Genomic DNA, 57,671 nt, shown 5'->3' with positions numbered 1-57,671 from the left:
ATGATGGTGGCAAGGTATTGGCGGTAGAGGTCGCCGGACAGCGTGCACTTGGAATCGGTCTGGTTCGCATCGCTTTCACCCTGGTGCCAGAGCACGGCGCGGAAGCCCTGCGGTCCGGCTTGCTTCATGCGGCGCACTAGCATGGTGAAGGCTGCGCCCTTGCTCGTCCATTGGGCGTCGGCGCGCTGCTCGACCCGAGTTGTCCGGGTTGGTGGAGCGGGGAAAACCGAGCCTTCCGGCAGCCACTCGCGGACACTGGTGGCGCCGATGCCACAGGCGATGAAGCCGATGGGGACCTTGAAATGGGTGGCGAGTGCGTCGCCCAAAGGCGGCATGAAGCTGCCGCCGGTGCCGCTGGCTCCGGGCTGGGGATCACTGGCGAGCAGCCAGCGCTGGCCATCGAAGGAGGCTACCTGTCCAGTGCTGGTGTTTTGCTTTTCCTCGCCGTGATTCGCAGAGTTCGACTGGCCGGCGACGACGAAGATTTCGCCGATGCCGAAGTGCTCCGTGACGGCTTCCGCCAGCACCTGGCCATCGCGCGTGGCGCGCGCTTCCATGCGATACCAGCCACCGGCAGGGAGCTGGATTTTTCCCAAGAAGGCGGACCCTTTGACGGATCCGGCAAGGCGGCTCCATTCCTCGGCCTTACCATCGTGAACCAGCCGTATTTCCACGTCTACCGGGCCGTCCGTCTCCAACAAGCTGCCGGCCACGGTCAGCTCACCCTGAGCGGCGGTCTGGCGCTGGATGACTTGGTAGTCGGAGGGGGATGACAGCACGATGCCTGCCGCGTGGGCGGTGATCGGGAACAGGAGCAGGGAGAGCAAGAGGGTCTTCATGGCCGGCCCGTTTCGTTATGGGATGCGACGAAGGACGCCACGGGATCTACCGTGGTGCACTTCTCCACTTTTCGCAGAAGCTTGGGAAAGGGACAGCTCATGTTTCGATGGCTGGCTGGGAGAGCTGGGTCTCAATCAAGCGAGCCGGGATGAGGTGGTAGGCTTCCCAACGGTCGCGATGCCGATTTTTTCTACTTATCCTATGTCGATCGGGGAGAGTTGTGTTAGTGTCGGAATCCCTTCCTCCCTCCTCCCATGTCCCCCCAGGATGAAAACTCCCCGCTTGCTGCCGTTCTGGCCGAGGAACTCGCCGGAATGCCGGAGGAGGACCGCGTGCGGACGGAGCGGATTCTGGGGCTCGTCTTTGAAACGATCGCGGGGCTGGAACTGCGGGTCCGGGAGCTGGAGGAAAAGGGGAGGCTTGATGCGTCTGACATTTAGGGTGTCTGCCTTCCGCGGGTTCTGCCTCTGCCCAAGGGCAGGAGGTCAGGTCTTTTGAGCGATGAGGGTGAGATGCTTTTCGGGATACTGGTCGTATTCCAGGTGCCTGCAGATGCATCCGGCGTCGGCGATGACCTCGAGTGTCTTTGGAATGCCCAGGACGCTGTAGTAGACCGGCGGGCCCATCGCGGAGTCGTGTTTCTCCGACGGCTCATCCAGTCCGCCTGTCGTCCAGATGAAGATGCCACCGGGGGACAAGGCTCCGCAGAGCTTTTGCAAGACTGCCTCGTGGTGCTGGAGCGGCACGTGCCAGATGCTGTCCCACGCGGTGATGAAGTCGTACTGTCGAGGTGGCGACCACTCGCAGATGTCGGCGTGGTGGAAGGTGACGTCGGGATTCCGCTGCTGCGCAAAGGCAATCATTTGTGCGGAGACGTCGAGGCCTTCCACGAAGTAGCCGCGACTTTGCAGCAGGCGGATGAAGCGGCCGCTGCATCCTGAGCCGACATCGAGTGCCGAGCCGCCGTCGGGGCGGAATTTGAGGGCGTGCTCGTGCTGGCGAATTCCGTTCGACTCAAGATGCGGCTCCAGCCAGCGGCGGGCGATGGAGTCATAGCTTTGGCCGATTTCGGAAGGCTGCATGGATTCAGGATTCTTCTGAGGAGGGACAGTCATTCAATGCGTGGCTTCGCCGTGGGGTAGTGCTTGGTAGCCTCTTTGTCAGAACGTTTGGACAATCCGGGCCGGGGAAATAGGAGCACGGCTAGAGTGAAGGAATCTTGTTTACATGGTAGTGGGATAAACTAATTTCCGTATGTTTTTCTCTCCCCAATGTCTAGTCGTGTCCTCATCTATGCCCTATGGGCGTTCGTGCTCTGCATGTTCCCTGCAAGTGGCGAGGTGCTCGCCGCACGGATCACGACGACAAAAGGTAAATCAGTGGAACAGGTCACTGCAGTCTCGCGGGAAGCCGACGGGTTACTCAGGATCGTGCATGCCGGAGGAGTCTGGCGGATTTCCCAAGATGAGCTGACGGAGGAGTCCCAGATTGCACTCGGGTTGAATCCCGGGGCGTCGTTCTACGAGACGATGGATGATCTCAAAGTCCTGCAAACGCTCGATGGCAGGAAGTTCGAGGACATTCGGAGGTGTGTGGTAACTCCCAGCGAGATCCGCTTTTATCATTCAACCGGCTCAGCCACGGTTCGTCTGGAGAATCTGCCGGAAACGCTGCGCAAGCGCTTCGGGTATGATCCGGCCAAGGCTGCGAGCTACGAGAAGGGCTTGGCTGAAGCCAGGGAGAAGGCCGAGGAGGAGCGTTTGAAGAAGCTCTTGGCGGTTGGGCCGGGCTCGGGTTCGGCGGGTGATATGCTCTACGTCGACAACAGCCCGCCGGGATCCAAAACGAGCGATGTCAGAAAGGTCACCCGGACTGAAGCCCGCCTATTGGCGGCGTCCTCGACTGGTCCTTGGGTGTGGGTGGCCGGCTACTCTCGAACCGACGGGACTTATGTTCCCGGCCACTATCGAACCTCCCCCAACGGGCAGCTGGCAGACAACCGGTCTAACGAGGGCAATCGCGACTCGAAGACCGGAGAATCAGGCAAGGCTCCTTCGACAAGCTCCTCAAGCGATCCGGTCTACGTCCATGGTTACTTCAGGAAAGATGGGACTTACGTGAGGCCCCATTCCCGGAGCAAGTGAATGAGGTCCGGCGTGATCGTGCGGGAGGAGTTCTGACAGCTCTGAGTTCGAGAACGCGATTCCTTCCATCGTCTGATGTCAGGGGTCGGGTCTCCCGCCGATCACGGTGCCGTCACCGGAATCATTGTGCCAGGTCAGCCACGGAGCGGGCTCGGCGTGGGTGATGAAATGTTCCAGCGCCCGCTGGACCTCGGAGACTGGCAGCGCCCAAGAGGCGGGATATTGGTCGTGCTGCCCGTTCTCGAGTTGGTAATCGATGAATTCATCCGCGCTGCCCGAGTAGTCAGGATTGCGAGTGCTGAACCCTGCGTCTCCATTCTCTCGCAGGAACATCAACCAGCCCACATCGCCGCTGATGAGTGCACAGAGCGATCGGTCAGGAGGTGCGGTTGCCCATAGTTCCAGGAATGGTGGCCGTGGGGAACGAAGCCGTTCCCGAATCTCTTCGATGGTGTTGATTTCCGCCATGGGGTCGGACTCATCTCAACGCAGCGATCAGGACTCCGCGCGGTTGTAGGGATGAATTGGTTCGAGGTCTCCTTCGACGAGGCCAAAGAATGGATCTGCCAGCTCTTCAAGTTTGCCGTTCTTGATCCGGTGTACCCTAAAGACGTTGTCGTAGTCCATCGGCGGATGCCGGTCATAGGAATTCCGATCCATGGTGTCCTCGTCGTCGTGGCAGTAGAAGAGCCCGTAGCTGCCGGGAGCATTCTTCACGATCCAACTCAGCATGTCCCACACCAGTGATGAGCGGTGATTGCGGGAGAGGCTGAAGGTCAGCAGTCCGTGGTGATTGTTGTGCTGTTCCAGAAGTGTCCAGACGAGGTATGGATCATCCTGCCTGCCCATCCATTCCCTGAAGGCAGCGAACATTGCAACATCCGTCCGGTCGATCTCGTCGTCGATATCGCCGACTTCATCGAGGGAAGCGTCCCGCAGAGGCTCGCGGGAAGATTGAAGATGGCACCAACCGAAGCCGAGCATGATGTTATAAGGAAACGTGTGATCGAGCCTCCGTGTAAGGAGGCGGCTAGGTTCTCTCAAGGGAAAAGGGAAATGGTGAGGGGGCGAGTTGCCGTTGCTAAGGGCGGCCAAACTCAAGCTCTGTAATCAAGAACGCATGGTCCTTCCCGCCGATCACCACGGTGACGGCCTCGCTGAATTCCGCTGTTGAAATCGAGAAGTAGCACCATCCGATTTCGTCGGGCTTGCGGCCGGGCCAGTCCACCGTGTGTTGTTCCAGGGCCAGCGAAATATCTTCAGGCTTGGAATGCCCGGTCATTTTTTGCCACGCCGTTTTCAACGCTGGGACTGGGAAGGTCTCCTTAAGTGCTGGAGATAGGAGCTGATGGGCCTTGCTGAATTTACCCTCGTTCAGCCAGTCGCAAAACTTCTCCGCATGCATGCAGAACGGAGGGTCATCAAATAACGCCGCGTCGGCGTCATTGACTTCGAGCGGTTCATTCTTCCTTCCCTCGCATGCTTGGATCATCTCTTCGGCCAATACCGCTGTAGCATTGCGCTTCGCCTTGCCGTCGGTTTCGTCCGAGATGCGGATGATCTCGCTGTACCATTCAACCGCATCCTCATACTGGCCAAGTGCCCGCAGCACGTTGCACTTCCAATTCAGAGCAGTGGAATAGTTGGGATCGAATGGCTTTATCAGCGCCAATGCCATGTCGTAGTAGGCTAATGCCGCGAGTCCTTTCTGGGGATCGATAACCTTAAGAGGATGTCCCAATCCCACCAGCTTGTTGGCCTTTGAGATCAGTAATGAAGCTCCGCTGAACCGGTGCTTGTAAGGGATGGAATTCAAGTCGATCGCCTTCATGCGCTTCCGGTCGAGAGTTCGATCTAGCCATTAGTTGATGTTGAGGTCGCGGCGTGAGACCTCGGCGGCGGATATGCTAGTCACTTCACCAGACGCTCGGCGAGGTCCCACTGTTCGTGGTAGCGCTTGAAGCTGCGGAGGGCCCATTCGGCTTCGGCGAGGACGACCCAGTGGCCGGCGGAGTCCTTGGCGAGGGCGCAGCCGCCGGGGAGATCGTCGGTGGGAGGGAATGCGCCGGTGACGGGCTCATCATCCTTCATCAGCCAGCGGATGACTTGCCATGGGCATTGCTCGACGATGACTTCGGCGCCGTATTCGGATTCGAGGCGGTACTTGAGGACTTCGAATTGGAGAGGGCCGATGGCGCCTAACAGGGAGGCGGAGCCGCCGGCGGTTTCGAAGAGCTGGATGACGCCTTCGCGGACGAGCTGGTCCATGCCGGCGCGGAAGCGCTTGGCGGTGGCGGTGCTGCGGCCGCGGATATTGGCGAAGCACTCGGGCGGGAAGATCGGGATCTCGTCGAACTTGATCGAGTTGTCGACGGTCAGGGTGTCGCCGATTTCGAAGGGCTGATTGCCGACGAGGCCGACGACGTCACCGGCGAAGGCTTCATCGACGATCTCGCGTTCCTGGGCGAAGAGCTTCTGGGAATTCGAGAGGCGGATTTGCTTGGCGGCGGAGCCGTGCCAGACCTGCATGTCCCGCTCGAACTTGCCGGAGACGATGCGGATGAAGGCCATGCGGTCCCGGTGCTTCGGGTTCATGTTCGCCTGGATCTTGAAGACGAAGCCGCTGAAGCGCTTGTCTTCCGGCTCGATCATCGTTTCGCCGGACTTGCGGCCGGAGGGCTCGGGGGCCATCGAGAGGAAGCCATCGAGCAGGAGCTGGATGCCGAAGTTGTTCGCGGCGGAGCCGAAGAAGACGGGGGTGAGCTCGCCCTTCAGCACGCGCTCGAGATCGAAGGGGGCACCGGCGATATCGAGCAGCTCCATTTCCTCGATCGCCTTGTCGACGAGGTCGGCATCGACGTGCTCACGCACGGCGGGGTCGGTGAGGCCCATCACGGAGACGGGCGCGCGGTAGGCACCGGCTTTCGTTTTCTCGAAGAGATTGAGCTGGCCATCCCGCCGCTGGATCAGGCCGCGGAAGCGCGGGCCATCGCCGAGGGGCCAATTCATCGGGTGGGAGGCGATGCCGAGGACGTTTTCGATTTCATCCACGAGGTCGATCGGCGAGCGGGTCGGGCGGTCGAGCTTGTTGATGAAGGTGAAGATGGGGATGCCGCGGAGGCGGCAGATTTCGAAGAGTTTGCGGGTCCGGGCTTCGACGCCCTTACCGGCATCGACCACCATGATGACGGCGTCGACGGCGGTGAGCACGCGGTAGGTGTCTTCCGAGAAGTCCTCGTGACCCGGGGTATCGAGGAGGTTCACGTGGAAGCCGCCGTATTGGAACTGGAGGACGGTGGAGGAAATCGAGATGCCGCGCTGCTTTTCCAGCTCCATCCAGTCGGAGGTGGTCTGGCGGCGGTCGCGGCGGGAGGTGACGGAGCCGGCGAGGTCGATGGCGCCGCCGTAGAGGAGGAATTTCTCCGTGAGCGTGGTCTTGCCTGCGTCCGGGTGGGAGATGATGGCAAGCGTGCGGCGGATGGATGACGGATGGGACACGGACACGGCGGGCGGAGGGAAGCACCCCGCGAGGCGACGGGCAACCCTCAAGGTCGGCCCCGGGGCCCCGTGGAAGGCGGAACTGCGGCCCTTTTTCGTTTGCAAGCGGCGGGGCAGCGGCTTGGCTCCGGGCGAAATCCATCCCATGCCCGACCCCAAGGCCAAGACGCCGCAGGAGCATCCGCTCGCGAACATCCTGATCAACGTGCTGATCCCGGTGCTGGTGCTCAGCTACCTGAGCAAGGATCCGGAGCTCCAGCGGAAGCTGGGGAAGGCGGTGCGGCCGTGGCACATCGGTCCGATGTGGGCGATGATCGTGGCGCTGATCCCGCCGCTGGCCTACGGCATCTGGCACTTCGTGAAGACGCGGAAGGGGAATGTCTTCTCGGCTCTGGGCTTCATCTCGGTGCTGCTGACGGGCGGGCTGACGCTGTATTTGTGGAATGCCGATGGGACGGTGAAGCCGAATGCGGGGCTGCTCTTTGGCATCAAGGAAGCATCGATCCCGCTGGTGCTGGCATTCGCCATTCTCGCCTCGCACAAATCGGAGAGTCCCTTGATCCGGGTCTTTCTCTATAATGACACCATCTTCGACGTTCCGAAGATCGAGGACCGGGTGGCGCAGCTCGGGGCGGAAAGCGGGTATCAGCGCCTGCTCTTGCAGGCGACGCGGTTCTTCGCGTGTTCCTTCGTTTTGAGCGCGGCGATGAATCTCGGGCTGGCGCAGTGGTTTTTCCGGGACTTCAACGCCACCGCGGGGGATGCCTTGTCCACCTATAATACGATCATCGGGAAGCTGACCGGCTGGAGTTTTGCGGTTATCGGCCTGCCGGTGATGGGGATTCTGTTCGTGATCCTGATCCGGTTGATGAAAGGGCTGAGGGAGCTGACGGGGATGAAAGATGAGGAGCTGATGATGCCGAGGTGACCCGGATTCTTCGGGGGCCGTCGCAGGAAGAGCTGGAGGTCTCCGACTGCAGGTAGAGCAGCTTCGTTCCGCACTCGGAGAGTGCGGACTACAATAAAAAGGCCCGCGGGAGGCGGGCCTTTTCGAGGGAAATCTGGAAACGTCCGGTGTGGGTCAGTCGACGAGGTTGTCGACGCGCTGGGCGAGCTCGACGTCGGCTTCGGTCACGCCGCCGGCGTCGTGGGTGGTGAGCTTGAGGGTCACCTTGGTGTAGTTGATGCGGATGTCCGGGTGGTGCTGCGCTTCGTCGGCGATGTCGGCGACGCTGTTCACGAAGTCGATCCCGTCCATGAATTCCTCGAACTCAAAGGTGCGGGTGATCGCGTTTTTCTCGTACTCCCACTCGGGGCACTTCTTCAGGGCGGAGGAGAGGTCTTCGTCTTCGAGCAGATCGGACATGGGAAAATCAGGGACGTTTGCGCCGCGAGATTGAGTCGGCGATTTCGGGGTTGGCAAGCGACTTTCCGGCGGAATTTTTCGTCACGGCGGAGGTTTGCACGCAAGGACGGCGGGGTGTATCGGATTTGGCATGAAACTCGTGCTCGCTGCCGCACTTTCGGCGCTGGTTTTCGCCTCCTGTGCGCCGTCCACGCCGGAGGCACGAATTGCCGCCCAACCAATGAAGTTTGACCGCCTCCCGGAAAAGCAGAAGCAACTCGTGGAGCGCGGGCAGATCGACAAGGGAATGAGCACGGACGCGGTCTACTTGGCTTGGGGCTCGCCAAGCCGCGAATACGAGGGCAGTGAAAACGGCACCTCCACCCTGCGCTGGGACTACGCCGGATCGACGCCGGTCTACACGAATTCCTTCGTGGGCGGCTGGGGTTATGGGGGCTACGGCTACGGTCGCTATGGGCGCTACGGCTATCCCTACTCCGGCTACGGCCTTGGTTCGGAAATCACCTACGTGCCGTATCGCCGGGCCTCGGTGCTCTTCAAGGGCGGCCGGGTGAGTTCCTGGGAGCGCTCGCGGGACTGACTGGCTAACAAAGAAAATGCCGCGACCGCACAAGGCGGCCACGGCATGGAAAGGTCTAAGGATCGCGGGGACGGATCAGAAGTTCCACATCTTGCCCTTCTCGGCATCGCTGAAGACCTGCGGGCTGAGCAGGTAGGACATCGGCGGATTTGGCAGGGCGCTGTCGTCGATCCTTGGCAGGGACTTGCCCACGGTGGCGTCCAGCGGCTGGCTGGTGGCGACGTCGACCGGGGTGCCGACTTTGACGAGGCCGAAGATCTTGCGGGCGGAGTTCAGCGGGAGGCGGACGCAGCCGTGGGTGGCCGGGTAGGGCTTCACGAAGCCCCAGTGCATGCCGTAGGCGGGGCCGGAGAATTCCATCCAGTAGGTCATGGGGTAGCCGGAGCCGGGTTCGCTGGCACGGCGGCGCTGCATTTGCTTGGCGCGGATCGGGAAGGTGCCGTGCGGGGTGGGAGCTCCGGCGGTGCCGACGCAGATCGGCGTGGCGAGCAGGACTTGATCGCCCTGCACCACATACAAGCGCTGGGCGCCGGTGCTCATTTTCACGCGGATGCCGGCCGAGCCAGTCGGCTGCTTCACCGGCGGATCGAACTTGAACGAGGTGTAAGCGCTGCCGGAGCTGGTGGTATTGGTGCAAGAGCTGAGGGCGAGGGCGGCTCCGGCGAAAAGGAGCGCGGCCAAGGAACGGAGAGCAGGGAATTTCATGAGATGGGAAATAAGGAATGGAAATGCGTTTCGAGTGGGACTTGCCGCATGAAAGGCAATCCAAGGGGAGTTGCAAACGGGATTTTTCAGGGAGCGACCAGGAGCTTGACCGCCAGTGCCGCGAGGGCGACGCCGAAGATCCCGTCGATCCAGCGGGCCGAGTTTTCGTAGCGCGTGCGGAGTGGCCGCCACTGGAGCAGCCATGCCCACAGTGCCCACAGCGAGCCGCCCTGGACGATGACGAGGCCGGCGATCGCGAACGGCCACCAAGCCGGATGGGTGCCGGTCAGGAACGGCGCGCAGGTGGCGGCGAGGAAGATCACGGCCTTCGGATTCAGCAGATTGCAAATCAGGCCGCGGAGGAAGGGGCCGCGGGAGGAGGGGGCCGCGGTGTTTTCGCCTTTTTCGACGGGTGGTGAGAATGCGGAGCGCAGCAGGCACCAGGAGAGCCAGAGCAAGTAGGCGGCTGCCGACCAGGAGATCGCTTTCCGGAGGCCGGGGCTTTGTTCGAATGCGACGGCCAGGCCAGCCACTGCGATGGAGGCGTGCACGGTCAGGCCGGTGGCGATGCCGATGGCCATGATGGCGCCAGCCTTCGCTCCCTCCGCCAGCGCGGTGCGGGTGAGCAGGATCATGTCCGGCCCGGGACTGAATTGGCCGAGGGCCATCAGGCCGGCGAAGGCGGCGAGTTCGAGCGCGGGGTTCACTTGCTCGCGCCGGAATGGTTTCTCATGGAGCGGATGATGGAGAAACCGCCGGAGCGGGCAATCGATTCCGTTAGTCCACGAACGCCGCCTTCGGGATCTTCTTCTTCTGCTCGCGCAGTGCGCGGATGATGGCGGGTGCCGCGGTCACGCGGAGGCGGATCCGGTCGCCTTCATCGCGTGCCCACTTCAAGTGCAGGTCGACGGTGCGGCCTTTCACTTCCACGGGAAAGACGGCCTGCTGCTCCTCATTTGGACGGTGGTAGTCGATGCGCTCCAGCAGCGAGAGCATCTGCTTGTCCTCGAATCCGCTGTCGACGATCTCGCGGATGCGTTCGAAGACAAAGGGCAGGTATTCGGTGGAGGTGCGGATCAGCAGCGTGCGCCGGGTGGCCCACGCTTTTTCCAATTCATCGAGCATTTCCTCCGAGGTCGATTCGCCGAGCCGCTCGTAGCGCTCGATCCAGCGCCGGCGCCAAAACCACGCCAGGGCAAAGCCGACCGGCCACGAGATGATCGCCATCCAGACGATCATCTTGGAAATGGGCGTGAAATCGAGCGGAGGCATCACCCGGGACGGTAGCCGATGCGGGGCGGAAGGGAAGGACGCAGTCACTCATCCCGCTGTGGCTCGCTGAGCAGGAATGTCATGAGGTCTTTCCTTTCCTGCTCGCTGAGCGCGGTAAGCAGGCCGGGCGGCATCAGGGAAACCGGGAGGGCTGTGTTTTTAACGATCTCGGCTTTTTTCACCACGGTCACCTGTCCGCCGGGGGAGGCCAGCTTTAGCTCGGTGGCCGTCTCGCCGATGCGGGTGCCGACGGCGGCGGTGCCGTTCTTGAGAGTGATCTGGTAGGCGACGGCGTCGGGATTGATGGTGGCGCTGGGCTCGTTGATGTCCCGCAGCACGCTGGCGTAGTCGCGGTGGGCGGTATTGCTGAGGTCGGGGCCGACGGCGTTGCCTTCGCCGCGCATTTGGTGGCAGGTGAAGCAGGTGGCCTTGCCCATGAAAAGGCGGTGGCCATTGGCGTAGTTGCCGCCGGCGATCTCGGGGGGCGCGGTGCTTTTTGCCTGTGGCTCGGGAGGGCGCTCCGCGAAGGGCATGAGGAAGCGCGGGGCGGCCATCGGGCGTTCGCGCGGATCGAGCGTGGTGTGCCAGGTGATCTCCAGATCCTTGGCGGGAGTTGCGAGGGAGATTTCGATTTCCTGCCAGGGATCGTCGCGGATGGTTTTGGTGAACGAGGCTTGATTCGGTCCTCTCGCGGTGACCTCCACGCCGGTGGCGGAGAGTTTCACGGCGGCATCGCTGCGGACGGTGACGGTGACGGTTTCCGGCTCCGGCGTGTAATCGAGGTGCGCGCCGGGCTGGACTTTCGGCTGGAGCAGGTGCGAGAGGTCGAGCTTGGTGTGGAGGGTCAGATGGCCCGGCGTCTTGCAGGCGGCGAGGCCGGTGGCGATGCTGTCGCTGCTGCGGCCGAAGACTTCCAAGGCCTTGAGATCGGCATGCGGCCACCAGTAGGGGGCATTGGCAAACGGCAGCTCTGCGCCGTTGGCACCCGTCCACTTTACCTCCAAGCCGGTGAGGTCATGGGCGAGGTCGATCGCAGGGGCCTGGCGGATGCCGGCTTCGCTGCGCGGCCAATCGATGGCGATGCCGTAGTTCACCGCGGCGACGCGCGGAGGGGTCTGGATGAGTAGGGAACGGTTGCCCGACATCATGATCATTCCTTCCACCGGGACGTCGAAGGTGGGTTCTTCGCGCTGAGCGCGGACCACGGCGTAGCCCGGACGGATGGCCTCGAAGCGGTCGCCCGCCGTGACGTGACGGCCGCCGGTGATATGGACGCGGGATGCGAAATCGGCCCAGCCGGTGTTGGGAAGCGGACGGTCGAATTCGATGAGGGTTTGCGTGGTGCTGATCGGGCGGACCAGCACCGGCTGGGGCGCGTCTGGATCAGAGTAGCGGATTTTGAAAAGCCGCCCTTCCTTCGCGGGGCCGCTGCCCCAGTCCGGCGGGCCGGAGGGGCAGCAGATGACGAGTTCACCCTTCGGCGAGATCGCGCAGTCGGTGATCAGCGTGCCGACGCAGGCGAAGAGCTGGTTCCGCGCGACGTAGCCGGCGGAGGTCTTCGCCAGCGTGGTGCGCCAGAGCTTGCCGCGGGATTCGCCGGTGACGATGGCATCGTCGGCCCAGAAGTCCGGGCCGAAGCGCGGGCGGTCCTTGGCCGGGCCATTGAAGCGGAAGCCGCAGGTGCTTTCGTGCTGCGGCGCGTAGTCCCAGAGGCTGGGCTCATCGACCACGTCGGGCAGCAGCTTCGGATGGCGTGGCGGGAAGCCGTAGTGACGGCCGGTCTGGAGATGGAGGAGTTCGTCGAAGGGGTTGCCGTTGGGGAGCCAGGTGGCGCCTTCCTGGTCGGTGCCGAAGAGTTCGCCGTGGCGATCCCATTGCAACGACATGATGTAGCGCAGGCCGCTGTTGAGCTGCTCCACTTTCTTGCCGTCCGGTGAGATCTTCAGCAGGCAGCCGCGGCGCTTGTCCGGCGAGTAGGCGGGCTTGCCGGTCTTCACGGAGTCCGGCGACCAGATATCGCCCTCGGCCTTTTGCCAGTAGCCATTGCCGGGATTCGCGCTGCCCATGGTGACATACCACGAGCCATCGGGTCCGGCGGCGAGGGCCATGGCGCTGTCCACTCGTCGGTGCATGAGGCCGGGATCATCGCGCAGCTTTGGATCGTCCCAACCTTTCGCGACGGTTTCGCGCTTGTCGGGGATGCCATCGCCATTGGTATCGCGGAAGCGGACGATCTCATCGGAGAGCAGGGCGTGTGGCATGCCGTCCTTCACCACCATGCCGAGCGGGTAGTTGTCGGAGGTCTCGTCGGAAAAGGTATCGAGCTTGTCTTCGATGCCATCGCCGTCCGTGTCGCGCAGCAGGTGGAAGCGGCCATCGTAGCCGGCGGCGAAGAGCCGGCCATCGGGCGCATACTCGATGTTGTTCAAGTTGTTGACCTTCACCGGCAGCTCTTCCACGGTGAAGCCGGGGACGAGCATCTGCACGATGGGACGGTCTTTCTCCGCGCCGCGCGGGGCGAGCGGTGCGGAGGCGCGAAGGAAGCCGGCGTGCTTGTTCTTCAGCCAGTCTTCCATCTTCGCGATTTCCTCCGGGCCGAGAGTCCGGTTGAAGAACATGACCTCGGCGATCCGGCCATTGAAGAAGTGCCGCATCTCCGGCTCCACGAAGCGTGCGCCGACGGCCACGCGGTCCATCGCGAAAGCGACGTCGCCGCGGTCGCGCCTGCCGTGCGCCTCACCGTCGACACGGGCGGCGCTTCCTTTCGCGCTGCTGGTTACCGTGAAGACATGGCCGCGTCGCGTGGCGACCGGCTGGATGAACAGGTTCCGGGCACCTGTCTGGCCGGCGCCCTCCACGTTCAGGAAATCCGCCAGGCCGTCGGGGCCGGGGGCGCGGCCGAAGTCAATGGTGAGGCCGCTGGTGTAGTCGTGCTCGTCTCTTCTCGCCGCACTGAAAAGGGCGGGGAAGTCGCCGCTGGCGCGGTCCGGCGCAGCTACGATGAATATCGTACATTCCCGGCTTTCCACGCCGGGCGTGAGCAGCGCTGCCAGATAGTCATCGCCGAGGAACTCCACGCTGCCACCCTTCCACAGGGGACGGAAGACGCTCGACCACTGGGCGAGGTGCCGCGACTTGCCGGAGGAGTCATGCCACAGCTCCATGGCCTGGCCGTCGGCGAGGCGGTTCATGTAGTGGGCCTCGCGGGCTTCGTTTTCGCGGCTGGCATCGAGCCAGAGTTCGAGGCCGTCCGTGACGGGGATCGAGGCATCGGCCCAGCGTGCGATTTCGCCGCGGGCGGCGAGGACCAGGAAAAGGGAGAACGCGAGTGCGGTCTTCATCGGTAGTGGATGTTGAAGAAAAGGGAGGCGTGCCACAAACCCAAATGGCACGCCTCCCCGTTGGCTTCCCGTTGTACCCGTTACGTCAGGGAGCTCAATTGACGGAGACCCGCAGGAAACCCTTGCCCGGCAGGTTGTTCGATCCGTCGAGACTGAAGGTGCGCCATACGTAGCCGGCGGGTGGTGCGGCATTCGGCGCGGGCGGTGCGACCGGGGTCACCGGCGAGACGGCACTGGTGAAGGAGCCCAGTGTGAGGCTGCCGTTCACGGTGTAGGTGAACCCGTCCACGGTGGCCGTCGGAGCCGGGCCGGCGCTGAAGGTCGGATTGCCGCGGACCGCGATGGTCAGGAGCAGTTCCGGCTCGGTGCCCGCGTCGCTGCCGTCGGCGGCGAATTGGAACACCTTCGGACCATTGCTGCCATTGTTCGGCACGCCGCCGAGCGCGAACTCCAGCGAGTTCGGGCTGCCGTCCTTGTCCGGGTCCGCCGCCGGTCCGATGATGTTCTGATCCGTCACTCCCGGGAAGTAAGTGGCGGTCCAGTCGTCGTATGGGGTCGCGGTGGCGGAGACGAGTGCGATGTTGTTAGAGCTGACGCCGTCGTTGTAGTGGTAGTTCACCGTGTAGCCTACCGGCAGGTCCTGCACCGTGAAGGTACCGGTGAGCGAGCTGTAGCTGGCGATGACGTAGGTCGGGGCAGTGGGTGCCGCGAGCACGTTGAAGTCCAGCACAGCGCCGGGGCTGATGGTTAGCGCGCCATTGACGGCGAGCTTGTCGGCGGTGGCGCCGTCGATTTCACAGATGTAGCCGCCGGTGATGGTGGTGGCTCCGGCGGTGAGGGTTCCGGCCGAGGCTCCGGGTGCCACCGAGGCTCCGGCATTGACGACGAGCGGTCCAGCGATCGAGCCGGTGCCGCCGAGCGTGCCGGTGGAAACGGTGGTGGTGCCGGTGAAGCTATTGCTGCCATTGAGGCGGAGCGTGCCGGTGCCGGTCTTGGTCAGGCCGCCGTTGCCGCCGCCATCGACGAGGTTTTGTGCGATGGCGATGGTCTGGCCATTCGTGTCGATGGTGGCGCCGCCGCCCTTCACGAAGACCGCATCGAGGCCGGTCATGAAGGTCGCGTTGGCTCCGGTGTTGGCCTTGAGAGTGCCGCCGTTGAAGTAGAACTCGCTATTGCCGCCGCTGGCAGCTTCGAGCACTTGCTTCACGGTCAAGGTGCCGCCGTTCAGGTTGACGGTTCCATTGCCGGTTGCCGCGAGGGCGAGCTGCAGTGCGGTGCCATTGGACACGACGTTGGCGGTTCCGGAAATGTTGAGCGTTCCCGTTCCTTCCTGGCCGACCAACAAGGTCTGGGCGGTGCCTCCCTGGGTGAGGGTGCCGGCCGAGACGTTCACGATACCCACGCCACCGGCGAAGCGGCCGATGGTAAGGAAGGTGGAGCTCTGGAAGCTGCCGCCGGTCTGGTTCACCGTGCCGAGCGTGCCGGGGTTCTTGCCGATGTACATCTGCGAGCCGCTGATCGAGCCATTGCCGCTCAGGTTGATCGTGCCGGTGGCGTTGACGCCATCGCCGACGTTGAAGTCATCCACGTTCGAGGTGAGCGAAGCGCTGTCCTGCACGTTGAGCGTGCCGATGCCACCCGCGCCGATACCGATGTAGCCGGCGGTCTTGTTAAGGACGGTGGTGTCCTTCAGCGTCAGCATCGCGGTGGTGCCGGCATTGCGTCCGAGCAGGAAGGATCCGATGGCATTGAACTGTGAGGTGCCATTGAGCGTCATCGCTCCCGAGGAGCCGGTGCTTTCGGAGAGGTAGGTGACGCCGGTGTTGGTCCAGGTGGTGTTGTTGAGCGTGAGGAAGGCCTCACTGGCGTTGTCCACCAGGCCGTTGTTATAGCCGGAACTGAAGTTGACGCTGTTGATCACCGAGTTGGTCGCGGTGAAGTTGGTGACGCCGTCGTTTCCTTGGCCGCGGGCGAAGGTGAGGAAGTTGCCGGTGTTGAGCGTGGTGTTGTTCAGCACCAGGTTCGCCGTCAGGTTGGGCGTGCTGCCGACATACATCTGGCCTGCGACGGTGACGACCTGCGCTCCTGAGCCGGTCAAGGTGAGCGTGCCTTCGCGGACTTCGACGCCCGGAGTGACGGTTCCGAGGGCGACCGGACCATTCTGGGTGAGGATCAGATTGCCCGGGCCGCTCTTGATGAAATTGCCGGCTGCGTTTGCGAATGCTCCCGTCAGCGTCAGTTCATTGGTGACCGAGATGCCGGTGTTCAGTGCATTGATCGTGAAACCGCGATCGGTGCTGGCCGCCGCGCCGGTGTAGGCGAGTGTGCCGCCATCCAGAACGACATTCGACGCGCTGGAGGAGGAGGCACCGAGCGGGCTCGGCGATCCGCCATTGGCGATGCTGGAGACGGCGAGCGTGCCGCCGGAGATGGTGACCGGACCGGTGAAGTCATTCGCGGTGCTGATGGAGGCAGTGCCGTCGCTTTGCTTGGTCAGGCCGGTGGCGCCGGAGATCTTGCCGGTGCCGGTGAGGGTGTAGGGTTTGCTGGAGGAGTTGTTGAAGCGAACGCTGCTCGGTGAGAAGGTGGCGTTCAGGATCACATCCGTGGTTCCAGCCGCGCTGTCATCGAAGACCACCGGGGCGGGATTCGTGTAGGCGGAGTAGTTGTTGGTGGCGAGGTCGAACCAGTTGGCGGTGGTGGTGTTCCAGTTGCCGTTGACGTTGCCATCCCAGGTCGGCAGCGAGACGCTGAGGACATTGAGCGAAACCAGTCCGCTGCCATTGTCCGAAAGCGTGGCGGACACGCCATTCGGCAGGCTGCCGAGGACGAAGCTGCCGGTACCTGCCTTGGAACCGAGGTAGCTGACGAGTGGAACAGTGCCGACAGCGGGCAATTGGTCGGTGACATTGATGGTGACCGGACCATTGAGGGTGAGCGTGCCGGTGACGTTCAACGGGGCCACGGTCGGATTGCCGAACATATTGCCTAGGTCGATCTCGAGCGATGAACCGGTCGCGCCATTGAAGGTAACGTTGGCGGCGTCGAGCGCGTCGATGTCGTTGTTCTGGATGACGCCCATCTTGGCTCCTTCCGCGACGGTGAAGCTGCCTCCGCCGAGATGGTCATTGGTCACGGCGAGCTTGCCGGCGCTGATCGTGTGATCGCCGGTGTAGGTGTTCGCTCCGGTCAAGGTCAGGGTGCCGGCACCGGTCTTGACGACGCCGCCGGACGGGCTGCCCGCGGTGAGCACCTGCGGGATCGTGACATTGAAGCCGTTGGTGTCCACCTTGAGGCCGCCGGTCTTCACGTCGGAGGCATTGAGGGTGGAGACGAAGGCGGCTTGGTTGCCGCGTGCGATCAGCTGGGTGCCGTTGAAGTGAACGGTCTCCGTTCCTGCGCCGCCGGTGATCTGGCCGACGCGGGCGATGCCGCCATCGAGATTCAGCGTGCCGGTGGTGCCGCTATTGACCGCCAGGGTGATGCGCGCGGTGCGGAAGTCGGCGGTGCCGGAAAGCGTGAGCAGGCCGGTGACGTTGTTTTGTTCGCCGACCCAGGTGACGCCGCGGTCCGCCACCGTGCTGGTGCCGACATCCACGATGCCGCCGCTCATGTTCATCGTGCCATTGCCGCTGGCACCGACGATGAAGTTCGAGTCCCCGGTCTTGGTCCAGGTGCCGCCGGTCATGGTCACGGTACCGGTGCCGCCGGCATTGGTGCCGTCGCGGCGGCCGATGGCCACCCAGTTGTTATTGGTGACCGAGCCGCCTGCGAAATTGAAATTGCCGGTGGCGGCGTTGTTGCCGACCCAGATCTCATTGGTGACGTTGATCGAGCCGGTGCCGGAAAGATTCAGCGTGCCATTGGAGCCGACGGCGTTGCCGACGCGGAACTGGCCGTTGCCGCCGACCACGGTCGAGTTGATCGAACCGCCGGTGATGGTGGAATTACCCGTCGCTCCGTTGGCCGCGACGATGATGCCGTCGATGCCGCCCTTGGTGAGGGTGCCGCCGGACATGTTGAAGGTGCCGTTGCAGCCGGTGCCATTGCCGATTTCCATCCAGTCACCCACCGTCACCGTGCCGGCATCGAGCAGGAATGAACCGGTGCTGGTGTTGGTGGCGATTTCGAGATGGGCGCCGATGGCCAGGGTTCCGGAGGTATTCACTCGGACGGTGCCGGTGGAGCCGGTGCCGGAGTTGCCGCTGACGTAGAGGCGGCCTTTGACATTCATGGTGCCGCTGCCGAGGCCGAAGCCGGTGTAGGTGCCGCCGGTGCCTGCGGTGTTGGCGAGGTTGTAGACGCCGGTGCCGCTATTGCGGCCGACGAACATCCAGTTGCCATTGCCGGTATTGCCGGTGCCGGAGATGTGATCGAGGCGGGAATTCGCGCCGGAGTCGGCACCGACGATGATGTCGACCGGGGTGCCGGTCATGTCGGCCGAGATTTTCGCGTAGTTTGGCGTGGCGACTTTCACCACGGCGTTCGCGCCATTGGGGACGCCGGAGGGAGTCCAGTTGGCGGCGGTATTCCAGTCCTGGCTGGCGGAGCCGTTCCAGTCGACAGCGTGGAGGGTGGTGATCGAGAGGCCGGCGACGAGGCCGGTGAGCAAGCGATGGGAGGCCGTGGCCATCAGGGATTCGCGCACGGAGAGAGTTCGGGTCGGTTGGATCATGAGTTGGGCTTGGCTTGGATTTGATCCCGGGAGGCGGGGACGCCGCTCCCGGAAGGGGATTCATGGGGCCAAGCTCAATGCGCCATCTCCCGACGGGGACCCGACATGCCCCGGCGAAAAATTTTTGCGGTCCCCGGGAGTGCCGGTTTTGAGATTGCGAGCTCCTCAGCGTACTGGGCCCGACATCGGCGGATTCTCGAAGAACGCTCCATCGTTCTCCAACCGCGGGTCGCCGCTGCGCTTTAGCTCATCCAAGAGCTTCTTTTCAAGACGGCCGCGGATCTCGGCGTAGGCGGGGTCCTTGGCGACGTTGGTGGTCTCGAAGGGATCCTTGGCGAGATCGTAGAGCTCCTCCTTGGGCCGCTTGCCGAAGGTCTTGTCGAAGTAGGGCTTGCCGAAGTCGGTATGGCGATTCGCGACCAACCACGACTTCGTTGGTCCGGCGTCCATGTCGCCGAGGGCGACGCGGGTGTCCTTCAGGATACGCTCGGGTGTGACGCCCTTTTCCTTGTCGAGAGCTTCATAGCCGCCGAGTGGATCACGGTCGGGTTTGAAATTGATGATGTAAAGATACTGGCCGGAGTGGATGGCCCGCTGCGGGTAGGGGAGAGATCCCTCGCGCGCATTGTCGACATGGCGCTCGCGGCCGGTGACGGTCCACGTGCGCTCGGGATCGACTTGGCCGGATTTTTCCGAGCGAAGCAGCGGCCACAGGCTATGGCCGGTGACTACTTCCGGGATCTTCACGTTCGCTGTCTCCAGAAACGTGGGTGCGAGATCGACGAGATTGACGAAATCATCGACGACGCGTCCGCCTTTCACGCCGGGACCGGTGATCGCGAGTGAGACGCCGGTGCCGAAGGTGTAGAGATTGCACTTTCCATTCGGGAAGCCGGGTGCGCCGTGATCGCCGCTGATCACGATGAGGGTGTTGTCGTAATCGCCGGTCTTCTTGAGCTCATCGAGCAATACGCCCATGGCGCCATCGAGTGCGGCGACTTCACCGAGGTAGTCGGCCAAGTCCTCGCGGACTTCGGGAACGTCCGGAAGGAAGGGCGGGATCTTCCCCTTCAGCTGGTCGGGGTCGATGTTCCAGAGCGCCTTTCCACTGCCCTGCTGCCATGAGCGATGGGTATTGGTGGGGCCAAACCAGTAGTGGAATGGCTTTACGGGATCGCGATCGGCAAGGAACTGGTGGAAGTTGCCGCGGACTTCGTTGAACAGGACTTCCTTGGCTTCCGGGATCGATTTGCCGTTTGCGGCGAGCTTGGTGACCTGTTCGGAGAATTGGCCGAAACGCTTGCCGGCCTTTTCATAGGCGTAGCGTTGGCCATCGAAGGGGGCATCGGTTGGCTCGCCGGGGCCCCAGACCTTGTAGCTTTTGCCGATGCTGTAGCCGGAATCGCGCAGCAGCAGAGGGTAGGACGGGATAGAAGGATCCCAGTGCGCTCCGCTCAGGATGGCTCCACGGCCGGTGCGCCAGAAGTACTGCCCGGATAGTAGCGAGCTGCGGCAGGGCGTGCAGGAGGGGGCATTGACGTGGGCATTTCGGAACAGCACGCCCTTGGAGGCGAGTTCGTCGAAGTTGGGCGTGCGGACGAATTCATTCAGTGCGGAAAGCGGGGAACCAGGCGAGCTGTTCCTATGATAGATGCTGGCGTAGCGCCCCCAATCGTCGGCGAAAATGAACAGGATGTTCGGGCGCTTTGGCTCCTCTGCCTCGAGAGCGAAGGCGAGGCCGAAAAGGAAGAGGATGCCGTGGAGCAACTTCATGTTCATCGTGGATTGATCAAGGCTTCCGCCTCGCGCAGCTGGATGCGGGCTAGCACCCAATCGAACCAATGATAGTCTTCGTTCCAGCCATAGGCGGTGACTTCGTCGAAATGTTCGGACACGATGTCACGGGCCGCCGTGAGTTCTGAAATGGCCTGATCTTCCTGGTGCTGGGCATGCAGCGCCATGGCGAGCAACGCGTGGCCGAGTGCCAGCCGGGTTGGCAGCTTTTCGCGGAATGCGATGCAGCGCCGTGCCCACACAATGGACTGCTCGTGATGACCCAGGCGATACTCCATCAGCGCGATCGAAAGCATCCGCCAGGTCAGGCGGGTGGCTTGGTCGTAGGTGGCCAGCTCTTCGTTGGCTCCGTCGAACGAGCGGATTGATACCTCTAACAGAGGAAGCAATTCTTTCAGCATTGCAGAGCTGGCCGGCAGGGTCAGGCAGCACTTGATGGTGCGCTCGGCGGAAATGGGGTCTCTGGAGCTGGCGTAGCGCGAGAGCATCGCGTGGCGGAAGTCATCGTAGCCCGCCATGTCGCCGAGTTCGATCCACGCGGCGCTGGCGCGGACATAGTCGAGGGACGGCTGGTCCTTGAACTCGAGCTGGTTGACCTGAAGCAGGGAGGAGAAGCGTGCGGCGGCTTCTTTCCAGCGGCCGTGGTAGGCGTGCCATTCGCCAAGGGTGCGGAACATCTCGGCACCTTCGAGGGTGGCTTTGGTGACCTTTAGGTCGCGAGCCATGGCATCGGCGGCGGCGTGGTTGCCGTAGCGCACGGCGATCACTGCCTGGGTGATCTTCTCGCGGGTCTCCGCTTGCTCGCGTAGCAACGTTTCGGCAGCGCGGCCCTCTTCCGCTTGTTTTCGGAGTTCGGTTTCGAGTTGTTCCGCATGCACCGCTCGCTCGCGTGCTTCGCGTTCACGCAAATAGAGCCACGAGGATACGGCGAGTCCGATCAACAACGAGATCGCGACCGCACCGACCGTGGCGAAGAGGGCTTTGTTCCGCCGGACGAGTTTCTGAAACTGATAGAATGCCGATGGCGGACGGGCGATGACCGGCTCGTGGTCGAGGTGGCGCTGGACATCGAGCGCGAGGCCGTTGGCGGTTTCGTAACGGCGCGTGCGATCTTTCTCGAGCGCCTTCATCACGATCCAGTCGAGATCGCCGCCGATCTGCGAGAGGAGCTTCGGCGATTCTGCGTGGCGTTCCTTCGCGGCCTTGGCGAGTTCGACGGCAGTGAGGGCGTTGAGTCGTTTTGACGGTCGAGGTGGATCGGTCTCGCGGAGGCGGCGGCGCATTTCATCGACGCCTGACTTCAGGAGGTCATCGGCATCGAAGGGAGTCTTGCCGGTGAGCAGTTCGTAGAGCAGGACGCCGAGGCTGTAGATGTCGCTGCGCGTGTCCACGTCGAGCGCGCTCATCTCCGCCTGCTCGGGACTCATGTAGGCGGGTGTGCCCATGAGCTGCCAGTAGGCGGTGAGCAGCGTCTTGTCGGTGAGCACGGCCTCGGTGGCCTTGGCGATGCCGAAGTCGATGACCTTCGGCAGCGGCACGCCGTCGTGGAGCGTGACGAGGATGTTGGACGGCTTGATGTCGCGATGAATGACGCCCTTTTGGTGGGCGTGTTGGATCGCTTGGCAGACTTGAATGAAGAGCGCGAGGCGTTGCCTTGTATCGAGTCGATGTTCGTCGCAGTAGTCCGTGATCTTCGGCCCGCGGACGAGTTCCATCACGAAGTAGGGGCGTCCGGAGTCGGTGGCACCGGCATCCAGGACCATTGCGATGTGCGGGTGATCCATCATCGCGAGTGCTTGGCGCTCGGCCTCGAAGCGCGTGATCACCGAGCGGGTGTCCATGCCGAGCTTGATCACCTTCAGTGCGACCTGGCGGCGCACGGGGTGGACCTGCTCGGCCATGTAGACGACACCACAGCCACCTTCGCCGATTTTCTCTAACACCCGGTAGCGGTCGATCATCGCGCCGGGTTTTTCCTCGGCGTAGGAAAGGTCGCCGGCCTCGCGGATCAGCGGTGGGAGTTCGCACAGCGTTTGGTGGAAGAAATCCTCAGCGGCTTCCTGCGCATGAAGCAGGGACTCGACGCGCTCCCGCATCGCGCTATCCGAGCATTGTTTCTCCAGATAGGCGCTGCGCTCGTCCGGGGCCAAGCTGCCGGCGACTTCGAAGAGGGTTTCCTCGCTGGGGCCGGTCCAGGTCATGGCGCTTCGGTCTGGCTTTGTATGGTCTGATAGAGCCATGCCTTTGCGAAGGCCCAGTGCCGTTCGACGGTGCGCTCGGTGACGGAGAGGTTGGTGGCGACTTCCTGATTGGTCATGCCGCCGAAGAATTTCATGACCACCACGCGTGCTTTTTCCGGGTCGCTCGCTTCCATCTGTTCGAGCGCGTCATTGATGAGCAGGATCTTTTCATCCGGCGTGGTGTCGACGAGTTCGACATCGCCGATGTCCACGCGGACGAGATTGCCGCCGCGCTTGAGGCGGGACTTGCGGCGGGCGTTTTCGATGAGGATCCGGCGCATTGCCTCGGCGGCGGCGCCGAAGAAATGCGCGCGGTTTTGCCAGGTCCGGTCGCCATCGTGGACGAGCCGCAGCCAGGCCTCGTGCACCAGCGCGGTGGCCTGCAAGGTTTGGCCGGCGGCTTCCTGAGCCATTCGCGCGACGGCCAGCCGGCGGAGTTCCTCATAGACCACCGGGAGCAAATCCTTCGACGACCCACCTTCCCCGCGCCGGATGGCGTGGAGAATGAGGGTCACCTGTTCGGCGGCTCCCGGAGGGTCGGTGGGCATCGGCTTGCTAGACTACTTCACTTCCAGCGCGGCTGTTCCTTCGGCGAGGACTTTTCCCGCGGCGTCCAATACGCGGCGGGTGCCGTTTTCCTGCACGAAGGTCAGTTCCTTGCCGCCAGCGGGGACGTTTTTCAGCTCGAAGTCTTCCTTGGTCAGCGGGTCGAAGATGACCTTGTCGCGTTTGTCCGTCACGCGGATGCCGGCCCAGTAACTGAAGGTGGAGTCGAGCCAGGCGCTGTGGAAATAGTCGACCACTTGGCGGCGGAAGTTCGAGGCATCGGTCGGGCGCAGGTGCTCCATGGCGCAGGGCACCGAGCGGTCGCCGTAGACGAAGTGGCTGTCGGACCAGCGGCGGTGGAATTCGAGCCAGCCATCGCGGTAGCGTTCGCCGCCGGGTGAGGTGGCGACGGAGCCGAGTGCCTCGCACATGGCGCTGTTGTTGTAGTTCCACATGGGGCCATTCCAGCAGCAGGGATAGCCGTGAGGTTGCGCAATGCTGGATGCGGTGGGGCCGGCGATGGCGTTGCCGGTCCAGTACATCGGGTTGTTCCTCGCGACGGTTGTGATCGGGTAGTCCGTCCAGAACCAAGCGGGGTCGAAGAACTTGTCGAAGGCAGTGAAGAACTGCGGCTTCTTCTCCATGCCGAAGAGGAAGGGCAGGAAGCCGTCGTAGCAGGCGGCTTGGTCAGCGAGCGCGTAGGAGTCGGGCTCGGCGGAGTAAAAGAAGCCATCCTTCCAATGCTTGTCCTCGATGGTCTTCAGCATCCGGTCGGCCTGGTTGCGGCTGTCGGTGAAGCTCTTGGTATTGCCGAGTTCCTCCATGAAGTTCGCGGCGCCGTAGAGGTTGGCGATGGTGAAGGCGGCTTTGTCGAGGCGCACGGACTTGGCGTAAGGGAAGCCCTGCGAGTGGCCCTGCACGTCATGGCGCCAGTCCCAGGCATCGGGCTTGGTGAACTGATAGAAATTCGGCTGATACTCGGCACCGGTCGGCCAGCTTCCTTCCTGAACGGGGAGCTGCGGCTGGCCGTGGACGGGCACGTCCTTCCACGCGTAGTCGGTGGCCGGTTGAGCGACGGCGGCGCGGATCTCGGGATCGGGATGGATCTTGTAGAAGTTCCACATCGCGGCCGGCGTGAACTGCAGATAGTCGCGATACTGGTGGTGGACGTTCTCGGCCCAGTTGAGGATCTGGTTCTTGCCGGGCGTGATGTCGCGCAGCCAGCGGGTCTCTTGGATCTGAACGGGTATGGGAAGGCCGATGACGGCGCAGAACCAATCGCCAATCGGGCTCTCGTAGATGGAGGGTCGCTTGTAGGGGTGACCGGCGATGAAGTTCTTCGGGTCGTGGATGGACCGCTTCACGAGGAACCAGCGGTAGTAGTAGAGCTTGAGGATGTCGGGGTCGGTCGTGGAGAACTCCGGGACATTTTTCTCATACCACGCGTTGAAGGAGGTTTCGTTGCGCTTGAAAGGATCGGCTTCTGTTAGGGCAGCGTTTACCCGGTCGTTCGAATCGGTGGTGCTGACGTGATCGACCGCGAAGGCGTAGCGGACCTTCAGTGTCTTTTGCGGAGGAAGACTGAGTGCCTTTCCAAGCGTGAGGTCGCCCTTTGATGCCAGCCAGCCGCTGCCATTGATTTCCCAGCCCTTGCCCTTTTCCTTCGCGATGCCGCCGACATTGGTGACGGCGGTGAAGGTGACCTTGCCAGTGCCATCGGCTTTCAGCTCGGGATGGATCAGTTCGAGATCGACGGTGATGGCGGAGCGCTCGTCATTGAGAATCTCCAACTCGGCGACGAAGACGTCTTCCGGGGTGATGCACTTGGTCTCCTTGATCGAAAGCGGACCGGCGAGCGGCGAGGCGCCGGGCTTGCCGCTGGGCAACGCACGGTAGTAGGTGGCTGACCACGCGGGCGTCCATTGATGGCGGGTCACGACGAGCTTCTCGCTGGTCTGGACCGAGACGAGATTCTGGACCGGTGTCTGGTGACCGGCGCAGAAGACGCCCTGCATGCCGAGCTGGGGGTGGCCCCAGTTTTCCTGTGGCAGCTGCGGCATTCCCGAGGTGACTTGGTCGGGTTTGTTGACTCGGTCGTCGGAAAGCTCCTTCAAGGTCGTCCACATGTCCTGCCCGATCAGGTCGGTGCGGGCGGAGTTCGAGAGGTAGCGGTTGATGTTGCCGACCGGGTGGGTGGCCATCGCGGGGAGGGTCATTGCCGCGAGGCAAAGCAGGGTTCTGGGGCTCATGGGTTCTCGCAAGTTCCACAAATCAAACGTGATTGGCTTGTGGAATTTCGCCAATTAAGCGGGCGAAATCATCTGTATGACAGATTCAATTTTCCTAGGAAACGAATCCTAGGAGGCGCGGCTCAAAATTGCGCGCAGGTCATTGAGCTCGCGGTCGATCGCCTCGTCGTCATCGGTGGCGATGGTTTCGGCGATTTCGTCGCGGAGGTGGCGGCGGAAACGGTCGCGGAAACGATGGACGGCTTGGCGGGCGCGGCTTTCGTCCAGATTCAGCGTGTCGCGGAGAGTCCGGTAGCAGGCGTCATCGGCACCGAGGCCGAGAAACGGGACAAGCGCGGTGAAATGGTGGGAGCGGCCGGCAGTGGCGAAGTCGAGTTCCAAGCGGGCGAGGGCGAGGTGGAGCACCTGAAGCGCCCAGTGGCGGTCGAAGACGGCTTCGGCGGAAATCCCGGGAGCGACGGCGCGGAGCCCGGCCTCGGCCGCCTCGGTATCGAGCGAGACGACTTGGCCGCTGCCGCGCTTTTCGCGGGTGGCATGCCGGTGATGGTCGGCAATGCGGCGCTGGAGGACTTTCAGAAACAAGGTGCGGAGCCGCCCGCCGCCGGGATCGGCTTTCTCAAGCAGTGCGGCGCGGTTTTCCAACAGGTCGTGGAAGAATCGTTGGGTCAGGTCCTGCGCGTCCTCAATGGTGAGGCCGCTGCGGCGTCCGAAGGAATATAGCGGGGGCCAATAGAGGCGACAGAGTTCCTCAAGCGCGCCGTGGTCGTTGTCGCGTGACGACACGACCAGACTCCACCGGGTGGGCGGAAAGGCGGCGTGGGTTTCCTGGGTGAACATCAAGCAGCGCAGGCGGACGTCATGATATTGGACTGACAAGAATGCTTTTCAAGGTCACGGATGGCGGGAAGTCGCGATGATGCCTCATATGGACCCTCCGCTGCTGCCTTTTCCGGGCGAGGACTCGTTGCCCGCGGGCATCGACCCGCTGGAATTGTTGGAGGTGGGGTTCCGTCCGGAGACCACGGCGGGCGTAGGAGCGGAGCCTCCGCTGAGTGCGGAGGAGGTCGGCTCGATGTTGCCGGCGTATGAGGTGCGGCGGTTGGTCGGCCGGGGCGGGATGGGTACGGTCTTCGAGGCGGTGCAGCGCGATCTGCAACGCCGGGTGGCGATCAAGGTGTTGTCTCCCTCGCTGACGAATGAGCCGGGACTAACAGCGAGATTCCGTCATGAGGCACGGCTGATGGCTTCAATGGAGCATCCCGGTGTGGTGCGGGTGTATGAAGCCGGTGAGACGGCTGAGGGATACCTTTACTACGTGATGGAGTTCGTGGATGGCGAGGATCTCGCGTCCCGGCTGAGTCGCGGGCGCTTGTCCTTGGAGGAAGCGGTGCCGCTCATCGCGAATGTGGCGGAGGCCTTGGAGGCGGCGCATCGGCTGGGAATCGTGCATCGCGACATCAAGCCGGCGAATATTTTCCTGCCCGCTGAAGGGCCGCCGAGGCTGGGGGACTTCGGGCTGGCGGTGACAGCCGGGCAAGCGGAGGAGGCGCTGCGGTTGACGCGGGTGGGGACCACGGTGGGTACGATCGAGTACGCAGCGCCGGAGCAGTTGTCGCGGGCGCATGCGGTGTCGCCGGCGAGCGATGTTTTCAGCTTGGGTGTGGTGACTTATGAAGTGCTGACCGGCGAGTTGCCGCGAGGGAATTTCGATCCGCCGTCGCTGCGGCGCGAGGAAGTCGATGCCGCCTTCGACAGCGTGGTGCTGCGCGCCTTGCAAACGGATCCGGCGCGGCGATTTGCGGACGCGGGGAAGTTTCGCGAGGCTTTCTTGCATGCGGCCGATCGCCGTCGTCAGGAGGCGCTGCGGCAGCAAGCGGTGCGACGTAAGATGGTGCGGCGGGCTTGGGTGATGTGTTTGTTGGCGGTGATCGCTTTGGTTACCGGTGGCAGTGCGATCGTCGCTTGGAAGGCACGAAAGGATGCCGAGGCGAAGCAAGCGGCGGCGGAAGCGGCGGAGCAGCGCATGTCGGACCTGATCCAATTCTTGCTCACCGATTTACGGACACGCCTAGAGCCGACCGGTAATCTCGGTGCGATGGAGTCTGTGTTGGAGAAGGCGGTGGGGCATTTCCGCCGCGTGTATGAAGAGTCCGGGCATTCCCCGGTGGCGGCGCGGAAGCTCGCCGACGTGCTGGTGGTGAAGGGCGATGTGATTGGCGTGCGCGGGATGAGTGCAGAAGCTGACCAGCTTTACACCGAGGCGATCGCGCTGACCGAGCTCGCCCGGAATGCGACTCCGCAGGATGCCAAGGCCACGCGACGGGTGATGGAGGCGTGGCAGGACAGGTCCGAACATCGCATGGCGACGGGCAAATATTCCGATGCCCTGTTAGATGCCCGGCATCTGTTGGGCGAGGCTGAAGCTTTCGCGAAGCAGCAGCCCGGCGCGGAATCCACTCACGCGCTTGCCATGGCTCATCGCGCGGTCGCGCATACCTTGGGATACACGGGTGGCCTGGAAGAGGCGGGCGAGGAATATCATCGAGTCCAATCCCTGCTGCAGGAGTTGGTTGCCGGTGCTCCCGATCGTGCGGACTATGCCCGCGAATTGGCGGAGCTCGATATGTCGCTGGGGTCGAATGCCGAGGCTCGCGGAGATCTGGAGGGGATGCTGCGGCACTTCACGGCGTGGCATGAGTATGTGGTCCGGAATGAAGGGCCGGACACCAGCGGGTATTCTTACAGCGCCTTCCGCATGGGAGTTGCTTTGCAGAAACTCGGCCGCTCCAAAGAAGCGGTGTCGTATCTCACGGACGCGGTGCGGATTGCCGAGCGGGAGTCCAAGGCCCTGCCCGGTCACAAGGGCTGCCTCAATCACCTCTCGTGGTGCCTGCGATTCCTGGGCCAGGCTCAGGAAGGCGTGGGCGATGTCGACGCTGCCGCGAGAGTTCGCCAGCGGGAGGCCGAGGTGAATGCCGCGCTCTCGGCGGCTCCGTGAGAGGCCTGGTTTACGGGCTGGAGAAAAAATCCGTGTTCCTCGCGTCACGGAAAGCCGGAGGCAGCGATGAACAGGTGAACCCCATTTCGCTTTCCTCCCCGCCTCCCAGAAAAAAGCTGCCGGAGCCTATCGCTCCGGCAGCTCTTGGGAATGCGCGTCAGGTGCTCTGACTACGGTTAGTTCTTAGTCGCCTGGAGGCGGACGAAGAGGTGGCCACTTGGAGTGGTGCTCTTCGGAATGGTGACTACCACCGTATCAAGGCTCGCATTCGGCGAATCTTCGGTGACGTCCACGGCGGGCAGGGCATCGCCTGCGCCGATAGTGGCGAAGTCATTCCAAGTGCCGAGGCCATCGGACCACTGGACCTTCAGCGTGACATCGGTCTCCGACACATCGCTGCGGCGGAAGGTCAGCACCACGTTGGCACCGCTTGCTGCCACCGTTGGCAGGATGGAGGTGTTGTTCGCTCCGGCTCCGGCAGGGATGCCACCGAGCACGTACTCCAGCACGTTGCTGATGCCGTCGCCGTCGGCGTCCTGTTCCGGACCATCGTTCACGCCGACCGTGAAGGGATAGCTGGAAGCCCAGCTGCTGTAGCCGGCCGGACCCGCGCCCACGCGGATGCTGCCGCTACCGCTGATGTAGCCGGGGTCGGTGGAGGCGCTGTAGACGCCGTCGGCCTTGGCCACGCCATTGATGGTGAGCGAACCCACGCGGTCGGTGCCGCTGAAGTTCAGGTTGAGGACGGCACCGGCCACGATGGTGACCGGGGCGGTGTCGCTGAGGGCCATCTGGCTGAGCGAGAGCACGCCTTCGTTGACCGTGGTGGCACCGGTATAGGTGTGGGCACCATTGAGCGTCCACGTGCCGGTACCGCTTTTGGTGACGGGCAGCGCGCCGGTCGAACCGTTGGCGATCACGCCATTGATCACGCCATTGCCGGGACCTGCCAGGGTCAGGGCGCGGCCGGTGGCATTGGCAGTCACCAGGGGAGTGTTGATGGTGAGGGTGCCGGCATCCGAGTAGAGCGTCGTATTGCCGTTACCGGTTCTCATCGTCACCTGCGTGGTCACATTCAGCGTGTTGTCACCCGAGATGTTGCGCAGTGCTCCGGTCAGGTTGTTTTCCCCGGCACCCGAGATCTGCACGTTGGCCACGGTGGGAGAAATGCCACCGGTGAGGCGGAACTCCGGGATGCGATTGGTCGCAGCATCGCCGGCGATGATCAGGGTCTTGGCGGCACTTCCCAAGGCATTGGTGTGGGCCGCGACAAGCACGCCATCGTCGACTGTCACGTTGCCGGTGAAGGTGCTGTCACCCGAGATCGTCCAGAGGCTGTTGTTGACCTTGGTCAAGCTGAGGACGTTGAGCCCGTCGGTGATGGAGCCGGTCACCTGGTTGGCCACGGCGGTGCCGCCGAGTGCCAGGGTCTTGGCGAAATTGCCGCCGGGCGAGATCGAAGCCGAGCCCAGGGTGATGTTCGCGGTGGTCGGATTCAGCGTGGTGGTGCCAGCCGCTCCGGCGGCGAGGCCCAGGCTGGTCAAGGCGATGCGCGGATCGCCACCGGCCACGTTCTCACCTGCGGCGACATTGAGGGTCACCGTGGAGAGATCGGCATTGCCGAGCACGTGGGTGATGCCTGGACCGGGAGTGGCCACGTCCGAGAGGATGGTGCCCGAGCTTCCGGCCGGAATCGTGACCGGATAAGCGGCGACGCTGGAGTTCGTGGCCAGATCGAGCACGCCGGTGGTGCCGGTGAAACGCACGAAGGAGCCGGTATCGCCGAACGCGGTGGTGGACTTGGCCACCACCGTACCCGCGGAGATGATCTTCTCGCCGATGAAGTCGCTATTGCCGCCAAGAACCAGCTTGCCGGTTCCCGCCTTGGTGAGGTTACCGGTTCCCGTTGCCTTGCCCGTGATGGTCAGGGTCGGAGAAGTGACTTCGATGGTGCCGCTGCCCTGCACGGTGAACCCGCGGTCGGTGGTGTTGGCTCCAGTAGCGAGGCTGTCATTGAAGACTAGGCGACCTCCGTTGAAGACGAGGTTCGCCGGGTCAGCGGAGCCGGCACCAATCGGTCCGGCGACGCCGCCATTGGTGATGCCATTGACTTCAAGGATGCCGCCGGTGGCACCGGTGAATCCGGGCTTGATGCCACCCAGCGTCAGGGCGCCGTTCCAGGTGTTGTTGGCGTTGGTGAAGTAGACCTTTCCGGAATCGTAGTTGATGAACACGTTGCCGGTGCCGGAGATCGGGCCCGGGATGGTCAGCGACTTCGACCAGCCGGCGGTGAAGTAGGCTTCGCCGCTGATGGCGATGCCGCGCAAGGGATCGAGAGCGGTATCCGAATCCAGGTTCTTCAAGCCACCGTTCGTGAGACGGACGGCGTTTGGAACGAGTTCGGAGGGAGATAGACCCAGTGGTCCGTCAAAGGCGGTGCGCAGTACGCCTCCATCCGATACCGACACGCCACCACTGTAGCTATTGAAGGAAGTGAGGTTTGCGCTGCCACCGATGAGGGCGACGGATCCGTCCCCATAGATGTTGTTCGCGATGTTCGGGATGACCGTTCCGCCGCGCTTGATGGCGAAGGTGGCTCCGGAGGCAACTTCAACGGCAACAGTTCCGAGGGAGCCGGTTTCGCCGCCGTCGCCGACTTGGAGTGTTCCGCCGCTGACGGTCACGCCGCCGAGGAAGGCGTCGTTGTTAGCGGTGAGGGCGACCGTTCCCGGGCCGCTGTTTTCAATGATGCCGGCTCCAGTGATGGAGTTGCCGACAACGGCGTAGCCACTGCGGGCAAACTTGAGACTCGCTCCGGATGCCACCTGGACCGCGCCGGTGCCGAGGCTGCCGGTGAGGCCGCCATTGCCGACCTGCAACGTGCCGGCGAGGACGTTGGTGATGCCGGTGTAGTTGTTGTCGGTGGCGAGGATGGTCGTGCCGGTGCCGTCCTTGGTGAGCTTGGTCGCTCCGCTGATGCTGCCGGTGCCGGACAGCGTGTAGGTGGCGGTGGTGTTGCCGTGATTGAAGGCCACGTCGGTGGGGAACACGGGCGTGTTCAGCACCACGGAGAGGCTGGCCGCTGCCGCATCGCCGAAGGTCACGGAGTCGAGCGGATAGAACTTCTCGAGACCGCCATTGAAGTTGGCGGTGCTGTTGTTGTTCCACACGGCACCATTCGAGCCGCTCCACGTCAGTGCGATGGGAAGTGCGGTCGAGGTGATGGTGATGGCGCTATTACTACCAGTGCCGTAGTTCACCACGGGATTCACACGGCTGCCCGCGAGGGCGGCGGGAATGTTGACGACGGGAGTTCCCGTCAGGCTGCCATTGTAGCGAACGAGTTCCCTGGTGCCGGTGAAGGTGACGAGGTTCGCTGCGGAGACCTCGATGGTGCCACCGGACGTGGAGAAGTTGCCACTGGTGGTGAGCTTGGCTGGAGTTGCTCCGCCGATGTCCATCAGCAGGGAGCCGCCGGACTGGTTGAAGTTTCCGACGCCTGCTTCAGAGCGGACCTGAACGGGGCCGTCCGTGAGCGAGAGGTCAGCCGAGGAGGTCGATTGGGAAAGGACGAGCGTGCCGGCGCCGGATTTCACCACGGTGCCGTTTTGAAGCGAAGGTCCGCTGTTGATGCCGTCCTCGGTGGCAGGTCTGATTTCGAGAGTGCCGCTGCTGATGGTGAACGCGCGGGAGGCTCCTTGGAGGTTGATGACGCGTGAGCCGTTGTTGTTGTTCGCGACGAACTGGCTGGCACCCGTCGAGATGAGATCCGATGAGAGGTTGAACTGGCCGGTGGCTGCGGCGGTGTTGTTTTCGAAGACCAGCTTGCCGCTGTTCAAGTTCAGCCCGCCCGCTCCGGAGTTGGCCGTGGCGGCACCGGCGACATCACCGGCGAGGCGGAGGCCGGCGTTGTTAGAGATGGCGAGGCTGCTGGTGGTGAATGCCTGATTGGCACTCACGTCATGGGTGCCACCGGTGAGCGTGGTGGCACCGGTCACGTTGAGGCCGGACACGTTAGACGCGGTGGCAGAGCTGATGGCCAGCGAGGCGATGGTCTCGGCGCGGCCCGCGGTGTAGGCGATGGCACCGGAGGTCACCGAGATGCCCGAGGCGTCGGCGATCTGGTTGGCCTGATTGATGCGGAGCGTGCCACCCGCGACGGTGATGTTGCCGGGCACGGCGATGACGCCGGTCTTATCGAGCGAGAGCTCGCCCTGGGTGATGGTGATGTTTCCGCTGAGGGTATTGGCTGCCGTGCCGGAGAGGATGAGTCCGCTGAGGCCGCCCTTGCTGAGGTTACCCGTTCCGGACATCACGCCCGAGAGGCGGAAGTTCACGAGGCCGGAGTTATTGGCGTCGCGGTTGTTCGTGATGGTGTGGTTGGTGCCGATCCACGCGATGTTCGAGGCGATCTCGAACGTGCCGGTCTTGCTATTGCTTCCACTGCCGGTGACGAGGTTGGCAGTGTTGCTGAACTGGATCGGACGGGTGACGGCGAAGGTGCCGGAGTTCTGGGATAGGATCAGCGCGGCCGAGTTGTTGACGGCGATCTTGCCGGTCCCGACCGTGCCGATGGTCAGTGGCAGGGAGCCGCCGGCATTGAGCTTGAGAGCGCCTTCGTTGACGTTGATGTCGCCCACGCCGGTGACGGTGACGGTGCCGATGGTGAGCTGGCCGGTGCCCGACTTGGAGAGATTCGCATTCAGCGTGAGTGAGCCGGCGACTCCGCTGCTGGCGACTTCATTGATGGCCAATCCACGGTCATCGAGCTGGTTGCCCGCTTGACCGCCGACTTGCCAGGTTTGGTTGGTCGCGATCGTGGTGTTTCCACGGAAGCGCAGGCCAATGCCCGCGGTGAAGTTACCCGCCGCGGTGACATCTCCCTTGATGGTCAGGTTATTGGCGGTGGTCGTCGAAAGCGTGAACCCGCTGATTCGCGTGCCGGTGGTGCCCACCGATATGGAGCCGACCGAGTGCGATCCATCATTGAGAGTGAGACCATTGGTGGTGGTATCCGCGATGATGATGTTCGCATCTGCGGCGGGAATGCCGGGGCTCCAGTTGGCGGCGGCGTTCCAGTTGACGCTGGTGCCACCATTCCATGTCGATTGAGCGGAGGCCGTTAGTGGGAAGACGATACTGACGAGGCCAAGGCCGTGGATAAGTCCCGGCTTGGTAGAGTTCGATTGGATCACAAGGTTTCTCGGGTTGGATCTAGCGGGTAAAAAAGCCGCCCCCGAGATCGTCTGATCTCTACGGGGCAGCCTTCAGTTCCGAGAGGCGATTCCGCCTAGTTCAACCCGACATATATTTTCCCTCAGGCGGGGAAAATTTGTCATACTGCTTTGCTTCAAACACCGATCATTGCGTCGGCTTCGCGCACCAGGATGCGCACCACCGCCCACGCGAACCACGTGCCGATCGGGGGGAATCCCGAGTCATCGATTTGGGATTCAACGCGTTGGAGATCGGCCTTCGCTTTCTCCAAGTTGGTGCGCGCTTCGGGGACACTGCCGCGTTTAAAATGGGACATCGCAAGGATGCACCGGATGGCGGCGATGCGGCTTCCGGAGGGGTCCTTGAAGTGCATGCCCTTGTCCGCCTCTTTGATGGCTTCGTCGTAGTTGCCCTTCCGGAAGTGGAAGAGCGTCATCGAGAGCGAGTTCCAATCGGGCAGGCCGGGCGTCCCGGGTTTGAAGTCACGGATCGCCTTCGCGGAGCTTTCCAGGCGCTCTAACATTTTCGGGTCCGCTGGCTGCAACAAGCACACCTTCAGCAGGTGCTCCGCTTGCATCGCATTCTGCGCGGGACCGTAGCGATCGAGCGCTTCCGTACGGAATTCAGCATAGGCCTTGGTGTCACCGGTTTCCAAGTAAGCGGGAGCGGTCATCAGGAGGTCGATGCCCTCGATGACCTTGGTGCGGTCCCCCAGCCGGTTGGCCTCGTTCATCATGCGGAAGCACAAGGCCGCCTGATCCCAGCGGCCGTAGACCGCATTCCAACGGCCAAGGGAACGGAACACTTCGGCCGCTTCGGGTGATGCCTCGATCGATTCGAGTGAGTCTTGCCGGAGAAGGAGATCCGCTGCGGCGGTATTGCCTTCGCTGAGCAGGATGGCAGCGCGCGAGACATTCGCTCGCGCCTGGGCCTGCCGCTTGAGGCGAGCCTGCTCGGCGAGCGCGTCTTTTTCCCTGAAGTAGAGTGCGGTGCTGATGCCGAAGCCGGCAACAAGCGTGACCAGCATCAATGCGCCGAGCACGCAGGCCGCGCGGTTCCGCTGGAAGAACTTCCGCATGAAGTAACCGCGGCTCGGCTTGCGTGCGATCACTGGCTCGTGCTGCAAGTAGCGCCGGATGTCCATCGCCAGGCTGTTCACCGTCTGGTAGCGGCGGTTGCGCTCCTTCTCCATCGCCTTGAAGACGATCCAGTCGAGGTCGCCATGCAGCGCGTTCGCCCACTTTTCTCGTGGGCCCGGCAAGGCGTTTCCCTTGCCTTCTTCCGCCGGAGTCCGTGCGACGTCGGAGGGCAGCGGTGGATTGTCCTCGATCAGGGTGCGGCGCAGTTCCGTCATCCCTTTCTTCAGCAGCAGCTCGGTATCGAATGGCGGTCGCCCGGCGAGCAACTCGTAGAGCAAGGCTCCCAGGCTGTAGATGTCCGCGCGGGTATCGATATCCATCCCGCCCATGTCGATCTGCTCCGGGCTCATGTAGGCAGGCGTGCCGATGAACTGGCCGACCTGCGTGATGCCCGCGCGAACGCGTGGTGAACCCTGGATGGCCTTCGCGATGCCGAAGTCGATGACCTTCGGGACAAAGGTGCCGTCGATGCTTTCGACGAGGATGTTGGAAGGTTTAATGTCGCGGTGAACCACGCCCTTCTGGTGGGCGTGTTGGATCGCCTGGCAGACGGCGATGAAGAGCTCCAGCCGGCTGGGGATGTCGAGCTGCTGGGTCTCGCACAAGGTGGTGATCCGCGCCCCGCGGACCAGCTCCATGACGAAGTAGGGGCGGCCGCGGAAGGTCCTGCCGCCATCCAGCACCCGCGCGATATTCGGGTGCTCCATGATTTCCAGCGTCTGGCGTTCCGCCTCGAAGCGTGAAACGACAGACTCGGTGTCCATGCCGCTGCGGATGATCTTGATCGCCACGGTGCGCACCATGCCCTCCTGCTGCGCCTCGAAGATCTCTCCGACACCGCCTTCGCCGATCTTCCGCAGCAGCGTGTAGCGGTCGATCGTGGCACCTTCGGTTTCGCCCAACGATGCTGGCTCCGAAGGAACGGGGAATTTGTCAGCGGGAAGTTCGTCGATGATCTCCTGCGCGAGTTCCGCGGTCCGCATACGGCTCTCGAGGAAAAAGGCGGATGAAGTGCCGGCCAGACCAAGAAGTTCCTCCATGCTCTCCTTCCCCAGAGGATCACCGTGAAAGGTACGCTCGAGAAATTCACGGCGCTGCACCGGATCCGGGATCTGCATGGCCGTCTCGAAGATCGCGTTCTCGATGGCAAGCGAGTCCGTTTCTTCTTCGTCAGCTGGATCTATCGTCTCCGTCATGGCTCTCCGCGCCGTGGTCGCAGTAACTTCAAGCGTTTCTTAGGATGGCGATTTCCAAGCTCCGGAACCGACAAAAATCAGCGCTGCCCGCGAATTTCACGGAACAGCCACGTCTTTGAATAGGCCCAGTAGCGTTCCACGGTCCGCTCGGTGACGCCCATCTCTTCTGCGACCTCCTGATTCGTCAAGCCGCCGAAGAATTTCAGCAGCACCACCTGCGCCCGGGGAGGATTCACTTTCTTCAGTTTCTCCAGCGCCGCATTGACCTGAAGCGTGGGTTCGTCCTCGTCCTGAGCCTCGTCTTCGGCAGCGGTCATGGGCACGCGCTCCAAGTCGCCGGCGTGCTTCACGCGCTTCCGGCGCCGCGCTCGGTCGATGAGGATGCGGCGCATGGTTTCCGCGGCGGCGGTGAAGAAGTGCGCGGTGTTTTTCCAGCTCTGGTCGCCATTCGAGCGCATGCGCAGCCAGGCCTCGTGGGCCAGGGCGGTGGGCTGGAGGGTATTCCCCGGCCGCTCGAAGGCCATGCGCTCTCCCGCCATGGCACGAAGGATCGGGTAGAGGCGACGGACGTCGTCCTCCGAATAATGGGAGAATTCCTCGTCCCCGTCCACGGGGACGAAAGTAGTCATACAACTTTCGACTTCAAGCCATTCGTTCCGAGGCTTTTCGTATGAGGAAATAAGAGGGCTGACAGCGGCCGGACACCTGCGCCCCAACAACTCACTCCTGCATCTCCGCTCTCAAGCGAGCAAACAGCTGCGGGCTGCCGGAGACCGGCTCATCCACGCGGAGGGTCACTTTTTCAAGAGTGCCGTCGCCGACGGGTTCGGGTGGACCGACGAGGCTTGAGGAGCGGAAGGTCCATGAGTCCGGACCGAGGGTCGACGAAGTTTCGATCCGGAAATCCAGTCCGCGGTCCAGGAAGTCCGCGCGTCGCACGAAGGTGAACTCGAGGTAGCTCTCTTCCGAGTCGTTGAACATGGTCATCCGCGGAGTCCGTGAATCGCCAGTCGTTGTGAGGATGTCTCCCGCCGTCGCGCTGCCGCCGGTGGCGTATTCCCAGAGGTTCTTCATGCCATCGCCATCGGGATCGGCATTTGGATCCTGCTGGGCTCCCTGGAGGCCGCTGCCGTCGATCCACGCTTGCCACTTCTCCTGAGGGCTCACTTTCGGAATGACCCAGATGTTGCGGAAGCGAACCGGACCGCTGGCACTGCTGGAGTGGGCCTGGAGGACGATGGGTAGGAGCCCGGGGGCTTCAGCGGGAGACTCTCCCGTGGCGCCGGGAATTGCGACATTGTTATGCACCAGCATGCCGTTCCAGCGAACAGTGGCGCGGGCGTCGGCGGTCTTCACCGCGCCGTTCCAACGGGCGGCGGTGAAATCGACATCGTAGCTTTGCCATGCGCCCGCACCGAGGCTGGCGTTCACGTCGGCTTGCTTTTGCAGGTAGAAGGAACCGGCCAGATCGTTTTGCAGGGATTGGCTGATCGGAGTGTTGAGGATTTGCAGCTCGTAGCTGCGCTGGAGTTTCACGCCGGAATTGCCTGCTTCCTGGCCGGTGCCGCCGGGTGGCGACAGCCATTCGAGGTGAAGCTTGAAGTCCCGGAAGCCAGCGATGGTCGAGATGTCGTTCGGGGCCGGATTGATCGCCACGCCCATGGCGCCCGCAGCGACGCCCCACGAGGGAGCGCCGTTGTTTGCGTCGCGCCGCCAGTTGTTGGTCAGGGAGGCAGCGGTGCCGTCGAAAAGCATCACGGCTCCGGGTGGGGCCGCGGCGGGCGGGCCGCAGACGTAGAGGTGATCGATGTTCGGGCCGTTGGTGATGGTGCTGGTCAGGCGGATCGTATTCTGGCCTTCCACGAGGTTGACGCTGATTCCGTCGGTGTAGATCCAGGAGGTCCAGACGGTGCCCGAGGGTCCGAAGGGGATGCTGGAATTCACCACGGTGCCATTCACGGATAGAGAGAGCGGCCGGTTGGTGGTGGTGCCATTGGCGTAGCGGAAGGAAATCCAGTGCGGGCCCGCTTGGTCGGCGGTGATGTTCCAAGTGAGCGTCTCGCCAATGGCGGTGCCGTAGTCGGCGAAGCCGGTGCCGGTGAATCCTGCGTTCCCGGAAGCGACCACGGGTCCCACACGGGTGGCGGTCTCCCCTTCATAGATCGCGGCTCCCGGGAGAGGCACCGGGGCGGTGGGCTCGGCGGGGGGATCCATCGGCACGAAGTCCGCGCCCATGGTGGTGGGCAGGAGGTTCAGGGTATACCATCCTTCGGTCGCCCACGGCGCGACGTGGGCGTCGTTCATGAAATCCTTCAGGCGAAGCGCGACCACATGGTCTTCCTTGAGGCCGGGGATCTTGATGAAGACCTTGCGGCGATCCAGCGAAACGTCCACCCGGGTCGCGGTCAGCGTTTCCACGTCGCTCTTCGGCCCGCCATAGGTGGAGGTGGGGATGTAGCGATACTGCTGGAGCACGTAGTTCCCCGGGATGGCTGCCACCGAGAAGGGCACCGGCTGGGTGAACTCGACGATGAAGCCATCGGCGCGTGCGCGCATGCTCTTCATCTCGAAGGTCACCTTGCCATTCGGCCGCAGGCGCTGCAGGCCGTAGGTGGTGTTCTTCCAGTTCCAGTTGCCGCCGGCACCGAGGCCGCCGACGTAGAGCGAGCCATCCGGGCCCCAGACGAGGCGGCTCATGCCGGACTCGAGTCCCTGGGTGAATTGGAAGACGGCGCCTTGATACTCGCCGCGGACCTTTTCCATGAAGACCCGGTTCACGCCGCCGTGGGTGAGCTCGGCGAATAGCATTTGCCCGGCATAGATGCCGGTGGGGATCAAGGTTGGCTGGGCGGGAGAGTTCGAAATCTCCCCGTGTGGCAACCACAGCGCCGGACGCGTGTAGGCGCGGGTGTCATCCGGGTTTTCACGATGACCATAGTAGTTCCCGGGCTGGAGGTGATTGATCTTCGATGAAGGCAGCCAGTCACCCTGGTTGTCTCCCGCGAAAAGCTCGCCGTCCATGCCGGCGACGAGACCATTCGGCGTGCGCAGGCCACTGGCCACGGCCTGCCAGGTCCTTGCCACCGGATCGATCTTCAACAGGGACCCGGGGCCATTCGGCACGGGAAATGAGCCTTTCGAGCCGGGCAAATACGCGGTACTGCCATTTCGCAGCGGCACCGAGGTGGTCACCCACAGGAAGCCATCCTTCGGCACCAGATTGAAGGTGAACTCGTGGTAGTTGAACGAGGCCGGCCAGCCGTGGGCGACGGCTTGGTATTCGTCCGCCACGTCGTCGCCATCGAGGTCGATCAACTTGGTGACCTCCTGCTTCTGGCTCACGTGGATGATGCCATCGATGACCTTGAGCCCGAGCGGCTCGCCGAGGCCTTCCGCGAAGCGATGCACGGTGACCGCGGCCGGATTGTCGAGGTGATCCAGCAGATAGACTGCGCCCGTCGAGTCCCAGGTGGAGACCGCAAGACGACCATCCGGCAGGAAATCGAGCCCGCCCACCGCCGGGTGGAAATTCGCGGGCCGGAAATTCACCAGATCGAAGCTCGGGTGCACGCCGACCAGTGGACGTCCATCGCCCGGGCCGCCGGCAGTGCCGCCTTCGCCGTCCTGATAGTAGTAGTTCTTGAGTCCAGGTGATGTGACCTGCGTCAGGCCGTCCTCGGTCTGAAGCACGCCGGCGGGGACGACTTCGAAGGCGCTGGCACCCGGTGGTTTCCACTCGAGCAGGAGTTTCGAGGAGCCCGTGTTTTGGTAGAAATCGATGTAGTATCGGATAGTCCCGGGCAGCAGGTTCAGCGTGGCGGTCTTGGTGTTGGTGCCGGCTTGGTTATTGTCGATGACCAGTGCCGCGTCGTCGCCGAGGAACCACTTCGCGCCATCATCACTGGTCAGGCGGAATTCATAGGTGCCGCCGGTCGTGATCGCCATGCGTCCCCAGGCGTGGCCGATGTAGTGCTCGGCCAGCGGGGGGCCATAGGTGCTCGCCCACGGGGTGCTGAAATCGATGGTATTGAAATCCGCCGAGACGTTCGGCGTCTGGCCGTCCACCAGCACCGGCAGCTCGCGCATTTCCGCGCCGGTGTCGTAGACCCAGACCGTGACGCCGGGTTTCAACGCCGGTGTTGTTTGGGCTACGGCTCCTGCAAAACAGCAGGCCAGGACTGCACCGAATCGAATCAAGGAGTCCATGTGGTCTCGAGGGTTGCGTCACCGTTGGTGGTGAAATCCAGGAAGGTCGCGCCGGCTTCGGTGCGGAGTGCCGTCGCGCCGGTCACCGCGTGGGTGGCCTGATAGCCATTGCCATCGATTTCAAGCGACAGGCGCGAGCTCGCAGGCATGCCGGTGATCGTGAACTTCCGCTGCAATTTTGCCCCGGTCATCGCCTCAGGGCGTTCCTCGATGCCGACGCGTGCGCCGCCTGGCAGCACCATGTCGTAGCGGACCACGATGCCATCGGTGTGGTTGATCAGCTTGTAGCCGCGCCAATCGACCTTGATGGCGACCGGGCTTCCGCCGGTCTGCATGGTCCAGGCACGGTAGTCGCCGAAAAGCAGCACATCTCCGAGTGTGGCGGTGGAGCCGGTGGTATTGCGGCGGAAGCGGACCTTCACCGCCTGCCCGTTGACCTCGACCAATTTCATGTTCCCGTCTGCTGCCGGGGCGTCGATCGACATCCACTGCTGAGCGGTCCACGTCGCGCCGTTGTCATTCGAGACATCCACCAGCAGCCGGTTGTCTCCGCCCGGGGTCTGGTAGGAGAGCATCACGTTATCGTAATTCCGCAGGTCGGCTGCGGGGGAGACGAGCATCGTCCCCGCGGCGGTGGAGAGGTTCCACGAGGTGCCGGTGGTGATTCCGGTCGCCGACCAACCGGCGGGGATGATCGTTTCGTTGGTCGCGGAAAACAGGAACGCCTTTTTCAGCAAGTGGTAGGTCGTCCCGGTGGTGGCCGAGTTTTGCTGGCCGAAGTCCCAGACCTTGCCGCGGAACTGGATCCCGCCGTTCCACACCTTGTGCAGCGTGCCGTTTGCCGGATTGTAGGCCACCCAGAGATCGGAGCGGAGGGCCGCCACCAGCATCCGCGTCTTGTTTTCCAAGGTCAGCCGGAAGGCCCATGGGTCGCGCCCGCGGACTGGACCCACTGCCGGGGAGGGGGTCGCCAGAAGCGGCAAGAGCAGCAGCGCCGCCCACGGTAGCCTCCGGGAGAAGGGGTTTCTGGAAGGAGCAGTCATTGGGTCGTGGGTTATTCAGGAAAATTCGGCCGGAGGGTTCCGCGATTTAACGGCGGAGCCCCCCGGCCTCTCTCAGGGACCCTCAGGACGGAAACGAACCCAACATTTCCGTCTTTCTTCCCGAAATTGATTAAGCAGGGGTTTCGACGGTGGGGGTTTGGGCCACCGTCTACCGGGAGGCGTCTTCCCGGGGGCAAAGCCGACAGAAATTTTCGGAGGGGCGCTTATTTGCCGCTGAACGACACGCCGCGGGTGCTTTCGGGGACTAAACCCCATCCGGCCGACCGACATCTTCCGGTAGCTCTCCGAATCCGACCTGTCGGGCGGCAGCCTCGAAACCCATTGATCCGCCGCTTGCCGCGGCGTTTCTTGTCTAAAGCCCTCATGAAAGCCCTTTTCTTCCTGCTGCTGGCGCCGGTGCTTTGCGCGGCGCCAGCCAATGTCTGGCATCTGGCGTCGGTCAATGAGTCGCAGATCGGAAAGACGATGCGGGATCCGGTTTACGAGGTGAAGGCGACCGACACCACGGTCTACCAAGGCTTCTTCAAGAACAACGGGGCCGGAGGGAACCAGAACGGAGGCACGCTGTTCTACCGCACCGTGCCACGCGGGGGTTCGCCCGGGAGCTGGCAACCGGTGGCGCTGGGTTTTTACTCGAATTTCCCCGGGAGCGGGAATGACCAGAACCAGTATTGGAAGGCGGTGATTCCCACGACGGGAATCGCGGCGACGGATGTGATCGAATATTACGTCCGCACCACCTTCAGCGGCGGGAGTCCGGAAACGACTTACCTTTACGGCAAGGACAACGCTTCCTCGACCACGACGACCGAGGCGACTGCGCAGGCGTCGCCTTTCTCGATCCGCAACCGGCCGGGATGGATTTATCACGCGAACAACCGGACGATTGCGGGCAACGATATCCAGATTCGCGCCAAGACCGGCTACATCGGGCCGGACAATTCGCTGGCCTCGCGATGGGCGACGGCGGGTGCGGTCTACTACACGACGGATGGGACCACGCCGGGTGGTGCGCTTGGTGTGGCAGGTGGCACGAGCACCGCAGTGGCGATGGCCTTCGATGGCACGGAGGGAGATCCCAGCGGGAATGGCAACGCCGCCGTGTGGCGCGGGACTTTGCCCAATGTGTTGAATGGCCTGCCGCTGGGCGCGCAGGTGAAGTACAAGATCGGGCTGTGGAATCCGGAGACGAACGACGAGAAATTCGCGGATCACATCGCGGGCACCAACAATGCGGTCTTCATCTATCAGAACGGCATGGTCGGGCAGCCGACGCTCACCATCAATGGGGCCGATGGCAACTACACGGCGAGCAAGTTGTTCGTGGATGAGATCGCCGGTGATTCGATTCCGCTGGGCATTTCCTTCCAGCCGGGTGAGGCGAACGTCACGGCTGCGGAGATCTACACGAACCTGAACCGTCGCGACCGCGCGGACATCGATGCGGATGGCGACGGTTATCCGGATGGCGTGAGCGGACCGGATGGATCGACACTGGTGGCTGGCGATGACTCGAACTACTTCAAGGCCTACACGATGACGTCCGCTGGAGCGGGCACCTACACGCTGACCTTGCCGGCGGAGAAGACAGGCGCTTACCGGCTCACCGCGCGGTGGAAGGTTTCCGGGGATCCGAATTGGCGGTGGTACACGAACGTTGCCGCGAACCGCCGTGACCATGCCATCACCGTGTCGCCGAAGGATGCGCGGAACATCACGCTCTATGAGGTCAACGTGCTGAACATCGAGGCGTCGGGTGATACCTTTGAAACGCGCTCGACCCTCGAGGACATGCACAATGCTCCCGGCGCGCCTCACAATGGAGCGAACCACTGGGATCTCGACTACCTGAAGTCGCTCGGTGCGAACTGGCTGTGGTTCCAGCCGATCCATCCACCGGCGCGCGATGGCCGCGAGCCGTTCGGCGGATGGGGCAGTGGCAACCCGCCTTATGAGCCTGGGAGTCCGTATGCGGTGAAGAACTTCTTCGAGGTCAGCCCGATCTTCACGAAGAACTTCAGCGGCAGTCCTTTCAACAATGCCGACTTGCTCAGCCAGACGAACCGCGATGCGGCGATGACGGCGTGGCAGAATTTTGTGAGCGCGGCGGATGCAAAGACGGTGGGCATCATGCTGGATGCGCCGTTCAATCACACGGCTTATGACGTCGAGCTCGCCGATGCGGGCGTGAGCCTGTTCCAGCCCGATGGCCAGACGTGGGCCAAGACGGATGAGATCCGCAATCGCGAGGCGCGCTTCTTCTCGGCTGCGGGGAATTATGGCAACCGGGCATCGAGTGCGGCGACCATTGCGCCGGGACCGGATCGTTTTGACTTCGGGAAGTGGAACGATGTGAAGGATGTTTTCTTCGGCCGCTATGATGCGTTGGTGGAAACCGACAGCGAGCCGGAGCGTTCAAGCTACACCAGCGAAGGTGATTGGTTCGATGCGACCGATAGCGATTGGACGGCGAATGACTTCGTGCAAGGCGCCCAGCAGAAGAATGTGACGCGGCGCGTGTGGCAGTACTTCGCCCGTTACGGCACGCACTGGCTGGAGAAGACGCGGCCAGCAGGGCAGAACCGGAACAGCTCGACCGAGCCCGGCCTGACGACAGCGCAGCGCTATGCGTGGGACGCGCGCGGCATTGATGGCCTGCGCTGCGACTTCGGCCAGGGACTGCCGCCGCAGTGCTGGGAGTACATCATCAACGTGGCCCGCTCGAAGAAGTGGAACTTCGTGATGATGAGCGAATCGCTCGATGGCGGCGCGGTGACCTATCGTTCGAACCGCCACTTCGACATTCTCAACGAGAACATCGTCTTTCCGCTGGCGAGTGCCACGACCAAGAGCGACTACCGGAACATCTTCGAGAGCCGGCGGAATGCCTACGGGCAAGGTCTCGTCTTGATCAACAACACCTCGCATGACGAAGCGAACTACAATGACCCGTGGGAAGCGCTGATCCGCTTCAGCGTGGCGGGTTCGATGGATGGGGTGCCGATGATTTTCCCGGGCCAGGAACTCGGGATCTCCGCCACCTATGGCTACGACCACTACGAGCTGAATTTCGGGAAGCAGATCCCGCACTTCAAGCGGTTCAACTCGATGCAGCCGATCTGGACGGATGCGAATTTTGGCAACGACCAGCTGTATCCGGTCTATGCGGGCATGGGTGCGGCGCGTGGATCGAGTCCGGCTCTGCGGGCTTCGAACCGATGGTTCCTGGATGGCGATGGCAACAACACCAAAGTCCATGCGATTGCGAAGTATGAAACTGCCAATGCCTCGCCTGCCTTCAGCGACGTGGTGATGGCATTTGCCAATCTCGATCGTGCGAACAACCAGCAGGACAACTTCAAGGTGCCATCAGGTCTCGCGCCGTTGCTGGGGATCAAGGATGGCCGCACGTATAACGTGAAGAACATCGCGGCCTATCTCAATGCGGGCATCGGGATGAGCGGCCGTCGCAATTCCTGGCAATGGGGTGCGGGCTACACCGGCACACAGTTGAAGAACAATGGGTTCCTTGTGGTGCTCAACAAGGTGCCGACGATGGACACCTCCGCCAACCCTGCTGATGCGGCGTGGAACCAGCGTCCCTTCGAGGCTCAGTATTTGAAGCTCTACGACGTCACCCCGCCGCCGTCTCCCGCGCCGCTGGCGAATTACTACGAAATTGGTAGTTCAGGGACCTTCACATGGGTGTCCAATGCAGGGCCGGACGACAATGTCGGCTCGTGGCTGGTGGAAGTGTTCGATGGTGACGGCGATCCGGTATCTTCCGCTACCGTGACCAGTCCGCAATACACGTTCAATGGCATGGCCGGGGAGATCTACCGCGCGCGGATCACTGCCATCAGCGCGGCGGGTATTTCTTCCGCTTCTCCCGGCCAGAGCGATGCGGGGGCACCGAATCCCGGTTCGACGACTACGGCGGTCCAGCTTCTTTCGGCTGCCGGTGATCAGGACGGCGATGGGGAGAGCAATGCGGATGAGCAGGCAGCGGGGACGAATCCGTTGAGTGCGGCTTCGGTGTTCCGGGTGACGGATGTTTCGCGGAACGGCGGGAATGTGGAGGTGAGCTTTTCCAGCGTCGCGGGGTTCACGTATCAGCTGGAGACGAGCACCACGCTGGCGGATGGATCATGGACGGATACCGGTGCTCCGTTGGAAGCGGTTGGGGCAAATTCGATGATTTCCGTTCCGGCCAGCGGTGAGAAGAGGTTCTACCGTGTAAGGGTTGAGGAGGCCGAATGACCGTTCGTGTCGACGGAACGTCGACACCCCTTATCCGCTTGCGCGGGGGTAGTGCCGGAAGGCTTCCTTCGCGCTGAGATCGACGTAGCCCTCCAAGGATCCGCCGTGGCCGGCGAAGTAGTCGCGTTGTGAGACGTGAGCGCGGAAGGCGGCGAGGCGCTGGGTGCGATGCGGAGTGCCATCGATGACGAGATCGGCGGGATCGTCGCGATTCAGCATGCCGGGAAGGGCATGAGAATCCTGCCAAGCGTGGATGGTGAGGATGTCGTGCTTGCCTTCCGAGGCGAGAAAGACCGCGCGATGGGCGAGCAAATGTGCTGGATGCCAGTATTCGCCGCCGCTGCCGTGGGTGAGAATGATCGAGGGGCGGTGTTTTTCTAACAGGGCCTTCAGCCGTGCCGCGAGGTCTTCGGGCGAAACGTCAGGAGCAAAGGTGCGGTGGGCCAGACCGAGAGGATCGAGGTAGTCCAGGAACTCGACGGAGGCAGCACCGAGCGCGGCGGCGGAGGCACGCAGCTCGGCTTCACGGATTTGTCCGAGTTCCTCACGGGTCATGCCGCCGGTGATGCCACCTTCGCCGCGGGTCAGGCAGATGAGATGGAATGGGACTTTTCGCGCCGCGAGTTCGCAGAGCAGGCAGGAGGCGAAGAGCTCGTCATCGGGATGGGCGAAGACCGCGAGGACGGGGCCGCCGGATTCTAACAGCGAATCAAGCGTCACCGGTCGCGGTGCCCGCGGTGGTCGCAGGGGGCGCAGAAGCTGGAGCCAGCGCTTGCGGTAGAAGAGAGGATCGGTGAGGCGCTGGGAAAGCTTGCTCCACATGGCGACTTGGATCGTTAGATCGGCCGGCCGAGGAAATCCTGCACGATCTCGACCAGTCGCACGCTGAAGTGCTCCGGGGCGAAGCGTTCGACATTTTCGCGCAGAGACCGTCGCAGCGGGGCGTGGGAGTCCGGTTGATCGAGCACGGCGAGGATCCTGGCAGCCGCGTCGTCGGGATTCCGGTAGACGAGCGACTCGTCGGCCGCGATTTCCCGCGTTGCGCCTTCGGCAGGCACGAAGGGAATCAGGCCAGCGGCGGCCATTTCGGCGACTGCGATGCCGAAGGCTTCCACGCGGCAGGCATGGAGACCGAACGAGCGCGTCGAAAAGAGCGCGGTCTTTTCCCGTGGCCCGAGGAAGCCGGGGGTCCGCACCCACTCCTGGCGTTCGCGGACCATCCGGCGGATGCGCCGCGAGTAGCTGTCGTCGCCGATTTTACCGAGCAGGTCGAGAGTCGCGGGTCGTCCGGCAGCACGGACCCGGTCGAGGATGGTGAGGATGGACTCGATTTCCTTTTCCGGCGTGATGCGGCTCATGGCCACGAAGCCGAGAGGCTCGCGCTTGGAGTTTTCCAGGCCAAGCGGTGACGACGGGGGAAAGAGCACCGGGACGCGGTCCAGAGGGAAGTGCTCCCGGAGGCGCGTGGAGGTCCATTGGGAATTCGCGACCACGAGATCATCCGGAGCGAAGGCCGGCTCATCGTGGCGGCCGGCGAGGTGCTCGCCGATCGAGAGGTACGCCTGCCGGACGAAGGACGGGCGGTGATGCGCTTGGCCGGTGGCGGTCGGGTAGAGGGCAAGCCGGCATTTCTCGTCGAAGCTGAAGTCGCCGATGAGCTGGATGGCGCGCTTGCCGAAGCGGATGGGATTGTAGGCGCTGATGCAGGCGTCGAACTTGGTGCCCTGGGTGCGGCAAAAGCGTTCGAACCACGCCCGCTGCCAGAAGGCCACCACGGTGCCGGTATTCACGCCGGGTAGCCGCGGCGCGGAGAGCAGGGCGACCTTTTCGGGAGAAACGCGGGTGCCGTAGGTGGCATTCAGATCGGCCCAATCGACCGGCGAGGCGGTGGCAAAGGTCACTCGGGCGCGGTCTTGCAGGGCGTGCAATGCCCACATGGCGGTCGCTTCGGAACCGCCGCGGCCCATCCAGGGATGGGCGATCAGGATTTCAGGCTGGAGGGGGATGGCCATCGGTCCGTCTCACAAGTCGGGGGTGCCCGGCGGGCCGGTGCCTGCCAGCGTGGAAATCCATTGCATGGGGGAAGATGAAGGGATGAGGATGGAGGTTGTCGAACCTTTTGCCGCCGGGCTACGCCATCGCGTCCCCATCCCCCGAAGGGGTAAGGCGTGGAAGAAACGGCCGGCGGGTTTCCTCCCATACGTCATGAAGTGCCTCCTCCTCATCGGCTTGCTGCTGCCCCTTCATGCCCGGCCCATGGAAAAACTCGACCGCGGGCTGGTGGCCGTGCGGCAGGCGGATGGATCGGTTTATGCGGGCTGGCGCTTGCTGGGGGATGATCCCAAGGGAGCGGCTTTCAATCTCTATCGGCGGGTCGAGGGCAAGGACGAGCGGGTCAACCCGGAGCCGCTGACGGGCGCGACCAATCTGGTCGACCGCGAGGCCGGGAAGACGGAGGCGTATGTTGTCCGCCCGGTCGTCGACGGGAAGGAGGCTCCTTCCTCGAAGCCGGCGAAGGTGCTGGAGAAGAACTTCATCGAGATCCCGATCCAGCCGATCGAGGGCTACCGGCCGCACGATGCCTCGGTCGCGGACCTGGATGGGGATGGCGAGTACGAGATCATCGTGCACCAGGCCTCGCGCGGGCAGGACAATTCCTTTGCGGGCATCACCGGCACGCCGGTGCTGGACGCCTACAAGATGGACGGGACCCGGCTGTGGCGGATCGACCTGGGCATCAATATCCGCGAGGGTGAGCACTATACGCAGTTCATGGTCTACGACTTGGACGGTGATGGCTGTGCGGAGCTGGCATGCAAGACGGCGGATGGGACGAAGGACGGCACGGGGAAGATCATCGGTGACGCGACGAAGGATTGGCGGAACCAAGAGAGGGGGACCCAGCGCTACGGGCGGATTCTAACCGGGCCGGAATTTCTGACGGTCTTCGATGGGAAAACGGGTGCCGCATTGAAGACGGTGGATTTCATTCCCGGCCGCGACCCGATCGATGGCTGGGGCGGCATCGGTGGGAATGGTGGCAATGACAGCTATGGCAACCGTTGTGACCGGTTCCTCGCGTGTGTGGCCTATCTGGATGGCGTCCATCCGAGCCTGGTGATGACGCGTGGCGTTTATGGGCGCACGGTTTTGGCGGCGTGGGACTGGCACGGTGGTGAGCTGAAGTCGCGCTGGGTTTTCGATAGCGGTGTCAGCAAGCCGCCGTTCAAGGATGCCTCGCCTTATTCCGGAATGGGCGGGCATGCGCTGTCGGTCGCGGATGTGGATGACGATGGGAAGGACGAGATCATCTATCAGGCGATGACCATCGATGACGATGGCAAGGGCCTCTACTCGACCGGCCGTCGTCACGGGGACGCGCTGCATGTGGGTGACTTCGATCCCGAGCGGCCGGGCAAGGAGCTGTACCTGATCACCGAGAATGAGGAGGAGACGGTCGCCCTGAAGACGCCCGGCGCGGGACTGCACGATGCGCGCACCGGCAGCGTGCTGTGGAGCCACAGTCCCGGTGTGGATTTTGGCAATGGCATCGTGGCGGACATTGATCCGCGGCATCCGGGTGCGGAGGTGTGGGGTGGTCCGACTGCGTTGAGAACGATTCGCGGGGAGGAAATCGGGCCGCATCCGCGCGGCTCGGATTGGGTGATCTGGTGGGATGGGGATTTGCTGCGGGAGATTTATGACCGGTCCTCGATCTTCAAGTGGAAGTGGGAAGAAGGCCGGGAGGAGAAGATCTTCTCGGCGGAGATGCCGGGTGGGCGCGGGCGTTTTGCGGGATTCCGGCCGAATCTCGCGGCGGACTTGTTAGGGGATTGGCGGGAGGAGTTGCTGCTGCCCGGGCCGGACGGGAAATCGCTGAGGCTCTACACGACGACGATTCCCACCGAGCACCGGCTGGTGACGTTGATGCACGATCCGCAGTACCGGCTTTCCGTTGCGTGGCAGAATGTCGCCTACAACAAGCCGCCGCATCCGTCGTTTTTCCTCGGTGAGGGGATGAAGGAGTGAATCACCTTTCCATCGTCGTTAGGCGTGCCAGATTCGGGTGAAACCCATGGCATTTTCCGCCGCGCAGAAGCACCTCTTTTACACCGAGATCGCCAAGCTCCTTGAGGCTGGCTTTGGCATCCGCGACGCGGGCCGGGCGATGCTTGATACTCGGCCGCCGGCAAATCAGGCCGAGCTGTTGCGTGAGATGGACCGCGATCTGGAAGCGGGCAAATCGATCACCGAGGCGTTCGGGCCCGGGGTGATCACGTCGCTGGAGCGCAGCATCATCGGCGCGGGCGAGCGTGGCGGGCGACTGGCTCCGGCCTTCCAGCACCTGGCGGACTACTTCGGGATGCTGGCGTCCGCGCGCAAGGAGTTCTGGGGAGCGATGGTGTATCCGGCGTTTCTGCTGCACCTGGGGCTTTTCGTGGGCATTCTCGCGCCCGGGCTGGGCAGCGGGGCCAGCTTCGGCGAGATGGCGGTGGATTTCTTGGTCGCGTTGGTGGCGCTGTATGGGGCGGGCTTTGTGGTGTGGGTGGTGGGCAAGGCGTTGTTGAAGAACGCCTCGGCCAGCACGGCTGTGGATGCGGTGCTGCGGCGCATCCCGGTGATCGGCGGTGCGCGCCGGGCGATGGCGATGGCGCGCTTCACGAAGGTCTATCACACCTGCCTGCTGGCCGGGCTTTCGATGAATGAGACGGTGGCAACCTCCAGCGAGGCTTCCCACAGCGCGACCATCTTGGCGGCAGGGAAGCAGCTTGGGGAGGTTTTGAAGGGTGGCGGTCCGCTCGGCCCCACGATGATGTCCTGTGGCGCATTTCCGCCGGCTTTCGCCCGCTCGTATGCCACCGCCGAGGAGGCGGGCAGCCTCGACAAGGACCTGGCCCGCTGGTCCGCGGTCTATCAGGAGGACGCTGCCCGGAGCTCCAAGATGGCCGCGGGGATGATCTCGAAGGGGCTGTATTTCGCGGTGCTGCTTTTCGTCGGGTGGACGATCATCCGGTTCTACATGGGGCAGTTCCAGCAGTACGAGGATATACTGGGGGAATGACCGGCAGCTACTTTCTCAGGAACTTCCACAGGGCCAGCAGGACCATGGTGCCGACGGTGGCGGTGACGATGGAGCCGAGCGAGGGCAGCCAGTCGCCGGGGTTATTGTCCGGGAGGAAGCCGATGTTCCGGCCGATCCAGCCGCCGATCACGGCTCCGAGGATACCGAGCACGATGGTGACGAAGCAGCCGCCCTTTTCCTCGCCCGGCATCACGCGCCGTGCGATGGCCCCGGCGAAGAGCCCTAGCAGGATCCATCCGACGAGGTCAGCCGTCGTCGAAGGCTCGCCACTGAATGTGGCGGGTGCTGCAGCCAGAAGGGTCCATCCAACAAGGTCCGCCATGATCGGGCTGATAGCATATCCGGCCGGGCGGCGCATCACCAATTCTTCATGAACTCCGGCTTGCCCGGCGTGTCCGGCTGGCAATCATGCGCAGCGTGGAAGCTGCCAACGACCTGCCCGACCGCTTCGGTGCGATGCTCGTCAAGGAGCTGCGCCAGAACATGCGGCGGGCGAGTTTCGTCTATCCTTTCCTGGGCATCCAGGTGCTCGCGATCGTGGCGCTGATCATCGAGTTCCAGACGGATAGCACCTACTCCTACGAGAAGTACACCGGCATGCTGAATGTGGCGATGCTGGTCCAGTCGGGCTGGTTCTGGATCGGGGTGACCCTGGTCTGCGCGGTGATCATGCCGCTGGGCGGGCTGGTGCTGATGGGCCAGGAGCTGGAGGAGGGAAACCACGAGCTGCTGCTGCTGACCAAGCTGAACCGCTGGAGGGTGGTCCGCGGGAAGTTTTTCACGTTGTGGGGCCTGTGCGTGCTCACGTTCATTTCGCTGCTGCCGTATGTCATCGTTCGCTACAACGTCGGCGCGATTGAGTTCGTCCGGGAGATCGCCTGCTCGCTGACGGTGATCGGCCTGTCGGCGATGATGTGTGCCGGGGCGATCGGTGCTTCCTCCTTCAAGGGGCTGCTGGCGCGGATCGGGGTGATGATCCTCTTTACCGGCTCGATGGCGCTTGGCGGTGGGATTCCGCTCGCGGCGTCGGCCAATGTCGGGCGGCCGGACGGCTGCGGGGTTTTCTACCACATCAATGCGGTGGCCGTGGTGATCTGCTTCACACTGCTGGGGCTGGCACTGGCACGCTCGCGGCTGCGACTGGTGATCCACGCGTATGAGGTGAAGCCGAGCTACATGGTCATCGGCTTGCTGGTGTTCACGCCGTTTGTCATTGGCATGGCCACGGCGATGACGGCGGGCTGGGCTGGCTTTGTCGGGCTGATCGGGATGGCCTTGGTGGGCATCTACGCGGATGCGACGCCGAAGGCTCCGGCGTGGGTGAAGCCGCCCGCGCCGAATATGCCGGGCGCGGGAGCTCCGCCGCCACCGATGCCGGGTGCGGCGGGGTGAGGTCGATGAGGGTGTGGGCGGTGCCGCCCACACCGTGTCGACGGAACGTCGACACCCCTTAACGCCTTACCCGTTCAGCTTGGCGAGGGCCTTCGGGAGGAAGACGCCGTCCTTGCGGATGACCTTGCCGTCGAAGCGGATTTCGCCGCCGCCGTAGTCCTTGCGCTGGATATTGACCATGTCCCAATGGACTTGCGAGCGGTTGCCATTGTCGGCTTCCTCGTAGGCCTGGCCGGGCGTGAAGTGGAAGGAGCCGCCGATCTTCTCGTCGAAGAGGATGTCGCGCATCGGGTGCTTGATGGCGGCATTGTAGCCGAGGGCGAATTCGCCGATGTAGCGAGCGCCGGGGTCGCTATCGAGGATCTTGTTGATCTCCTTGTTCTTCCCGGGTGACTCGGCCTTCACGACCTTGCCCTTTTCGAAGGTCAGCTTGATGGAGTCGAAGGGGATGCCCTGATAGATGGTCGGGGCATTGTAGGAAATAACGCCGTTCACGGAGTCCTTCACCGGCGCGGTGAAGACCTCGCCGTCCGGGATGTTCGCGGTGCCGGCGCAGACGATGGCGGGGATGCCCTTGATCGAGAATTTCAGGTCGGTGCCCGGGCCGGTGATGTGGACCTCGTCGGTGGCTTCCATCAGCTTCTTCAGCGCGTTGGCGGCGGGGAGCAGGCTCTTGTAGTCGACGAGGCAGACCTTGAAGTAAAAGTCCTCGAAGGCCTCGGTGCTCATGCCGGCCTGCTGGGCCATGGATGGGGTCGGCCAGCGCAGCACGCACCACTTGGTCTTCTTCACCCGGTGGTCGATGACCGCGCGTAAGTGCTTCATGGCGAGCTTCATGTTGGTCGCCGGGACGTCGCTGCTTTCGGCGATGTTGTGGCTGCCGCGGACGGCGATGTAGGCGTCCATGTCCTTCATCTCGGCAAGCCAATGCTTCGCGAGGATCTGATACTGCGTGTCCTCAGCGCCCTGGAGCATCTCGCGGGTGAGGCGGGAGCTGTGGATGCGGAGGAAAGGAAAGGCTCCCTTGGCACGCGTCTCGCGGATCAGGGCCAGGCCGATCGAGTCCGGGACGTCGTAGAGATCAATGAGCACCTTCTCCCCTTTTTTCAGCGAGGTGGAGTAGCGGATGAGCTGACGGGCAAGCAGATCGATACGGGCGTCGTGCATGGGCGTATCGCCTAGCGGGCTGCCCCTGAAGTTCCAAGTGCCAAGTGAACGGTGGATTGAGTTCCGCGCACGGCTGCGCTAGATGATCGGAATGGAGGAACCGAGGAAACGGTTTATGGCGGTCTGGGCGGTCGTCGCGTTTGCCGCTTGCTGGCTGGTTATGGGGCTGGGTCCGCTGTCGTTTCTGGGGGCCGTTGCGCCGTTTTTCCTCGCGGTCTATTTCTGGCGACGAAGCAAGGGATGGAGCTTGGTTTTCGGTCTGGTGAATCCGCTGGTGCTGACGGCCATACTGCCGGTGACTGGCTATTTCCGCGGCACGGCTGCCCTTCATTTTCACGGCTTGCCTGGCCCGGGCTCATTCAATCTGGATCGGGAGACGCGATTGCCCAAGATCGGTGGGGGATGCGTGGTCGATGGCAGCGAGTGGCTGGGCGACGACTGGCATAATTTCGTGCTGCGAGGCTGTGTCTCGGTGTTCGGGCCGATGAAAGGCACCCCGTCAGGGCCTTACCCGGACGAAGAGGTGTTGCGTGGTCCTTGGCCCGAGGCGGAATGGGTCAAGGTGGCTGACTTCAACAAGGGCGAGATCCTGGTGGGCAGCAAATCCCGTAAGGTCCCTCAAGGACAACGATTGCTCAAGGCCTATGCCCCTTGGGCCGAGGAGCAGCAAGCAAGCCCTCCGGATCCGATGTGGGATGACGAGGAGTTCGCGATCCGGCTTCAGGCAAAGGACTTTGGAGGCGGGGCCTTCGCGGTGCGCATCGGCACGGCTTACGCAGGTGCACCTTTGGAAACGACGATTCTGTTCGCGGGGGAGCCAGCCCGGGTCGTCGGCTACTTTTGGCCGAAGGAATCTCGTTCCCGGGTGCCACGCTTTCCGCCAGTCAGACCGGGCACATGAAATCGGGGATCCCGCGCTTCTGGATCCCTGAAAGTTACTGGCGAAATCCGGAATTTGAAGTTTGGAAGATCGGGCGGGATGGTCCTTTCTCCGCGCATGCGTCTCGGCATCCTCGGCTCTGGTTCCGGCTCGAACATGCAAGCGATCCTCGATGCGATCGCGGCGGGGACGCTTGAGGCGGAGATCGTGCTGGTGCTTTCGGACAATCCGGATGGCTACATCCTGGAGCGGGCGAAGAAGGCGGGCATTCCGACGGGGCTGATCGATTGCCGGGGCTTCAAGACGAAGTTTCCGGAGGAGGCGCAGCTTGAGACGGTGGCTGCCCTGAAGGCCGCGGGCGTGGACATCATCTGTCTGGCTGGCTTCATGCGGCTGGTGAAGGCACCGCTGCTGGAGGCTTTCCCGAACCGGATTCTGAACATCCACCCGGCGCTATTGCCGGCGTTTCCGGGGGTGGCGGCTTGGAAGCAGGCGGTGGAGGCGAAGGTGAGCGAGTCCGGTTGCACGGTCCACTATGTGGACGATGGCATGGATACCGGGCCGGTCATTTTGCAGGCGAAGGTGCCGGTATTAGCGGACGATACCGCGGAGACGCTTCACCAGCGGATTCAGGTGGAGGAGCACCGGCTTTATCCGGAAGCGATCCGGAAGGTGGCGGCGGCGCTCTGAAGATCAGAAGTCGCGGGGAACTTCCGCCGAAGAGATGGCTAGACGGCGGGAAGTTGAGGCGGGCCGCCAGAAGCCGGACGGCTCGGAGAGCCGTCCCTACCTTGCGTTCCTGCCGTTTTTGACGGCTTTCTAACGACGGCGGCGGAAGGCGAGCAGGCCGCCGGCCAGCAAGGCCACCATGGTGGAGGGCTCGGGAACGGATGGCAGGCCGGACTGGATGGTGCTGGTCGTGGAGTTGCCGACGATGGATTTGCCGGGAATCGAGACCTGCTCTTGGGTGGAACCCGCGCCGAAGCCGGGGGCTCCGGTATAGCTGCCCATCTTGGTGTAGATGAAGATGTTGGCGTTCGGATTCGTGTTCGCCGGGAAGAAGCTTTTCGGCACGAACAGGAACAAGTCGCCGCTGCCGCTGCCGCTGGAGAGGGTGGCATCCAGCATCACGAAATTCTGCTGGCCGGAGGGATTCATGTCGTAGGCCGGCACGCCGAGCTGGGTCATCATGCCCGAGAGCGTGGTGGGCAGCGGGGACGGATCCGTGGTGCCGCCGACCCAGATCTTGATGTCGTCCACCGAGAGGTAGCGGTCGGTGGCATTGTTCGCCTCGTTGATGTCGATGACGAAGATGTAGCTGCTCTGGGAGGCGTCTTGGATCAGTTCGCCGAACTTGAGGTAGGGGTCGAAGCCGTTTGGCACCGAGCTATCCATGACGCCCGGCCGGTTGTAGCCGTTCTCGATGACGTTGCCGTTCCCGTTTGGCGGGGAAACCCGGTAAAGGTCGCGAAAGACGCCGGAACCCGAGCTGCCGTCCACCGAGGGGTCGCGGTACAGGGCACCATTGAGCCAGCCGCCGCGGAAGGTGCTGCCGGTGGTGCTCACCATCGTGTTCGGCGCGTTGCCGGCGACGGTGGTATTCGTCAGGTTGAGGACCGTGGCACGAGCATCAGGACACGCGAGTGCGATGCCTGCGACAAGGCAGGGGAAGAACTTCATGGGGAGAAGAGGGAGAGAACTGCAACAGGGGGTGGAGAACCCCTAGCGATTACTTACATAAAGCCGATCAGTGGAAAATATTAAATTTCAGCATTTTTAAAGTTGTTCGGATTGAATTTCGCACGCTCCGGCCCGCTTTTGGGTTGAAGGCCTACGTTTTCTCCCGCCTTGAATCCCCCGGCGCAGGCGCTAGCGTCCGCGCCCCAGCCACCCACTCATGCCCAAGGTTTTCATACGCACCTACGGTTGCCAGATGAACGAGCGCGACTCCGAACAGGTCGCGCAGATGTTCACCGAGGGTGGCTACACGGTCACCGGCGACGAGACAGACGCCGACGCGATTCTGGTAAACACCTGCTCGGTGCGCGACCAAGCGGAGCAGAAGGCGCTCGGCAAGATGGGCAGCATGGGCAGCTACCGCCGGAACAAGCCGCACGTGGTCTTCGGCTTCATGGGCTGCATGGCGCAGAGCCGCGGGCCGGAGCTCTTCGAGCGGATCCCGCACCTTGACGTGGTGGTGGGGACCCAAAAGTATCACAAGGTTTTCGACTACGTGGACACCATCCTGCAGCGGCGCCTGCATCGCCGGATGGACGAGCTGGAGCTCTCGCTGACGGGTGAGAGTGTCTGTGACGTGGAAGAGGAAGCGGGTTCGCAGAATACGATCCGCGATCACATTCCGAAGGAGCTCAATGCCTCGGCCTTCGTGTCGATCATGCAGGGCTGCAACATGCGTTGCTCCTTCTGCATCGTGCCGGACACGCGCGGCAAGGAACGCGGCCGGCCGATTGCCGAGATCGTGGATGAGGTGAAGCGCCTGCGCGACCACGGGGTGAAGGAGATCACGCTGCTCGGGCAGATCGTGAATCTTTACGGCCGGACCGAGTTCGAGAAGGTCGATGGCAAGTCACCCTTCGTGCAGTTGTTAGAGGCGGTGCACGCGGTGGATGGCATCGAGCGCATCCGCTTTACCTCACCGCATCCGATCGGCTATCGCGATGACCTGGTGGCGGCGTTCACCTATCTGCCGAAGCTGTGCTCGCACATCCACTTCCCGATGCAGAGCGGTTCGGACCGCATCCTGAAAGCGATGCGCCGGCCGTACAAGAACGAGAAGTTCGTGGAGATCTGCGAGAAGATGAAGGCGGCGCGGCCGGGAATCGCGATCACGACGGACATCATCGTGGGCTTTCCGGGTGAAGAAGAGGAAGACTTCCAGGCGACGGTGGATACCGTGGAGCGGCTGCAATTCGACAATGCGTTCGTGTTCCGCTACTCGAAGCGGAAGGACACGCCGGCCGCGGAGATGGACGGCCAGCTTCCGGAGCGGGTGAAGGAAGAGCGCAACCAGCGGCTGCTGGATGTGGTCAACGAAATCGCCAAGGCGAAGCATCAAGCGCTGGTGGGGACGGTGCAGCAGGTTCTCTGTGAAGGGCCGTCCAAGACCAACAAGCAGCGGCTGACGGGGCGCACGGGGACGAACAAGATCCTGATCTTCGACGGGGATGTGCACAAGTTGACCGGGCAGTTCCTCGACATTCGCGTGGAGGAGAGCACCGGCTTCACGCTTTACGGCAGCGTGATCTGATCTTGCCGGTGTCACGGGTAAAGCAGCGTGACCTTGCGGTGTGGCGCGCGGTCATGTGTCAGCTTCTTCGGGCGAAATATCTAGCGGGCCGGTGCGGTTTATCTTAGCGACGTCCTTGCTGTCGCTTTGTCTATCATGAAAACATGGGATGTCCCCCGCCTATTGGCTCTGATCTTTTTCTTTGTCGCGCTCTTGCTGGGGACTTCGGTTCTTCATGCGGCGCCGGGAGATCTCGACCCGCTTGACGCCCCGCTTGGCGGCGGTACGCCATTGACCGCGGTGGTCCAGCCGGACGGCAAGATCCTCCTTGGAGGAAGCTTTACCTCGGTGCTGGGAGTGCCGCGAAACAAGATTGCCCGGCTCAATGAGGACGGGACCTTGGACAGCGGCTTCAATCCGAATGCCAACAACACGGTCGAAAGCATCGTGGTACAGGCGGACGGGAAAATCCTGGTCGGGGGCTTCTTCACCACCCTGCAGCCGGACCCTTCGGGGCCGGTCGTGACGCGCCGCGGGATCGCCCGGCTTTATCAGGATGGCACGCTCGACAC

The 57,671-nt window shown here is 63.0% G+C and carries 39 protein-coding genes and 2 pseudogenes (2 of these 41 only partly in view); 13 read left to right on the top strand and 28 right to left on the bottom strand.

Features of this window, described 5'->3' with window-relative positions; translation table 11 throughout:
- On the bottom strand, positions 1–839 hold the 5' portion of the coding sequence (locus tag WKV53_RS09830) for a sialate O-acetylesterase (RefSeq protein WP_341404400.1). It extends 280 nt beyond the left edge of the window; 839 of the gene's 1,119 nt are visible here — the first part of the coding sequence; it begins with the start codon at positions 837–839; its stop codon lies beyond the left edge, outside the window.
- A gap of 255 nt (positions 840–1,094) precedes the next feature.
- Here WKV53_RS09830 and WKV53_RS09825 point away from each other — a divergent pair, with 255 nt between their 5' ends.
- Positions 1,095–1,280 (top strand): hypothetical protein, encoded by a 186-nt coding sequence (locus WKV53_RS09825; protein WP_341404399.1) that lies wholly within the window; start codon positions 1,095–1,097, stop codon positions 1,278–1,280.
- A 45-nt stretch (positions 1,281–1,325) separates the two neighbouring features.
- Here WKV53_RS09825 and WKV53_RS09820 read toward each other — a convergent pair whose 3' ends face one another.
- Positions 1,326–1,922 carry a class I SAM-dependent methyltransferase gene (locus tag WKV53_RS09820; RefSeq protein WP_341404398.1) on the bottom strand — a complete coding sequence of 199 codons (597 nt, stop codon included), beginning with the start codon at positions 1,920–1,922 and terminating at the stop codon, positions 1,326–1,328.
- Between the two features lie 189 nt (positions 1,923–2,111).
- Here WKV53_RS09820 and WKV53_RS09815 point away from each other — a divergent pair, with 189 nt between their 5' ends.
- Positions 2,112–2,984: a hypothetical protein gene (locus WKV53_RS09815; RefSeq protein WP_341404397.1), complete on the top strand. Its 873-nt coding sequence runs from the start codon at positions 2,112–2,114 to the stop codon at positions 2,982–2,984.
- A gap of 78 nt (positions 2,985–3,062) precedes the next feature.
- On the opposite strand, the gene WKV53_RS09810 is transcribed toward WKV53_RS09815, so the two are convergent.
- From WKV53_RS09810 to WKV53_RS09795, 4 genes are all read right to left on the bottom strand, one after another.
- Complete coding sequence (locus WKV53_RS09810; protein ID WP_341404396.1) at positions 3,063–3,452, bottom strand: Imm1 family immunity protein; 390 nt, start codon at positions 3,450–3,452, stop codon at positions 3,063–3,065.
- 27 nt (positions 3,453–3,479) lie between these two features.
- Complete coding sequence (locus tag WKV53_RS09805; RefSeq protein WP_341404395.1) at positions 3,480–4,028, bottom strand: Imm7 family immunity protein; 549 nt, start codon at positions 4,026–4,028, stop codon at positions 3,480–3,482.
- Positions 4,029–4,065: 37 nt separating this feature from the next.
- On the bottom strand, positions 4,066–4,815 hold the full coding sequence (locus WKV53_RS09800; protein WP_341404394.1) for a hypothetical protein: 750 nt from the start codon (positions 4,813–4,815) through the stop codon (positions 4,066–4,068).
- Between the two features lie 80 nt (positions 4,816–4,895).
- Positions 4,896–6,488 carry a peptide chain release factor 3 gene (locus tag WKV53_RS09795; protein WP_341404393.1) on the bottom strand — a complete coding sequence of 531 codons (1,593 nt, stop codon included), beginning with the start codon at positions 6,486–6,488 and terminating at the stop codon, positions 4,896–4,898.
- A 139-nt stretch (positions 6,489–6,627) separates the two neighbouring features.
- On the opposite strand from WKV53_RS09795, the gene WKV53_RS09790 reads away from it, so the two are divergent.
- A complete protein-coding gene (locus WKV53_RS09790; RefSeq protein ID WP_341404392.1) occupies positions 6,628–7,410 on the top strand; it encodes a VC0807 family protein in 783 nt (260 codons plus the stop codon).
- Positions 7,411–7,563: 153 nt separating this feature from the next.
- Here the strand turns inward: WKV53_RS09790 and WKV53_RS09785 are convergent, their stop codons facing one another.
- The gene (locus tag WKV53_RS09785; RefSeq protein ID WP_341404391.1) at positions 7,564–7,848 is read right to left on the bottom strand and encodes a 4a-hydroxytetrahydrobiopterin dehydratase; all 285 of its coding nucleotides are present in this window, start codon (positions 7,846–7,848) and stop codon (positions 7,564–7,566) included.
- A 130-nt stretch (positions 7,849–7,978) separates the two neighbouring features.
- Between WKV53_RS09785 and WKV53_RS09780 the strand changes: the two genes are divergently transcribed.
- The gene (locus WKV53_RS09780; protein ID WP_341404390.1) at positions 7,979–8,428 is read left to right on the top strand and encodes a hypothetical protein; all 450 of its coding nucleotides are present in this window, start codon (positions 7,979–7,981) and stop codon (positions 8,426–8,428) included.
- 75 nt (positions 8,429–8,503) lie between these two features.
- On the opposite strand, the gene WKV53_RS09775 is transcribed toward WKV53_RS09780, so the two are convergent.
- From WKV53_RS09775 to WKV53_RS09730, 10 genes are all read right to left on the bottom strand, one after another.
- Entirely contained in the window at positions 8,504–9,133 is a 630-nt protein-coding gene (locus WKV53_RS09775) for a L,D-transpeptidase (protein WP_341404389.1), read from the bottom strand.
- An 86-nt stretch (positions 9,134–9,219) separates the two neighbouring features.
- Entirely contained in the window at positions 9,220–9,840 is a 621-nt protein-coding gene (locus WKV53_RS09770; protein WP_341404388.1) for a LysE family translocator, read from the bottom strand.
- Between the two features lie 70 nt (positions 9,841–9,910).
- Entirely contained in the window at positions 9,911–10,405 is a 495-nt protein-coding gene (locus WKV53_RS09765; RefSeq protein ID WP_341404387.1) for a hypothetical protein, read from the bottom strand.
- A 44-nt stretch (positions 10,406–10,449) separates the two neighbouring features.
- On the bottom strand, positions 10,450–13,746 hold the full coding sequence (locus tag WKV53_RS09760; protein WP_341404386.1) for a DUF7133 domain-containing protein: 3,297 nt from the start codon (positions 13,744–13,746) through the stop codon (positions 10,450–10,452).
- Between the two features lie 94 nt (positions 13,747–13,840).
- Entirely contained in the window at positions 13,841–18,421 is a 4,581-nt protein-coding gene (locus WKV53_RS09755) for a beta strand repeat-containing protein (protein ID WP_341404385.1), read from the bottom strand.
- A gap of 165 nt (positions 18,422–18,586) precedes the next feature.
- Positions 18,587–20,194, bottom strand: coding sequence for a sulfatase family protein (locus WKV53_RS09750; RefSeq protein ID WP_341404384.1), 1,608 nt, complete (start codon positions 20,192–20,194; stop codon positions 18,587–18,589).
- Positions 20,195–20,196: 2 nt separating this feature from the next.
- A complete protein-coding gene (locus tag WKV53_RS09745; protein WP_341404383.1) occupies positions 20,197–22,416 on the bottom strand; it encodes a serine/threonine protein kinase in 2,220 nt (739 codons plus the stop codon).
- Positions 22,413–23,003, bottom strand: a complete 591-nt coding sequence (locus WKV53_RS09740) for a sigma-70 family RNA polymerase sigma factor (RefSeq protein WP_341404382.1) — start codon at positions 23,001–23,003, stop codon at positions 22,413–22,415. Before WKV53_RS09740 ends, WKV53_RS09745 begins: the two co-directional genes overlap by 4 nt.
- 12 nt (positions 23,004–23,015) lie before the next feature.
- Complete coding sequence (locus tag WKV53_RS09735; RefSeq protein WP_341404381.1) at positions 23,016–25,250, bottom strand: MGH1-like glycoside hydrolase domain-containing protein; 2,235 nt, start codon at positions 25,248–25,250, stop codon at positions 23,016–23,018.
- A 108-nt stretch (positions 25,251–25,358) separates the two neighbouring features.
- Positions 25,359–26,126: an RNA polymerase sigma factor gene (locus tag WKV53_RS09730; RefSeq protein WP_341404380.1), complete on the bottom strand. Its 768-nt coding sequence runs from the start codon at positions 26,124–26,126 to the stop codon at positions 25,359–25,361.
- 49 nt (positions 26,127–26,175) lie between these two features.
- Between WKV53_RS09730 and WKV53_RS09725 the strand changes: the two genes are divergently transcribed.
- The gene (locus WKV53_RS09725; protein ID WP_341404379.1) at positions 26,176–28,248 is read left to right on the top strand and encodes a serine/threonine-protein kinase; all 2,073 of its coding nucleotides are present in this window, start codon (positions 26,176–26,178) and stop codon (positions 28,246–28,248) included.
- Between the two features lie 176 nt (positions 28,249–28,424).
- On the opposite strand, the pseudogene WKV53_RS28695 reads toward WKV53_RS09725, so the two are convergent.
- The 6 genes and pseudogenes from WKV53_RS28695 to WKV53_RS09700 all read right to left on the bottom strand — a co-directional run.
- Positions 28,425–29,123 (bottom strand): annotated as a pseudogene (locus tag WKV53_RS28695) (autotransporter-associated beta strand repeat-containing protein); the annotation flags it as partial.
- 399 nt (positions 29,124–29,522) lie between these two features.
- Positions 29,523–31,709: pseudogene (locus WKV53_RS28690) on the bottom strand (beta strand repeat-containing protein); the annotation flags it as partial.
- A 1,889-nt stretch (positions 31,710–33,598) separates the two neighbouring features.
- The gene (locus tag WKV53_RS09715) at positions 33,599–35,800 is read right to left on the bottom strand and encodes a serine/threonine protein kinase (protein WP_341404377.1); all 2,202 of its coding nucleotides are present in this window, start codon (positions 35,798–35,800) and stop codon (positions 33,599–33,601) included.
- Between the two features lie 77 nt (positions 35,801–35,877).
- Positions 35,878–36,429, bottom strand: a complete 552-nt coding sequence (locus WKV53_RS09710) for an ECF-type sigma factor (RefSeq protein ID WP_341404376.1) — start codon at positions 36,427–36,429, stop codon at positions 35,878–35,880.
- 91 nt (positions 36,430–36,520) lie between these two features.
- The gene (locus tag WKV53_RS09705) at positions 36,521–39,931 is read right to left on the bottom strand and encodes a 3-keto-alpha-glucoside-1,2-lyase-like domain-containing protein (protein WP_341404375.1); all 3,411 of its coding nucleotides are present in this window, start codon (positions 39,929–39,931) and stop codon (positions 36,521–36,523) included.
- A 62-nt stretch (positions 39,932–39,993) separates the two neighbouring features.
- Positions 39,994–41,049: a hypothetical protein gene (locus WKV53_RS09700; protein WP_341404374.1), complete on the bottom strand. Its 1,056-nt coding sequence runs from the start codon at positions 41,047–41,049 to the stop codon at positions 39,994–39,996.
- 384 nt (positions 41,050–41,433) lie between these two features.
- Between WKV53_RS09700 and WKV53_RS09695 the strand changes: the two genes are divergently transcribed.
- Positions 41,434–45,330 carry a hypothetical protein gene (locus tag WKV53_RS09695; protein ID WP_341404373.1) on the top strand — a complete coding sequence of 1,299 codons (3,897 nt, stop codon included), beginning with the start codon at positions 41,434–41,436 and terminating at the stop codon, positions 45,328–45,330.
- A 30-nt stretch (positions 45,331–45,360) separates the two neighbouring features.
- Here WKV53_RS09695 and WKV53_RS09690 read toward each other — a convergent pair whose 3' ends face one another.
- Both WKV53_RS09690 and WKV53_RS09685 read right to left on the bottom strand, forming a co-directional pair.
- Positions 45,361–46,152, bottom strand: a complete 792-nt coding sequence (locus WKV53_RS09690) for a PIG-L deacetylase family protein (protein WP_341404372.1) — start codon at positions 46,150–46,152, stop codon at positions 45,361–45,363.
- A gap of 14 nt (positions 46,153–46,166) precedes the next feature.
- The gene (locus tag WKV53_RS09685; protein ID WP_341404371.1) at positions 46,167–47,342 is read right to left on the bottom strand and encodes a glycosyltransferase; all 1,176 of its coding nucleotides are present in this window, start codon (positions 47,340–47,342) and stop codon (positions 46,167–46,169) included.
- Between the two features lie 193 nt (positions 47,343–47,535).
- Here WKV53_RS09685 and WKV53_RS09680 point away from each other — a divergent pair, with 193 nt between their 5' ends.
- Both WKV53_RS09680 and WKV53_RS09675 read left to right on the top strand, forming a co-directional pair.
- Positions 47,536–49,359, top strand: a complete 1,824-nt coding sequence (locus tag WKV53_RS09680; RefSeq protein WP_341404370.1) for a rhamnogalacturonan lyase — start codon at positions 47,536–47,538, stop codon at positions 49,357–49,359.
- Between the two features lie 46 nt (positions 49,360–49,405).
- The gene (locus tag WKV53_RS09675) at positions 49,406–50,392 is read left to right on the top strand and encodes a type II secretion system F family protein (protein ID WP_341404369.1); all 987 of its coding nucleotides are present in this window, start codon (positions 49,406–49,408) and stop codon (positions 50,390–50,392) included.
- 7 nt (positions 50,393–50,399) lie between these two features.
- Here WKV53_RS09675 and WKV53_RS09670 read toward each other — a convergent pair whose 3' ends face one another.
- Positions 50,400–50,735: a GlsB/YeaQ/YmgE family stress response membrane protein gene (locus WKV53_RS09670; RefSeq protein WP_341404368.1), complete on the bottom strand. Its 336-nt coding sequence runs from the start codon at positions 50,733–50,735 to the stop codon at positions 50,400–50,402.
- Positions 50,736–50,821: 86 nt separating this feature from the next.
- On the opposite strand from WKV53_RS09670, the gene WKV53_RS09665 reads away from it, so the two are divergent.
- The gene (locus tag WKV53_RS09665; protein ID WP_341404367.1) at positions 50,822–51,805 is read left to right on the top strand and encodes a hypothetical protein; all 984 of its coding nucleotides are present in this window, start codon (positions 50,822–50,824) and stop codon (positions 51,803–51,805) included.
- 66 nt (positions 51,806–51,871) lie between these two features.
- Here the strand turns inward: WKV53_RS09665 and WKV53_RS09660 are convergent, their stop codons facing one another.
- Complete coding sequence (locus tag WKV53_RS09660) at positions 51,872–52,972, bottom strand: aminopeptidase (protein WP_341404366.1); 1,101 nt, start codon at positions 52,970–52,972, stop codon at positions 51,872–51,874.
- Positions 52,973–53,063: 91 nt separating this feature from the next.
- Between WKV53_RS09660 and WKV53_RS09655 the strand changes: the two genes are divergently transcribed.
- Together WKV53_RS09655 and purN are read left to right on the top strand one after the other, a co-directional pair.
- Positions 53,064–53,873 (top strand): hypothetical protein, encoded by an 810-nt coding sequence (locus WKV53_RS09655; RefSeq protein WP_341404365.1) that lies wholly within the window; start codon positions 53,064–53,066, stop codon positions 53,871–53,873.
- Between the two features lie 96 nt (positions 53,874–53,969).
- Positions 53,970–54,542, top strand: coding sequence for a phosphoribosylglycinamide formyltransferase (gene purN, locus WKV53_RS09650; RefSeq protein ID WP_341404364.1), 573 nt, complete (start codon positions 53,970–53,972; stop codon positions 54,540–54,542).
- Between the two features lie 129 nt (positions 54,543–54,671).
- Here purN and WKV53_RS09645 read toward each other — a convergent pair whose 3' ends face one another.
- Positions 54,672–55,532: a PEP-CTERM sorting domain-containing protein gene (locus WKV53_RS09645; protein ID WP_341404363.1), complete on the bottom strand. Its 861-nt coding sequence runs from the start codon at positions 55,530–55,532 to the stop codon at positions 54,672–54,674.
- Positions 55,533–55,749: 217 nt separating this feature from the next.
- Here WKV53_RS09645 and miaB point away from each other — a divergent pair, with 217 nt between their 5' ends.
- Positions 55,750–57,120: a tRNA (N6-isopentenyl adenosine(37)-C2)-methylthiotransferase MiaB gene (gene miaB, locus WKV53_RS09640; RefSeq protein ID WP_341404362.1), complete on the top strand. Its 1,371-nt coding sequence runs from the start codon at positions 55,750–55,752 to the stop codon at positions 57,118–57,120.
- Between the two features lie 135 nt (positions 57,121–57,255).
- A protein-coding gene (locus WKV53_RS09635) for a choice-of-anchor D domain-containing protein (protein ID WP_341404361.1) crosses the window boundary here: on the top strand, positions 57,256–57,671 show its 5' portion. It continues 5,614 nt past the right edge of the window; the window shows 416 of its 6,030 coding nt (coding positions 1–416); its start codon is at positions 57,256–57,258; its stop codon lies beyond the right edge, outside the window.

The sequence above is a fragment of the Luteolibacter sp. Y139 genome (assembly GCF_038066715.1).
Classification (GTDB): domain Bacteria; phylum Verrucomicrobiota; class Verrucomicrobiia; order Verrucomicrobiales; family Akkermansiaceae; genus Haloferula; species Haloferula soli.
Note: the sequence above shows the minus strand (reverse complement) of the source record. Positions and strands in the feature narration are given on the sequence as shown.

What these genes read in the sequence shown, in the direction of transcription:
- WKV53_RS09695 (WP_341404373.1), top strand. Translation starts at nt 41,434, where the DNA reads ATGAAAGCCCTTTTCTTCCTGCTGCTGGCGCCGGTGCTTTGCGCGGCG.
- WKV53_RS09655 (WP_341404365.1), top strand. Translation starts at nt 53,064, where the DNA reads ATGGAGGAACCGAGGAAACGGTTTATGGCGGTCTGGGCGGTCGTCGCG.
- WKV53_RS09800 (WP_341404394.1), bottom strand. Translation starts at nt 4,815, where the DNA reads ATGAAGGCGATCGACTTGAATTCCATCCCTTACAAGCACCGGTTCAGC.
- WKV53_RS09775 (WP_341404389.1), bottom strand. Translation starts at nt 9,133, where the DNA reads ATGAAATTCCCTGCTCTCCGTTCCTTGGCCGCGCTCCTTTTCGCCGGA.
- WKV53_RS09790 (WP_341404392.1), top strand. Translation starts at nt 6,628, where the DNA reads ATGCCCGACCCCAAGGCCAAGACGCCGCAGGAGCATCCGCTCGCGAAC.
- WKV53_RS09645 (WP_341404363.1), bottom strand. Translation starts at nt 55,532, where the DNA reads ATGAAGTTCTTCCCCTGCCTTGTCGCAGGCATCGCACTCGCGTGTCCT.
- WKV53_RS09735 (WP_341404381.1), bottom strand. Translation starts at nt 25,250, where the DNA reads ATGAGCCCCAGAACCCTGCTTTGCCTCGCGGCAATGACCCTCCCCGCG.
- WKV53_RS09660 (WP_341404366.1), bottom strand. Translation starts at nt 52,972, where the DNA reads ATGCACGACGCCCGTATCGATCTGCTTGCCCGTCAGCTCATCCGCTAC.
- WKV53_RS09815 (WP_341404397.1), top strand. Translation starts at nt 2,112, where the DNA reads ATGTCTAGTCGTGTCCTCATCTATGCCCTATGGGCGTTCGTGCTCTGC.
- WKV53_RS09680 (WP_341404370.1), top strand. Translation starts at nt 47,536, where the DNA reads ATGAAGTGCCTCCTCCTCATCGGCTTGCTGCTGCCCCTTCATGCCCGG.
- WKV53_RS09740 (WP_341404382.1), bottom strand. Translation starts at nt 23,003, where the DNA reads ATGCCCACCGACCCTCCGGGAGCCGCCGAACAGGTGACCCTCATTCTC.
- WKV53_RS09825 (WP_341404399.1), top strand. Translation starts at nt 1,095, where the DNA reads ATGTCCCCCCAGGATGAAAACTCCCCGCTTGCTGCCGTTCTGGCCGAG.
- WKV53_RS09785 (WP_341404391.1), bottom strand. Translation starts at nt 7,848, where the DNA reads ATGTCCGATCTGCTCGAAGACGAAGACCTCTCCTCCGCCCTGAAGAAG.
- WKV53_RS09670 (WP_341404368.1), bottom strand. Translation starts at nt 50,735, where the DNA reads ATGGCGGACCTTGTTGGATGGACCCTTCTGGCTGCAGCACCCGCCACA.
- WKV53_RS09765 (WP_341404387.1), bottom strand. Translation starts at nt 10,405, where the DNA reads ATGCCTCCGCTCGATTTCACGCCCATTTCCAAGATGATCGTCTGGATG.
- WKV53_RS09780 (WP_341404390.1), top strand. Translation starts at nt 7,979, where the DNA reads ATGAAACTCGTGCTCGCTGCCGCACTTTCGGCGCTGGTTTTCGCCTCC.
- miaB (WP_341404362.1), top strand. Translation starts at nt 55,750, where the DNA reads ATGCCCAAGGTTTTCATACGCACCTACGGTTGCCAGATGAACGAGCGC.
- WKV53_RS09755 (WP_341404385.1), bottom strand. Translation starts at nt 18,421, where the DNA reads ATGATCCAACCGACCCGAACTCTCTCCGTGCGCGAATCCCTGATGGCC.
- WKV53_RS09710 (WP_341404376.1), bottom strand. Translation starts at nt 36,429, where the DNA reads ATGACTACTTTCGTCCCCGTGGACGGGGACGAGGAATTCTCCCATTAT.
- WKV53_RS09700 (WP_341404374.1), bottom strand. Translation starts at nt 41,049, where the DNA reads ATGACTGCTCCTTCCAGAAACCCCTTCTCCCGGAGGCTACCGTGGGCG.
- WKV53_RS09675 (WP_341404369.1), top strand. Translation starts at nt 49,406, where the DNA reads ATGGCATTTTCCGCCGCGCAGAAGCACCTCTTTTACACCGAGATCGCC.
- WKV53_RS09760 (WP_341404386.1), bottom strand. Translation starts at nt 13,746, where the DNA reads ATGAAGACCGCACTCGCGTTCTCCCTTTTCCTGGTCCTCGCCGCCCGC.
- WKV53_RS09810 (WP_341404396.1), bottom strand. Translation starts at nt 3,452, where the DNA reads ATGGCGGAAATCAACACCATCGAAGAGATTCGGGAACGGCTTCGTTCC.
- WKV53_RS09715 (WP_341404377.1), bottom strand. Translation starts at nt 35,800, where the DNA reads ATGACGGAGACGATAGATCCAGCTGACGAAGAAGAAACGGACTCGCTT.
- WKV53_RS09690 (WP_341404372.1), bottom strand. Translation starts at nt 46,152, where the DNA reads ATGTGGAGCAAGCTTTCCCAGCGCCTCACCGATCCTCTCTTCTACCGC.
- WKV53_RS09665 (WP_341404367.1), top strand. Translation starts at nt 50,822, where the DNA reads ATGCGCAGCGTGGAAGCTGCCAACGACCTGCCCGACCGCTTCGGTGCG.
- WKV53_RS09750 (WP_341404384.1), bottom strand. Translation starts at nt 20,194, where the DNA reads ATGAAGTTGCTCCACGGCATCCTCTTCCTTTTCGGCCTCGCCTTCGCT.
- WKV53_RS09820 (WP_341404398.1), bottom strand. Translation starts at nt 1,922, where the DNA reads ATGCAGCCTTCCGAAATCGGCCAAAGCTATGACTCCATCGCCCGCCGC.
- WKV53_RS09725 (WP_341404379.1), top strand. Translation starts at nt 26,176, where the DNA reads ATGGACCCTCCGCTGCTGCCTTTTCCGGGCGAGGACTCGTTGCCCGCG.
- WKV53_RS09685 (WP_341404371.1), bottom strand. Translation starts at nt 47,342, where the DNA reads ATGGCCATCCCCCTCCAGCCTGAAATCCTGATCGCCCATCCCTGGATG.
- purN (WP_341404364.1), top strand. Translation starts at nt 53,970, where the DNA reads ATGCGTCTCGGCATCCTCGGCTCTGGTTCCGGCTCGAACATGCAAGCG.
- WKV53_RS09745 (WP_341404383.1), bottom strand. Translation starts at nt 22,416, where the DNA reads ATGACCTGGACCGGCCCCAGCGAGGAAACCCTCTTCGAAGTCGCCGGC.